The 57671-nt window shown below is 37.3% G+C and carries 36 protein-coding genes and 1 pseudogene (1 of these 37 running past the window's edge); 24 read left to right on the top strand and 13 right to left on the bottom strand.

The window, feature by feature from the left end; all coding sequences use genetic code 11:
* From ABXH34_RS00530 to ABXH34_RS00545, 4 genes are all read left to right on the top strand, one after another.
* On the top strand, window positions 1–2104 hold a 2104-nt coding region (locus tag ABXH34_RS00530), incomplete at its 5' end, for a COR domain-containing protein (protein ID WP_353569897.1).
* A gap of 130 nt (window positions 2105–2234) precedes the next feature.
* Window positions 2235–2441, top strand: coding sequence for an AbrB/MazE/SpoVT family DNA-binding domain-containing protein (locus tag ABXH34_RS00535; protein ID WP_353569898.1), 207 nt, complete (start codon window positions 2235–2237; stop codon window positions 2439–2441).
* Window positions 2438–2815, top strand: coding sequence for a type II toxin-antitoxin system VapC family toxin (locus tag ABXH34_RS00540; RefSeq protein ID WP_353569899.1), 378 nt, complete (start codon window positions 2438–2440; stop codon window positions 2813–2815). The genes ABXH34_RS00535 and ABXH34_RS00540 overlap by 4 nt, the downstream gene beginning before the upstream one ends.
* Window positions 2816–2912: 97 nt before the next feature.
* Window positions 2913–3350 (top strand): DUF29 domain-containing protein, encoded by a 438-nt coding sequence (locus ABXH34_RS00545; protein ID WP_353569900.1) that lies wholly within the window; start codon window positions 2913–2915, stop codon window positions 3348–3350.
* Window positions 3351–3523: 173 nt separating this feature from the next.
* Here ABXH34_RS00545 and ABXH34_RS00550 read toward each other — a convergent pair whose 3' ends face one another.
* Complete coding sequence (locus ABXH34_RS00550; RefSeq protein WP_353569901.1) at window positions 3524–3841, bottom strand: cupin domain-containing protein; 318 nt, start codon at window positions 3839–3841, stop codon at window positions 3524–3526.
* Between the two features lie 173 nt (window positions 3842–4014).
* Between ABXH34_RS00550 and ABXH34_RS00555 the strand changes: the two genes are divergently transcribed.
* On the top strand, window positions 4015–5202 hold the full coding sequence (locus ABXH34_RS00555; protein WP_353569902.1) for a DUF928 domain-containing protein: 1188 nt from the start codon (window positions 4015–4017) through the stop codon (window positions 5200–5202).
* A 297-nt stretch (window positions 5203–5499) separates the two neighbouring features.
* Here ABXH34_RS00555 and ABXH34_RS00560 read toward each other — a convergent pair whose 3' ends face one another.
* The 7 genes from ABXH34_RS00560 to ABXH34_RS00590 all read right to left on the bottom strand — a co-directional run bounded on the left by ABXH34_RS00560 (window position 5500) and on the right by ABXH34_RS00590 (window position 12364).
* On the bottom strand, window positions 5500–6465 hold the full coding sequence (locus ABXH34_RS00560) for a PstS family phosphate ABC transporter substrate-binding protein (RefSeq protein ID WP_353569903.1): 966 nt from the start codon (window positions 6463–6465) through the stop codon (window positions 5500–5502).
* Window positions 6466–6716: 251 nt separating this feature from the next.
* A complete protein-coding gene (locus tag ABXH34_RS00565) occupies window positions 6717–7073 on the bottom strand; it encodes a VanZ family protein (RefSeq protein WP_353569904.1) in 357 nt (118 codons plus the stop codon).
* Window positions 7060–7872, bottom strand: coding sequence for an undecaprenyl-diphosphate phosphatase (locus ABXH34_RS00570; RefSeq protein WP_353569905.1), 813 nt, complete (start codon window positions 7870–7872; stop codon window positions 7060–7062). Before ABXH34_RS00570 ends, ABXH34_RS00565 begins: the two co-directional genes overlap by 14 nt.
* Window positions 7873–8228: 356 nt before the next feature.
* A complete protein-coding gene (locus ABXH34_RS00575) occupies window positions 8229–10670 on the bottom strand; it encodes a sulfatase-like hydrolase/transferase (RefSeq protein WP_353569906.1) in 2442 nt (813 codons plus the stop codon).
* Window positions 10671–10995: 325 nt separating this feature from the next.
* Window positions 10996–11154 carry a hypothetical protein gene (locus tag ABXH34_RS00580; protein ID WP_353569907.1) on the bottom strand — a complete coding sequence of 53 codons (159 nt, stop codon included), beginning with the start codon at window positions 11152–11154 and terminating at the stop codon, window positions 10996–10998.
* A gap of 168 nt (window positions 11155–11322) precedes the next feature.
* Window positions 11323–11622: an aquaporin gene (locus tag ABXH34_RS00585; protein ID WP_353569908.1), complete on the bottom strand. Its 300-nt coding sequence runs from the start codon at window positions 11620–11622 to the stop codon at window positions 11323–11325.
* A gap of 58 nt (window positions 11623–11680) precedes the next feature.
* A complete protein-coding gene (locus tag ABXH34_RS00590; RefSeq protein WP_353569909.1) occupies window positions 11681–12364 on the bottom strand; it encodes a hypothetical protein in 684 nt (227 codons plus the stop codon).
* Between the two features lie 265 nt (window positions 12365–12629).
* On the opposite strand from ABXH34_RS00590, the gene ABXH34_RS00595 reads away from it, so the two are divergent.
* The 5 genes from ABXH34_RS00595 to ABXH34_RS00615 all read left to right on the top strand — a co-directional run bounded on the left by ABXH34_RS00595 (window position 12630) and on the right by ABXH34_RS00615 (window position 16912).
* Entirely contained in the window at window positions 12630–14273 is a 1644-nt protein-coding gene (locus ABXH34_RS00595; protein ID WP_353569910.1) for an ATP-binding protein, read from the top strand.
* 11 nt (window positions 14274–14284) lie between these two features.
* The gene (locus ABXH34_RS00600) at window positions 14285–15367 is read left to right on the top strand and encodes a response regulator (RefSeq protein ID WP_353569911.1); all 1083 of its coding nucleotides are present in this window, start codon (window positions 14285–14287) and stop codon (window positions 15365–15367) included.
* 72 nt (window positions 15368–15439) lie between these two features.
* Window positions 15440–15904 carry a pentapeptide repeat-containing protein gene (locus ABXH34_RS00605; protein WP_353569912.1) on the top strand — a complete coding sequence of 155 codons (465 nt, stop codon included), beginning with the start codon at window positions 15440–15442 and terminating at the stop codon, window positions 15902–15904.
* A gap of 156 nt (window positions 15905–16060) precedes the next feature.
* Entirely contained in the window at window positions 16061–16525 is a 465-nt protein-coding gene (locus ABXH34_RS00610) for a CdiI-like immunity protein (protein WP_353569913.1), read from the top strand.
* A 147-nt stretch (window positions 16526–16672) separates the two neighbouring features.
* Window positions 16673–16912 carry a hypothetical protein gene (locus ABXH34_RS00615; protein WP_353569914.1) on the top strand — a complete coding sequence of 80 codons (240 nt, stop codon included), beginning with the start codon at window positions 16673–16675 and terminating at the stop codon, window positions 16910–16912.
* 183 nt (window positions 16913–17095) lie between these two features.
* On the opposite strand, the gene ABXH34_RS00620 is transcribed toward ABXH34_RS00615, so the two are convergent.
* A complete protein-coding gene (locus ABXH34_RS00620) occupies window positions 17096–17593 on the bottom strand; it encodes a PH domain-containing protein (protein ID WP_353569915.1) in 498 nt (165 codons plus the stop codon).
* A gap of 370 nt (window positions 17594–17963) precedes the next feature.
* Between ABXH34_RS00620 and ABXH34_RS00625 the strand changes: the two genes are divergently transcribed.
* Window positions 17964–18749: a peptidylprolyl isomerase gene (locus tag ABXH34_RS00625; protein ID WP_353569916.1), complete on the top strand. Its 786-nt coding sequence runs from the start codon at window positions 17964–17966 to the stop codon at window positions 18747–18749.
* An 85-nt stretch (window positions 18750–18834) separates the two neighbouring features.
* Here ABXH34_RS00625 and ABXH34_RS00630 read toward each other — a convergent pair.
* Together ABXH34_RS00630 and ABXH34_RS00635 are read right to left on the bottom strand one after the other, a co-directional pair.
* Window positions 18835–28704 (bottom strand): annotated as a pseudogene (locus ABXH34_RS00630) (amino acid adenylation domain-containing protein); the annotation flags it as partial.
* Between the two features lie 13 nt (window positions 28705–28717).
* The gene (locus tag ABXH34_RS00635; RefSeq protein ID WP_353569918.1) at window positions 28718–35467 is read right to left on the bottom strand and encodes a non-ribosomal peptide synthetase; all 6750 of its coding nucleotides are present in this window, start codon (window positions 35465–35467) and stop codon (window positions 28718–28720) included.
* A gap of 242 nt (window positions 35468–35709) precedes the next feature.
* Between ABXH34_RS00635 and ABXH34_RS00640 the strand changes: the two genes are divergently transcribed.
* From ABXH34_RS00640 to ABXH34_RS00680, 9 genes are all read left to right on the top strand, one after another.
* Window positions 35710–37704 (top strand): TonB-dependent receptor plug domain-containing protein, encoded by a 1995-nt coding sequence (locus ABXH34_RS00640; protein ID WP_353569919.1) that lies wholly within the window; start codon window positions 35710–35712, stop codon window positions 37702–37704.
* Window positions 37705–37765: 61 nt separating this feature from the next.
* A complete protein-coding gene (locus tag ABXH34_RS18715; protein WP_502710386.1) occupies window positions 37766–38644 on the top strand; it encodes a peptidylprolyl isomerase in 879 nt (292 codons plus the stop codon).
* Between the two features lie 24 nt (window positions 38645–38668).
* The gene (locus tag ABXH34_RS00650) at window positions 38669–39166 is read left to right on the top strand and encodes a peptidylprolyl isomerase (protein WP_353569920.1); all 498 of its coding nucleotides are present in this window, start codon (window positions 38669–38671) and stop codon (window positions 39164–39166) included.
* A gap of 75 nt (window positions 39167–39241) precedes the next feature.
* The gene (gene uvrC, locus ABXH34_RS00655; protein ID WP_353569921.1) at window positions 39242–41053 is read left to right on the top strand and encodes an excinuclease ABC subunit UvrC; all 1812 of its coding nucleotides are present in this window, start codon (window positions 39242–39244) and stop codon (window positions 41051–41053) included.
* A gap of 147 nt (window positions 41054–41200) precedes the next feature.
* Window positions 41201–43342 carry a TonB-dependent receptor plug domain-containing protein gene (locus ABXH34_RS00660; protein WP_353569922.1) on the top strand — a complete coding sequence of 714 codons (2142 nt, stop codon included), beginning with the start codon at window positions 41201–41203 and terminating at the stop codon, window positions 43340–43342.
* A gap of 386 nt (window positions 43343–43728) precedes the next feature.
* The gene (locus ABXH34_RS00665; RefSeq protein ID WP_353569923.1) at window positions 43729–45921 is read left to right on the top strand and encodes a heavy metal translocating P-type ATPase; all 2193 of its coding nucleotides are present in this window, start codon (window positions 43729–43731) and stop codon (window positions 45919–45921) included.
* Between the two features lie 213 nt (window positions 45922–46134).
* On the top strand, window positions 46135–47136 hold the full coding sequence (locus ABXH34_RS00670) for a sulfite exporter TauE/SafE family protein (RefSeq protein ID WP_353569924.1): 1002 nt from the start codon (window positions 46135–46137) through the stop codon (window positions 47134–47136).
* A gap of 122 nt (window positions 47137–47258) precedes the next feature.
* The gene (locus ABXH34_RS00675) at window positions 47259–49049 is read left to right on the top strand and encodes a flavin-containing monooxygenase (RefSeq protein WP_353569925.1); all 1791 of its coding nucleotides are present in this window, start codon (window positions 47259–47261) and stop codon (window positions 49047–49049) included.
* A 95-nt stretch (window positions 49050–49144) separates the two neighbouring features.
* Window positions 49145–50398: a sulfotransferase family protein gene (locus tag ABXH34_RS00680; protein ID WP_353569926.1), complete on the top strand. Its 1254-nt coding sequence runs from the start codon at window positions 49145–49147 to the stop codon at window positions 50396–50398.
* Between the two features lie 43 nt (window positions 50399–50441).
* Here ABXH34_RS00680 and ABXH34_RS00685 read toward each other — a convergent pair whose 3' ends face one another.
* A complete protein-coding gene (locus ABXH34_RS00685) occupies window positions 50442–50735 on the bottom strand; it encodes an encapsulin-associated ferritin-like protein (RefSeq protein ID WP_353569927.1) in 294 nt (97 codons plus the stop codon).
* A gap of 564 nt (window positions 50736–51299) precedes the next feature.
* Here ABXH34_RS00685 and nadB point away from each other — a divergent pair.
* Window positions 51300–52892 (top strand): L-aspartate oxidase, encoded by a 1593-nt coding sequence (gene nadB / locus ABXH34_RS00690; RefSeq protein WP_353569928.1) that lies wholly within the window; start codon window positions 51300–51302, stop codon window positions 52890–52892.
* Window positions 52893–53024: 132 nt separating this feature from the next.
* Here nadB and ABXH34_RS00695 read toward each other — a convergent pair whose 3' ends face one another.
* On the bottom strand, window positions 53025–53567 hold the full coding sequence (locus ABXH34_RS00695; RefSeq protein WP_353569929.1) for a DUF2058 domain-containing protein: 543 nt from the start codon (window positions 53565–53567) through the stop codon (window positions 53025–53027).
* A 439-nt stretch (window positions 53568–54006) separates the two neighbouring features.
* Between ABXH34_RS00695 and ABXH34_RS00700 the strand changes: the two genes are divergently transcribed.
* The 3 genes from ABXH34_RS00700 to ABXH34_RS00710 form a co-directional block, all read left to right on the top strand.
* The gene (locus ABXH34_RS00700) at window positions 54007–54501 is read left to right on the top strand and encodes a Rab family GTPase (RefSeq protein ID WP_353569930.1); all 495 of its coding nucleotides are present in this window, start codon (window positions 54007–54009) and stop codon (window positions 54499–54501) included.
* 25 nt (window positions 54502–54526) lie between these two features.
* On the top strand, window positions 54527–56101 hold the full coding sequence (locus ABXH34_RS00705) for an ATP-binding protein (RefSeq protein ID WP_353569931.1): 1575 nt from the start codon (window positions 54527–54529) through the stop codon (window positions 56099–56101).
* A 441-nt stretch (window positions 56102–56542) separates the two neighbouring features.
* On the top strand, window positions 56543–57671 hold the beginning of the coding sequence (locus ABXH34_RS00710) for a CHAT domain-containing protein (protein WP_353569932.1). It continues 1178 nt past the right edge of the window; 1129 of the gene's 2307 nt are visible here — the first part of the coding sequence; the start codon lies at window positions 56543–56545; the stop codon falls past the right edge of the window.

Here is a 57671-nt window from a genome sequence, read left to right on the forward strand (position 1 = left end):
TAATATTTCTTATTTGCCTGTTTCTTTTAGCTACTTGCCAAATAATTTGCGTATTTCCCTACGCGCTAATCCTCTCATTCGACCTTCTTTAGAAATTACAGAGCAAGGTATTCCTGCAATTCGCAAATACTTTGAAGCTGGACAAAGGTATGGTTTTTATAGCAACAATGAAATTAAACTCATTTTGGTTGGCAATAGTCGGGCTGGTAAAACATCCATAAGAAGACGATTATTAGGACAAGACTTTAATGAGCAAGAGCAATCCACTCATGGTATTCAGTTTGATACTTTTGAGCTTGCAATAGAAAATGATGTCAAAGTCACTGTGAAATTATGGGATTTTGGTGGACAAGATTTATTTCATGCAACACATCGTTTTTTCTTGACCGAAAGAGCATTGTATTTAGTAGTTTGGGATGTTGAAAATGAAGAAACAACAACTCCACAGCAACCATTTAATGAATTTGATATAAATCATACCGTTGATTACTGGCTGGACAATATCAAATCTTTTGCTTCACATAGCCCAATCATTGTAGTTCAAAATAAAATTGATGAAGCAGGCGAACGTGAATTATCCAACCAATCTTCTTTAAGGCAAGAATATCCTCATATTCAACACTTTCGTCATGTCAGTGCAAAAACAAACCAAGGTATTGATTATTTAAGGAAATCTATTCAAGAATTAATACAGCAATCAAAAGGAGAGGAATACAATCTTATTGGCTATGAAATACCAAATAATTGGTATAAAGTCCGAGAATCTTTGATAAATACATACTACAAGAAAAAATATATAAACTACGACAAATATTGGAATTTATGCAGACGACAAGGTTTAAGTAAAAAAGAAGCTGAAATACTTTGTTGCTTTTTACATGATACAGCCACTATTTTCTATTTTGGTGATATTGAACAATCTAAAAAGATAATTATCACAAACCCAATCTGGGCAGTAGAACAATTGTATGAAATACTGAAACTTGCTGATAAAAAAGGTGAGTTTACCAAAACTGCTATTGATGGAAAACTAACTGATTTTAGCGAATCCGAAAAATTACGATTTATTGACTTATTAAAACGATTTGAGCTTATTTTTGCACATCCAACTGAAAAAGATAGATTTATTGCACCACAATGCTTAGTTGAACAAAAACCAAAACTTTTAAAAGAAGTCTGGCAGTATAAACAACAACATCCCCATATTATCTACCAATACAACTATATTCATAGCTCTATTATGGTGAGATTTCTATCCCAATTTGGACATTTAGCGCTGGATTGGTGGCGTTATGGTATTTTAATTAAACAATGTGAATCAATGGCTTTAGTAGAGGCTGATGAAAAAACAAAACAAGTACGTGTTAGTGTGGAGAAAGGAAGTTCAGAGAATAGAAAACACCTTATTAGAAAAATATTTTTTAGTTTCAGAGATATTAATTTAGAACAAGTAACCGTTAATATTCCTTGCACTTGTGAGGAATGTCAGCAACAAGTAACACCTTATTTATATAATTATTCAGGATTGGAAACTTTAGATAATCATGATATTTCAAACTCCCAATGTCAGAACAGTGGTCTTATGATACCTATTCAAAAGTTACTGTGGTGGAGAATTAAAAACGAAAAAAACATAGAAGGTAAAAAAATAATGCCAAATGAAAAGAAAATATTTTGTTTAAACCACAACTTAACAATAGAATATATTTCTTCAAAAATGCCAAGAAATTGGAAAAAATATATTTTAGCTATAAGTGCTGTTTTTATTTTACTAGGTAATTTTATTATTCAAAAGTGGTACACAATAGGTATTTCTGAAAAAGAATGTAATCTCTCTGTTCAAGTGACAGATCGCTACTCAAAAATAATTGTTGATAATGCAAAAGTGAGCTTATCTATACCAGAAAATCCAATTAATTACACAGATTCAGAAGGCAGGACAAAACTTAAATTTTCTTGTAAATTAGAAGATATTGGAATACGTGTTGAAAAACAAGGCTATGAAATTTACACAAATAACAAAATTACTGTTGAGCCAGAACAAGAAAAGCTTGAACAAATACAAATTATTCCTTTAGCATCTAAAACTGTAAAAGAGGGGTGAAGTCAATAGTCCAAGTTTAAATAACGTACATATAAATGGTGACGTAATTAATATCAATACGGGCAACAACATGGAACAAAATATTAAAAAAGATGATTAATCTCTCCATTTTTTCAAAAAAGGTATAAACATGCAAGCCGTTGAACTTTCACCTCAATTTCAAATACAAATCCCAGAAGAAGCAAGAAAATCATTAAACCTTACTTCTGGGCAAAAATTACAAGTGCTTTTATATCAAGACAGAATCGAATTAATACCTATCAAACCCATGCACGCATTGAGAGGTTTTTTAAAAGGCATTGATACGACTGTTGACCGTGAACCAGATCGCTTATGAAAAATATTGTTGATTCATGTGCTTGGCTAGCCTATTTTGCAGATGAGAAAAATGCACGAATATTTGCTGAACCTATAGAAGATATTGAAAATCTTATTGTTCCTAGCGTTGTACTGACAGAAGTATTTAAGGTAATTTACCGACAAACTGATGAAAATACAGCATTGCAAGCTATTGCTCATATTCAACAAGGTGAAGTTATTCCTTTAGATAATATGCTCTCAATAGATGCAGGTTTCTACGGCGTTCAATATAAGCTACCTTTAGCTGACAGCATTATCTATGCAACATCTAAAAAATACAATGCAATTATTTGGACTCAAGATAATGATTTTAAAGGATTAGAAAATATAAAGTATTATACAAAAACGTAGAATTATCTGCTTGTATCAAGGCATAGGGGAAAATGACTATATTAAAGTGCATAAACAAAATCCTTTGCTCAACTAAAAACTATTTAGGTAAAAATTCATGACAACAGCCATTGATTATCAACAAGATTTTTATGGTTGGCTATTAGAAAGTGCTGACTTGTTAAGAAAAAAGCGGTTTTCAGAATTGGATATTGAACATATTGCTGAGGAGTTGGAAGGGATAGCGCGTAGTGATAAACGACAATTAATCAATCGTTTAGCGGTGCTTTTAGCCCATTTATTAAAGTGGCAGTTTCAACCTGCATTCCGTTCTAAAAGTTGGCAAAGAACGATCAAAGAACAACGTAAACGTATCGCTTTATTGTTGCAAGACAGTCCCAGTTTAAAACATGAGCTTGATACAAAAGTACAAGATGCTTATGAAATTGCAATTTTGTCGGCAGCAAATGAAACTAATTTAGATGAGGATATTTTTCCAAGTTCCTGCGAGTATGATATTGAAGAAATATTAAATTCTGAATTTTATCCTGATTAAACAATCATACCAATACATAATGAATATTTTTAGCGTTTAAACCTTTGGCAAAATTGGTTGAGTTTTGGGTTGATTGATGAACGTAAACTAGGTACACCGTTAGCTTATTTTCCGCAAAGCATAATATAGGAAATTATTGAAAACCATGGTTTTTAAAGAATGATCCTAGATGGTTAATCTTGATAAAATACCGCCAGCCATATCGTTGGCTTGTTAATATCAGTATACTTTACCCGATGTTTTTGATGGGCTTTTATATTAAAAAAATCGCCATGCTTTAATTCCACCTCATAATCCTCAAACTCTACAATTGCATGACCCTCTAAAATAATCACAAACTCATTCTCTTCTTGGTCATACCAAAAACCTTTAGCTGAAATCTGTCCAGTTGAAATAATACGTTCAATTCTGACATGTTTGCACTGAATTAAATCAAGAAAACTTTCTGCTTCTAATGAATTAGGAATATTATCAAAGATGTTATTTAGCATGGTTTTTACTTTTTGATGGAAATAAAAAAATTGCTGTATTGTAGAAATTATTGACTTAAGTCATTTTTTAGCATCTTAAAAACAGTGACTTTTTAATTGTCAATCACCAAGATACCGCTTTATAATCCACTCAGTTTGCATGTAAAAAATATTAACACCAAAAAGGTAGCAATATGTCAAAAATTATCTACGTTGTGCTATTAGCTGTAAGCTTTTGCAGCTTCTCAACAATGTCTATTGCCAATGATGATAATGCGCAAATGACACCGTTTTATCAGCCCTTAGACCAAAAAGCGCCAACTCGACGACGTGAAGCTGGTTTTGCTGATGAGGCTGAAGGAGGAGGGGTCTCAAGGGGTGTTTCGCGTGGCGTATCTCGTGGGGTCTCAAGAGGTGTTTCGCGTGGCGTGTCTCGCGGGGTCTCAAGAGGTGTTTCGCGTGGCGTATCTCGTGGGGTCTCAAGGGGTGTTTCGCGTGGCGTATCTCGCGGGGTCTCAAGAGGTGTTTCGCGTGGCGTATCTCGCGGGGTCTCAAGAGGTGTTTCGCGTGGCGTGTCTCGCGGGGTCTCAAGGGGTGTTTCGCGTGGCGTGTCTCGCGGGGTTTCAAGAGGTGTTTCGCGTGGAAATATCAACAGCTTATCAACGCCAAAAACAGATACAAACTTCGCAGCAATTAAAGGCATGTCCCGAAGCGTTGCGCGTAGTGTTTCCAAAGGTATGACTCGTGATATTGGACAAAAATTATTAGCCACACCCAGCAAAGAAGATAAAGCCCATGACGATCATGCAGTTGATTTAGGAGGATATTTACCATTTCCTAAATTAATTGCACCGATTGTGCCACCGCAGACTGGCTTAACTACAACGCCTAAACCCTCCATTTATTGGTATTTATCTTCGGGTTGGAATGGAGAAATAGAGTTCGCAATTAATAAAATTCATGCGTCTGATCCTGTTTTAGAACTCACTTTAGGCTTGCCAGAAGGTAAAGAAGCCCGTGAACAAGGTTTTCACTCTGTGGATTTAGCCGATTTTGATTTAAGTTTGGAAGAGGGAGTGGAATATGAATGGTTTGTTGCCATTGTGCCTGACCCAATGGAACGTACAGGCGATTTAATTGCCAGTGGAACAATCAAATATATTAAACCTGATGGTGATTTAGCTCGCCAATTGCAAACCAGTGATAATGATGCCTATTTAACCTATTTAAAAAATGGTATCTGGTATGACGGTTTGGCTTTGTTAAATCAGGCGATTGCGGAAACACCTAACCAAACAACCTTACGCGGCCAACGTTCTGCATTGATGCGTCAAGTAAAAATGTCAAAAGTGGCTGATTTTGATGATAAGAGAAAGAATTAAGACTCATTTTTTATCTCGTTATCGCACCAATGGAAATACTTGTCTGAATATAGTAAATATTTGATAATTAAATCTTGTTCCAACGGTCTCCGTTGGAATGCAGCCCAGACGTTCCGCGTCATAAAAAACTACTTATCCTCGTTTATTATTACCACCTAATTTATAAACAGGTTTGCAATAAGTGATTACAAACATCTACAAGTCAAATTGCAATCAATATTAACCAATAAATTCAACGCAAAAAAAAGCCCCATAAAGGGGCAAAAGACAGGTTACTATTAAGGAACAACGAATATATTAGTCAAGTTTAGCTAATTCAGCTTCAACAACTTTAGCTGGTAAAGGAACATAACCGTCTTTTACAACGATTTCTTGACCCAATTTAGATAAAACTAATCTTACAAATTCTTTTTCTAAAGGAGGTAATGGCTCATTTGGTTTCTTGTTTACGTAGACGTATAAGAAACGTGATAATGGGAATTTGCCACTGATAGCCATTTCTTCAGTGGCTGGAATGAAAGGCATACCTGCTTTTTTAGCTAAAGCAACTGGCTTAACACTAGACGTTTTGTAACCGATACCAGAATAACCAACACCGTTTAAAGAAGAGCTGATTGATTGAACAACAGACGCAGAACCCGGTTGCTCGTTTACCGTTTCTTTGTAATCACCTTTACATAAAGCGTGTTTCTTGAAATAACCATAAGTACCAGATACTGAGTTACGACCGAATAATTGAATTGGTTTGCTTGCCCACTCGCCAGTTAAGCCAACATCACCCCAAGTTGAGATGTCTGATTTATTACCACATTTACGTGTTTCAGAAAAAATTGCGTCTACTTGAGCAATAGTTAAGCCTTCAATAGGGTTGTCTTTGTTTACATAAACAGCCACTTGGTCAATCGCAACACGGATTGCAGTTGGGCCATAATTGAATTTTTCTTCAAATGATTGTTTTTCTTTGTCTTTCATTTTTCGGCTCATAGGGCCGAAGTTACTTGTACCTTCAGTTAATGCTGGAGGCGAAGTTGAAGAGCCCGCTGCTTGAATTTGGATATTGACGCTAGGATATTGTTTTTTAAACTCTTCAGCCCACATAGTCATCAAGTTAGCTAAAGTGTCAGAACCAACGCTTGATAAGTTACCAGAAATACCGCTGACTTTAGTGTAGTCTGGTAAACTTGCATCTACACCACCAGCCATGCTAGGTGCAGTAAACATTGTTGCAGCAATAAAGCTTGCTGTAGCAAATAATTTTTTCATTACGACATCATCTCCCATTAGTTCAGGTTGTGTAGGCTGTCAACACCCACAACTGCTGGTAAGGTATAAGAATAGTGTGACATGAGTATTACATTGCTATTTTTGTTGGAAGTTTGCAGAAGAACTAAGCTTGAGTAACAACGGCATTTTTCTTTATATCTCAAGCTTGAATTCCTTGTAAACAGACAGCCTATCTTTATTAAGGATTGGTATGCTGCCTAATCCACAAAGTGTTTTTTCTCAGTTCCATGTCATTTGGGAGTAGGTTTAAAATATTGCTGACTGATGAACCATGCAATGAAAACCCCCAATGCGTTGGCAATCATATCCATTCCATCTGCATGACGTGTACTGGTAAAGCTTTGTAAAAACTCCAAGCCCATTCCCATGCTTAAAAATCCTATCAAACAAATCAGCCGCCCTTTCTTCGTTGGGTACAACAAACTAAACCAGAACATAATGATAAAATAGGCGGTGAAATGTTCTAGTTTATCGATATGGGAAACCGTTTGAATTACCGTATCAATCGGCGGTATTAAAGATAGAATGCAAATAGCCAGCACTAAACTCCAAGCAATTGCAAGCCATAAAGGTTTAAAATGCGACATAACCGTACCAAATTAATAAAAATACACCTAGAATCAAACGATAGATAACAAATGGCAACATACCAATCTGATTAAGTAAACGAATGAATATTTCAATACATAAATAAGCACTGATTGCTGAAATGGTCATGCCTAAGATTAAGGTTGTCCAGTCAACTTCAACATGTTGAGTCAAAAGCAGTGCGGTTTCGTCGATACCAGCAAGGATAATAACGGGAATAGACAGTAAAAATGAGAATCTTGCAGCCGCTTGGCGCGATAAGCCGACTAATAATGCAGCGGTAATGGTGATGCCTGAGCGTGATGTTCCGGGTAACAAAGCAATGGCTTGAGCACAACCAATCAATATAATATCTTGCCACGTCATTTGATATTCATTACGTTGTCGTGATGCTCGAGTATCGGCATACCATAGTAATCCACCAAAGATTAACGTTGTCATTGCGATGAGCAGTCCACTGCGTAAATAATCAATCCAGCCTGTCACAGAGATAAGTACACCTGCAATTGCAACGGGAATTGTGCCAACGATCACGCCCCACACTAAGCGGCTTTCTGCTGTGAGCTGTTTGGTTTGCAGGGATTTTATCCAAGCTAAAAATAAAGGTTTTATGTCATAGCGAAAATAAAATATGACGGCAATGAGTGTTCCAACATGGACAGCCACATCAAACGCAGTACCTTGATCTTCCCATGAGGTAAATTCTGGCACTAGAATCAAATGGGCAGAACTTGAAATAGGTAAAAATTCAGTGAATCCTTGCAGCAGGGCTAAGGTAATGATTTGCCAAATATCCAAACTAAGCCTCTAAGGTCAATAGTGAGCGGAGTATTAGGATATAAGAAACGTTTTGCAACGACAAGCCGCTTGTTTCAAAATTTAAGGTTATATATAGAGTTCATTTGAAATTTATCTCAAACCCTTGTAAAAGAAGAATCAGCCATTTATGGGAAGTTTGGTTTTGCATCTATCAAAGTAAGATAAATTGTTGAGCGTTTCATAATATGAATAGAGCAATGTATTCAAAGCAGATTTTATACAGCTTTAACACAAAAAAAGAGCAACCTGAATAATCAAGCTGCCCTTTTAAAACGAATCAATAAATTGATTTACAAGTAAGTGAAAACACAAATATTCTCACTTATTTCTGTAAATTAATCTTCTCGGCTACGTTGGTTTTGCTGAGTTGCTAAATGAGGTGTATAACGAACATTGGAAGCATATTCATTATATTTTTGAATCATTTCTGCATAAATGTCAGGATTTGCCGCAGAAACGTCATTTAACTCTCTAGGATCATCTTTAAGGTTATATAAAGCCCATTCTTGAGCTTCGCCTTGACCCCAAGGTGCATCACCTAATTTCAAGATTTTCCAATCACCCATGAATAAAGCACGGTTAATTGTGCCGTATAATTCAAAGCCAATACCGTCTTTTTCTCCATATGCTTTGTCTGCTGCGCCACTAAACACTGCACGGAATGAACGACCATCTAATGGGAAAATGAAACGTTCGCCTTCAGCGTTATATGCGAAAGAAGGATTAGGAGTAGCATCTTTATAAGCGACAAGTGTTCCAGGAGCTACATTTTTCTTAATTGGATGCTTAACATGTGCATAATCTAAGAATGTTGGGAATACATCTAATGCAGACATGAACGCATCGGATTTTACATTTTTAAGAATATTAGCACCCATGATAATCGCAGAAGCACGTAAACCACCTTCAGCCATTGTTGCTTTAGCTGCAAAATGAGGTGTTGCTGATACTTGTGCCCAACCTGGAGGCATGGTTAATAATGATTTAGGTAAACCCATACCTTTGTAACAATCTTTTTGGGTAATATCTTCAGGACTATCAAGGTCTGCTTGGAGGCAATTAGTAATACCTATAGTTGGATACCAATCTGTATAACGTTTCTGCATATCACGATCTTGATCGTCAGCACCATTATCACCAAAGAATAAGAAGATAGTGTTTTCATATTCTCCAGTACTTTTCAAATAGTCCATGAAACGCTGTATGTTGAAATCCATATACTCAATCATGCCAGCATAAATAGCCATTTTCTTAGCATAAACAGCTTGTTCATTAGCATTTAAATCATCCCAAGCAGGAACAACAAGCACATCATTTCCATTAGCATCTTTTTTAGTATGATTCCATCTTGCAGGTAATTCTAAACCAGCAGGGATAATACCGTCAGCCACCATTTGATCAAAACGTTGTTGACGAAGTACGTCCCAACCTGCTTGATAAATAGGTAAGTATTTCTCTGTTAAATCAACAGGAGCTTGTAAAGGGGCATGAGGAGCTTGATAAGCAAAATGGGCAAAAAATGGTTTACGTTCTGCATCTGCTTGACGATCTGCTTCAATATTATTAATCATGAAGTCAGTATAGTCACGCGTTGAATAGAATACTTCAGAAACTTGGTACTTGTCTGCGTAACCAACTAAAGCATCAGCAGCCGCACGAGTGACTGCAACTTCTTCTTTTGATGGTAATTCAGCAAGCTCACCTTGTTGAGTATAATGAGTATAAGGGAAGTTTGGGCTAAAACCGATATGGTCAAAGTTACTGCCTGCGCCTTCTAACAATGCAAAGGTTTTTTCAAAACCACGGTAATAAGGACGGAAGCCTTTATTTTCACCTAAATGCCATTTACCAATCATATAAGTATGGTAACCTGCATCTCTTAATACAGTTGCAATAGTGACAACACGTTGGTTTAAGTGGCCTTCATAGCCATCACGACCAATGTTTTTGGTTTCAGTGAATTTAGGATTATTGGCTTCACCATCTGCATTTATTGTATTATCAATGATTTCAATATCTTCAGGTACTGCTTCTGTGAAACCATATTGATTTGTAGCATTTTTGATTGTTTGAGGTAATAATTTACCATCCATCGTGCCTAAACCATTACGGTGATTATCAACACCACTTAAGGTAATAGAACGAGTTGGAGAACAAGAAGCATGACTATGGAAATTAGTTAATAATGTGCCTTCTGCTGCCATTGTATCTAGAGTAGGCGTAGTCATTTCGCCGCCAAATGGTGCAATATCATTGTAACCTAAGTCATCAGCTAAAAAGATAACAAGGTTAGGTTGGTCAGTTTTCTCTGCAGTCACATCAGTAAACGCAGAGCCAACAGTAGATAATAAATTGTTGTCGCTAGGCGTAGTACCTGGAGCAGTAAAAACAGCATGAACTGAGTATTTACCTGCAACACCTTCACCTAATGGAATGCCTGCATTTCCCGGCGCTAATGTTTCATCAATATCAATTGTGCCTTCAGCAATATTTTCACCTGCTGTGAAAGGGCCTACAGTACAATCTGTGCTTGCATCTGTACACGAACCCGTTGGCGTAACATAAATATTGTCACCTGCTTCAGTGGTGAGATATACCCATAAGTCAGCAGGTTGTCCATCTGTATTATCTGATGGAGTCACATGCAAATCAATATGAAGTGCATCATCAAATTTATGAGTAGGTTGAGTTTCAACCTGAATTGTCGCTTGGGCAGATGCCAAAACGGGAACAAAACCAGCACATAATGCCAGCGATTTAAGATGTTTATGCTTCATCTATAATAGCCTCCAGGGTTTGGTTAATTTTGAGTGCGAGCTAATATTACTTGACCTGTAACACCAACCATTAATGAACTCAAAATTATTTAATTTCAATTGTTTATTGCAATTCACTACCAATGGCTGATAAGTGGACTACATTGTTATACAGTGGATACTTGCACCCCTCTATTGTATTCAAAATAAAGAAATGCACAAGTCACAATCAACGTAATATTGATTAAGCAACCTTAAAGGATTGTGTTTTAAGAAATTATTATATAGTTCAATTATTTTTTATCACTCTGCTGTCGTATTTTGCGTATTATGTAACGAATATTATTTATAAATAACTTTCCAAACCAAAATAGCTAAACCCATTCCAATCAACTGCATAACAATAAAAACGCTGCCATCTATTAGGTTGAATACCCGCAGCAGAATAAGTAAACATACGTGCAACAGTAACTTGAAGATTAGTAAACATAGTACTGGATGTCATGAGTAGCTCGCCTACAACCAATAATCCAACCACTAAACTGATGCGCTGCGAACCCTGTTTGACTAATAATAAAATAGCTAAAACAATATAAGAATACCAGATATTTCAGCAAAATAAGCCACTCCACTATGATTAACAGCCAAGATTTATAACAAAGTAGGCAATCTATCATAAAACATTATAATGAGCACCCAACATTCCGATCAAAACACCACTGAATTGAGCACTCAAATAAATCAATGAATTTCGGGCGGATAAACATTGCAATACAAACATACACAGACTCACAGCAGGATTAAAATGCGCACCGCTCATAGGCGCAAGCATTTCGATTAAAGCAAATAAAACAAACCCAACGGCTAGCGCATCCGCCATTACAATGTCCGCCTCAATAATATGGTGAAATAAAATCACGGGGCAATTGCAGCCAATACTAAAAATGTAGAGCCGAAAAATTCTGCAACCCATTGGACATAAGGAGTAAATTGTTTGTAAGACCTGTTTTTAACAGTTTAGTTGAAAAAGATTATTGCAAACATTTGATGCTATCAACATATAGAGACCAACCTTTATAACTATTGGGAGTACGCGCTGCACCGCCTAAAGCAACAGAGTCTAAACGACCAATAACTTCCAAACCTGTTAAACAAGGGATCGTCTGTGAGCTAAGTAAAATTACTTGCTGTTCCCCAACATTCATATAACTTTGAATCGAAGCTTGAGGAGCATCTGTTTGTTGCATATTAGGCATCAAGGGGAAATTGAGCATTGGCGCAGGTAAAATTTGATGCGGTGCAGGAATATAACCCCGTAATTTAACCGTTTTGTCATCGCAGACATCCCAACTTTTAGGCGTGAGCGAGCATAAATTACTTTGAGTCACAATCTGGCTAAAATGATTGTTGATTTGCTGCATAAATTGTCTGTTTTTTGCCGTTTGCTTACCTGAAACCGTGACATAGACCGTTTCTTTTTCCGCATGACATAAAATCGCAGCATAATACGGTGGGTCTTGAGCAAAGACAGTGGTATTGTCCACCGTTTTAATATCCAGAAACTGCAAAGCTTGTAACGCAGCCTGACCTTGTTTTAAACATTCACTTTGGCGCATATTTGGAATATCTATTAATTGCGTGGTCAAGGGTGATGCCGAGAGTTGCATCGAGAATAAAATAAATAGACTCACTAACATACGATATGGCATAAACATCTGATCCATCCTTATTTAATTTTTACGCCATTATTCTATGCTAATCGTTCAAACCACGGCAATGTTAACGACTAGATATTTCGTGCGGGTTGCAGTTTGTCAACTAAATATAGCATTTTTAAATAAATTCAACTTGTTTCCTATTTGTTATAGTTTTCTGCTTCTATATTACAAATATATCCAGTAACAAATTGTTTTTAATGCTATCTTGTTCAATAGCAACAAGTTACAATTTAAATTATTTTTGTATCTATAGGAAATATTTATGGTACAGCCAATACCGCCACAGAAAAATTCTTATAAAGATTTGATTATCATTACAATGATTTCAGTATTGATATTTTTTTTAGCCAGTTTAATAGATGCATTCGAGCTGTTTTTTGAATTTTCACGGGCGCATGATAATTGGGAATTAGATGAGATTGTGATGGTATTGATTATTATCGCTTTTAGCTTGGCTATATTTTCTTGGCGACGTTGGTGTGAGTTAGGACAAGAATTAAAGTATCGTCAGTGGATTGAGTCTCAATTATATGCGGCTAAGCAGCGAGCAGAAGTAGCCAATCATGCAAAAAGTGAATTCTTAGCCAGTATGAGCCATGAACTCAGAACACCACTTAATGGGATTTTAGGTTATGCACAAATTCTTCGACGTGATAAAACCCTAACACATCAGCAACAAAATGCTATTTGTACTATGCAACAATCAGGGGAGCATTTACTCACACTGATTAATGACGTTTTAGATTTATCTAAAATCGAAGCAAATAAAATGGAGCTACATACTGAGACGTTTCAATTCAAGACCTTTCTCGATGGTATTGTCGGTATGACACAAATCCACGCTCAACAAGAAATCAAATTTAATTATGAGTTTAGCTCTGATTTACCTGATGCTGTGAATGGTGATGAAGTACGTTTACGCCAAGTATTAGTCAATTTATTAGGCAATGCCGTTAAATTTACCAAACAAGGACAGGTTCAGTTTAATGTGAGTTGTCAGAATCATGAGATTCATTTCCAAATACAAGACTCTGGTCTTGGTATTGCAGCTGAATCTATCGACACTATTTTTGAGCCATTTAAACAGGCAGGACATAATACTTTTACCGAAGGCACAGGTTTAGGACTTCCGATTAGTCAACGTTTTGTCAAAATGATGGGGGGCAAGATTAAGGTGAATAGTACACTTGGCGAGGGGAGTTGCTTTGAATTTAGTGTGTCATTGCCAGAAGCCATAGATTGGCAATCTGAACACATTCAAAAACAGCAAGTCATTGGTTTTAAAGGTTCGCCACGTAAAGTTCTCATTGTTGATGATAAAGTATCTAATCGGATGGTTTTAGTAAGCTTATTGAAGCCTTTGGGGTTTGAAATACAAGAATGTGAAAATGGACTACAAAGCATTAATCTTGCACAACGTTTTTTACCTGATGTGATTATTATGGATTTACTTATGCCTGTGATGGATGGGCTTGAAGCCATGCGCGAAATTCGTAAAATCTCAGCTTTAGAACAGACTATTATTATTGGTGCATCGGCTAGTGCATTTGATAAAGATCGCTCCAATTGCTTTAATTCTGGTTGTGATGATTTTGTTATTAAACCAATTCAAGTCGATGAATTATTAAAAAAATTAGGTATCCATTTGGAACTTGAATGGCAATATGAAGAAGCTGTGTCATTGGTGAAAACAGATAACCAACAAACAATGACTGTACCTCCAATTGATTCAATCCGCTCCTTACATCAAAATATTATCAATGGTGAAATTGATGCGATTAGTGAACAAGCCGCACAATTGATGCGCCAAGCAGAATATCAAGCATTTGCCCAAAAGCTACAACAATTAGCAGATGAGTTTGATCTAGACCAATTAGAAGCGTTTATTGAACCTTATTCACGGTAAACGAGGTGATAATGGATATTCAAAACAGCAGTTTACTGTTAGTAGATGACGTGCCAACCAATTTGAAGGTACTGTTTAATTATCTAAAACAATGTGGCTTCAAAGTCAGAGTGGCCAACAATGGTACAAAAGCACTAGAACAAATTGAGCGTTTACCTCCTGATTTGATTTTACTTGATGTAATGATGCCTGATATGAGCGGATTTGATGTGTGTCGAGAACTGAAAGCCAATACTCAAACCTGTGATATTCCTGTTATTTTCATGACGGCTAAAACAGAGTCCGTTGATAAAATACAAGGCTTTGAGGCTGGAGCGGTTGATTATGTCACCAAACCAATTCAGCAAGATGAGGTACTGGCTCGAATTACCACTCATTTAACAATCAGAGAATTACAAAAATCATTGCAACAAAAAAATCAAGATTTAGAAGCATTTGCTCATACGGTTGCCCATGATATTAAGAATCCTGTGAATGCAATCACGGGCTATACTGAATTATTGATAGAAGATTTATCCGATAGTTTGGATACAGACTCACTGGATATTCTGAAAAAAATTTATAGTGCAGGTGAAAATATTACCAATATTACTGATGCACTCTTGTCTTTATCGAGTATTAATCAACAGCAAGTCACAATGCAAGCACTGGATATGGCAGATATTGTAGCGAATGTACAAGCCCGTTTGGCTAAAGTGATTACAGATTTGCAAGCGGAATTGATATTGCCCACACAATGGCCAGTTGCCTTAGGTCATGCACCATGGATTGCAGAGGTATGGGCGAATTACATCAGTAATGGTTTAAAGTATGGAGCTAATCCAGCCCGCTTGGAACTTGGTACAATTGAGTTAGACAATGATTTTGTTCAGTTTTGGATTCAGGATAATGGAAGTGGTTTAAGTTTAGAGCAGCAGCAAAAATTGTTTATTCCGTTCACTCGGGTGAATCAAGCGAATATTGAAGGGCATGGTTTAGGTTTATCCATTGTGCAGAAAATTGTTACTAAATGCGGTGGTCAAGTTGGGGTTGAAAGTAAGCAAGGTGAAGGCAGTCGCTTTTATTTTACTCTGCCAAAACTAAGTTCAAATTAGGAAGCGTTTTCAATTAGCAGAACAATTATAAAATAGAAACTTTCTGTCTGACTTTATTTTCAAGGCTAAGATATGCAAATAGAAACTCAAGATCATAAGATTTTGTATTCTATAAAAGATGTTAATGAGAATATTTTCTTTTCTTATAAAAAACGTTTTTTTGATTTAAGTGATTTAGATATGACAAATGCAAATCTACCGAATATAGTTGCAGAAGGGCTTATTTGTATGGATAGTAAGTTTATCAATGCAAATTTAGCAAATACCGATTTATATATGATGATGGCATGTAATACAGATTTTACTCATGCTAATTTATCTAACTCTATTTTATGTGGTTCAAACCTCGAAGGTGCAATTTTTAAAGGCGCAAACCTAGAAAGAGCTGATTTAGGTAGAGATAATCTGGGTGATACAACACGAATGCAAAATGCAAATTTTGAAGGTGCGATATTCAAAGATGCTGAATATAATAGTAATACTATTTTTCCTGCTCAATTTAACCCTCAGAGTCATGGAATGATATTTGTTGAATGAATTACCATAGAAATTTGTTTATTATCCTTAAAGTAATTACTCACATAACACATCATTTTTATTCAATAACTTGTACTATATACAAGCAAGATTCTATTCTCCACATCTAAATAAATATAAAATATTCTATTGATAATCATCTAGCAAAGGGCTTTAATGAAAAATATTTTTGAAGAAATATCAAATTTATTTTATACAGAATTACTAACTCTTCTATGTGATTTTAACGATCATGCACTCTGCAAATATGATTCAGTCCATAGTAAAAACCTAGAAAATTTCAAATCAAAGTTTGTTTTCATCGATATTGAACATTCTATACCATATATCTATGAGCAGCTCTTTAGTATTAAATACCAAGAAGACATTATCAATGAATTACGTATATTATTAGATGTACTAAAAAAAGATGCTTCTAATAATCACCCTGTTTTTAGTGATATTGAATTCTTGCAAACTATTATATCTACAGCATTGTGGAAATATGAGATACCAATACAACGAGAATTAGAAATTTTTGCGAGAGAATTTGACCGAATTGATGATCCAGCAGAAAGACTTCGAATTATTTCAAAGTTAAAAAATAATAAATTAATTTATTATTCTCGAAAAGAAAAATGACTCTGCTATCTTAATTTGAAAATGGAGGTGAACAAACCATCGAAATGATATTGTTTGCCGTAAAGGAGTTTAACACTGGCTCTGATGTTGTTGCAATTTGTATGGCCATATCTACTGACGGAGGCTCTTTACAAGGGATAATCAGTAATGTACAAGTATTTTACACTATTAAATAGTATTGATAATGGCACAACTGCTCCGGGGCAAAATTCTAGTGAGTTTGGTGTTACCTTTTCCATGGTGGATATGACAGGTCCTTTTGGTTATCATTTAACTCGACGTTTGATGACTTTATGCCGTGAATATGAGATTCCTTATCAGCATGATGTTTTTAAATACTATCGTTCTGATATTGCTACTGCGTTAGAAGCGGGCTATCACACCTAGTCGTCATGGATTCCCTACTCTACCCATTTAAGCTGTTTTACACTAAACAATCATTGGTGAACTGTGTAAGCCATGATTCATTGAGCTAAAAGGCAGGCTGTTCATTTTATATATGAAGAAAATAACATTGTAAAATGAATGACCTAGCCTTTAATGAAAACCCAAAGACATCACATTTTTAACTTAGCTATTCCAGTGCCACAGAACAATATTCTCACGATGCTTGTTAATAAGACCTTTTAACGTTCTTGGGTCTTTAATCCCTGCAATTTCGAGCTCAAACCTAGAGTTTGAAGCACTAACAATCCGCATTGTACCCACGTTAAATAAGCTTTGAATGAAGGTCTGTTTAATCTTAATATCTCGAATATTGTTATGAAAGACTTCACTAATATGGCGTGAGAAAAACCCTTTTTGCAAAATAATCCGTTTTTCAGTAACCGTCAATGTAACGAATAAAGTGCTAAGCCACCAAAACAATAGACACAACGCACCTGAAGCAAATAGAGCACCTCCAATAATCCAGCTAAAATCTTTGATAACCAAAGGCAATATTAAACCTGACAATGTGAGAATTTTACAGAAGCTGAAAGAAAAAGGTTTATATTTAAACATTGCAGGATGTGATATGAATAAGGTTTTTTCGTCCATTTGTGCCTCGATAAGATGAGTTAACCACATGATGCTCTATTCATAGGCTCTCTTCGATCAAGAAACAAGAGCAAACAAAATATTTTCGCAAAAAAATTAAGGATGTTGAAATGTTTAATAACTATTGATAGCTTAAGTTTAATTTATCAGCTTTGAGTTTTGTTTGTAATTACAAAATGAGTCCAACCCAATAAAAATAAATAATGAGATGATTCGATTGATAGCTTGAATAAACTAAGGGCAAATACATGGTAACATCGCTTGCTTTAAAGGTATTTAGGTTATACTACGACCATTCTGAATAATAAAAATAATACATTGTTATGAGTAGGCAATCCCGTTTATTTATAAACATTCAGAATTTTTTAATTTTAATCCAGTTCCACAAAGGAGGAATGGTATGAAGTTGAAAACATGGATACTTGTTTTGGCAATGACAACGCCGATTTCAGTTATTGCAGAACCTGTCGCAACTGTGGATGGTGTTACATTAGATAGTACTTTGCTTACAGCACAAGTTCATCAAACATTCGGGCTAGAAATACCGATTCCACAAAGCAATACGCCACAATATAATATGTTAATTGAAGAATTGATTGGGCGTGAAATTTTAGTGCAACAGGCTTTAAAAGCAGGCTTGGACAAGAAACCAGAGGTCATAGCAAATATAGATAATGTACGCCGTACTGCCTTATCAGCGGCTTATATGCAACATTGGATGCAAACGAATCTGCCTTCGGATGACGTTTTAAAAGCTGAATATGAACGCCAATCCCAAATGCCACCTCCAACTGAATATAAAACCCGTCATATCGTGGTTGCAACTGAAGCAGAAGCCAATCAATTATTAGGGCAAATCAATACAGGTGCAGATTTCAGTGCTTTAGCACAACAACACTCACTACATCCATCGAAACAGGAAGGAGGTGATTTAGGCTGGTTAACTTTGCCTATGATGTTACCACCTTATGCACAAGCAATCATGGGTATCACAAAAGGTGAGCTGGTTGAAAAGCCTATTCAAAGCCCGATGGGCTGGCATATTGCAAAATTGGAAGATTCACGCCAAATGCAAAAACCCAGTTTTGAGGAAGCCAAACCAAGATTAATTAAGATATTACAAATGTCTGGCTGGCAACAACATATCATGCAATTACATAGTCAAGCTGAAATTGAACGCCCATAAATATATTTGAATAAACCGTGCGCTTACAAATAATCATAAGCAGCACGGTTGCTTGTTAAACATTATCCAGTGCATGATTTAATTTTTCAGCTAAAAAAGTCACATGAGGTTGTGATAGCATCGATAAATGATCGCCCGGTACGTTGTACACCATTACAGGCTGTTGTATAAATTGTTGCCAGCCCCAAGCAGGGTCTTGCAAAATAGCTATATTGGTGTCTGAATGCACCCCTGTTTTAGTTCTGAGCAATGCCACTTTTGCAGCTAATTTAACTTGTTGCGGCTCACAATATTTCATCATGGCTAAGAAATTACTTTTAAACACAATTACATAACCAATAAACTGTTCTAGTGATGTATTGGGTGGTAAAATCCCCGCTTTTTCTAACTGCTGTTTGAAGTATTCATAACGTTCTTGCGAACTCAAGGGTAATAAATCTTCTCTTTTCACTCGCATTCTTTTCTTGGTCATTAACTCAGCTTGCTCAGAATATTCAACAATCCATGTCACCTCATCCCAATGATGACAAGCATGATCCTGCCCACCTTGAAATGAAGCATCTAAATCTAAAATAGCTAACAATGCCACTTTATCGCCTTGCTGTTCCAATTGGCGTGCAATTTCAAATGCCACAAAACCACCAAATGAGTGACCACAAATATAATACTCTCCTGTGGGTTGAGCTTGTTTGATATGCTCAATGTGATGTGCTGCAATCGCTTCAATCGTATCTAAAGGTGTGGATACACCATCTAAGCCCTTGGATTGTAAACCATAAAATGGGTGTTCGATTCCAAGTAGATGCGCTAAGTTGTAATAATATAATACGTTACCGCCTGCCCCAGGGACACAATATAAGATAGGTTTTGTGCCCTCAGATTGGATTTTAACCACAGGTTGCCAATCAAGCACTTGAATTTTATCTCGTACGATATCCGCTAAACCTTTGATAGTCGAACCTTCAAACAAAGTGGCTAAAGGTAAATTTTGCCCAAATTGTTGTTGAATTTTAGACATTACCCGAATTGCTAATAATGAATGCCCTCCCAACTCAAAGAAATTATCTATGATGCCAATGGGTTGGACGTTTAACACTTCTTGCCAAATTTCGACTAACGCTTTTTCTATATTGTCACGTGCAGGCTGCAAATTATTGGTATCTCGATTGGAATGAATATCCATTGCCAACAAGGCTTTTCGATCGGCTTTACCATTCGGTGTTAATGGAATCTGATCCAATAGTACATAATGTGCAGGACTCATATAATTAGGTAACTGTTGTTGTAACCTTTGTTTTAAGTCTATAACCAAATTTTGTTGATAAACACCTGACTGTTGTAATGGCGCATTAGCATAGGTTTGATAACCTATTGTAATATCAGGTTTTGCAAATTCTGCTAAGCATTTAATTGTGACTTGTTTGAATACTGCGGAAAATTGTCCCCATTCATCAGTATTAAGCCAAGAAATTTCAATTTGATAGCCTAATTCTTCTGCTAATTGATATAAAGCTTCAGGATTTATGCTGACTGCTTTATCAAATTGTTCTCTAAATTCAGCAATGCTTGGTCGAGTCTGTTCTTGATTCAGTTGTTGCAATAAAGCATTTTCTTCTACTAAACGTAAATTACTTATTTCACGTAATCCAAATATTTTTGGCTGTTTTTCGCTCAAATATTCACGAATTGCAGTTAAATCCCATTGCGGTTGCCAATCTTGCCATTCAACCTTGCATAATTCAGGAGCTTGCCCAATATGCAATACTACATCAAAACGAAATTTGGTTAACTCATTATAAAATTCACCACGTTTAGGATAAATTTCAATATGTTGGATACGTGGATATTGTGCCTGCAATGCGGTAAAGAAATGCGGATCAATCACCAATTCTTCTTCTTGGGCTAATTGCTTGTTAATCCGTTGTTTTAACTCGGCTAAATTGACTTTATCATTGGTCTGATATAACTGTACAGAAGCGTGATAATTTTCCAATAAACTAAAACTACGAATATCACCAACAAAAACTCTTCCGCCATCTTGTACTGTTTCAACAGCTTGTTTTAATACATTAGCAAAATATTGAATACTAGGGAAATGTTGTACAACAGAATTAATTACTAAGGTGTTATAAGTCTCTTTTGCAATTATACTAAAATCATCTGCAGGGGCTTGTTGCAACGATACATTCTTTAACTCAGGATGAGATTTTTGCAATTGACTGACATGAGCAACGGCTTCAGCCGATAAATCTAAACCTAAATAGGCTCGACAACACGGTGCAATCCGAGATAACAACAAACCTGTACCGCAACCAATTTCAACAATATTTTGAGGTTTTAAAGCTAAAATCCGTTGAACCGTATATTTAACCCATTCTTGCATTTCTATATCGGGAATTGCCTTACTTGTATAACTGCTATTCCAACCTGCAATATTAAAATCAGTTGCCTGTTCATCCACCTCACCATAAGTATGATGATAAATTTCTGAAACTTGTTCGACATAAGCTGATTCTTGGCTTGCATCCTGCTCAGCTTCAGGAACAATAAAAGCAATTAATTGTTTATCTTCAATTTCATTACCTTCTTGCACTAACATCATACATTCATTCACTTGTGGCGATTGGCTGATGACAGCTTCAATTTCACCTAACTCGATTCTAAAACCGCGAATTTTAACTTGATGATCCATACGTCCTAAATACTCAATTTCACCTTCTGGTAACCATCTGGCTAAATCCCCAGTTTTATACAATTTATTCGTGGTTGTAATAGTAAATGGTTCAATGGCTTGATTTGATTTAGAATTAAACAAAAGACCTATTTTTTGGATTAAATTTAAATCTGGTTCTGGTTGAGGAATAATTAAAGTTTCAGGCTGTGCTAAAGGATTATCAATAAATTTCTCAGTCGACAGTTCAGGACGGTTATGATAGCCACGTGCCACACCAATTCCTGCAATGTGCAATTCACCTGAAATTCCAATCGGTACAGGACGTAACTCATTATCTAAAATATGGATTTGAATGTTATTAATCGGTTTGCCAATTGGTACAGTATGACATTTTTCATCTGCTTGACATTGCCAATAAGTCACATCAACGGCTGCTTCTGTAGGTCCATATAAATTATGCAATTCGACATTGGGAAATGCTTCAAAAAACTTATTTTGCAAATCCACAGGCAAGGCTTCACCACTACAGAAAACTTGACGTAATGAACCACATTGACTTAATCCATCAGTTTGTAGGAATAATTGCAACATTGAAGGTACAAAATGTAATGTTGTTATCTGTGTCTGCTGAATTAATTGCGCTAAATAAGCGGCATCTTTATGCCCTTCAGGTTTGGCAAAAACCAGCTTTGCTCCAGCCAATAATGGCCAGAAAAACTCCCATACCGAGACATCAAAACTAAACGGCGTTTTCTGTAAAACAGTATCTTTCTCAGTTAATTGATAAGCATCTTGCATCCACAATAAACGGTTACTAATAGCCAAATGTGGATTCATTGCACCTTTAGGTTTACCTGTTGAACCCGAGGTATAAATCATATATGCCAATTGATTAAGCTCAATAGGTAAATTTAGATTTTTACGGGATTTTTTAGCAATTTTGTTCCAATCGCTATCTAAACACACAATTTGACTTTGATGCTCAGGCAAACTATCTAATAAATATTGTTGCGTCAGTAACACAGGCGGCTGTGCATCCTGCAGCATAAACGCCACTCGATCCGCAGGATAAGTCGGGTCTAACGGTACATACGCTGCGCCTGCTTTCAAAATCCCCAGCAAACCTATCATCATTTCTAATGAACGTTCAACATAAATACCCACAAAATCCTCAGTTTTTACGCCTAAGTCACCTAGATAGTGTGCGAGCTGATTGGCTTTTGCGTTCAGTTGTTTATAGGTTAAATGTTGATTTTGATAGATTGCCGCAATTGCATTCGGTGTGGCTTGTACTTGGCGTTCAACCAATTGATGTAAGCAGGCATGTGGATAATCTTTGTCTGTGCTATTCCATGCAGCCAATTGATTTTGCTCTGTTTCAGTTAACAACATTGGAATACTGACAGGCTGATCTTTATTTTCAAATAAATGGCTTAAAGTTAAACTCAGATGCTCAAACAAACGTTCAATATCACTCGATAAAAATTGATTTTCATCATAAATAATTTGTACTGATAATTCATCTTGGAATAAAGAAAAGACTAAAATCAGTGGACTGTTTGCATGTTCATCGGTTTTAGGATTACGAAGCTGCAAAGTTTCACTGCCCGTTGCCAGCGATTCATCAAGCGGATAATTTTCAGTCACCACGACACTATCAAATAAATTGACACCTGCGGGTAAGTTGCTCCATTGTTGAATATCCACCAGAGATTCATAGCTAAATTCGGCACGTTCAATTTGTTCTGATTGCAATTGTGCTAGCCACTGTTTTACTGTTTTCTGGCTATCAATTTCAATATACACAGGCATTGTATTGGCAAATAAGCCAACCATGGATTCAATTTGTTGTAGTTCCGCAGGTCGACCCGATACCATGCTGCCAAATAACACTGCTTGATTGCGACTATAACCAGCCAATACCAATGCCCACGCAGCTTGTACTAAAGTATTCAAAGTAACGTGTTGTTCACGGGTAAAATCTTGTAGTACTGATTTAATTTGTGTTGAAAAATTAAACTGCTGTCCTATATAACGCGTTTCATTTTCATCAAATTGTGCTTTTTTAATTGATAATGATGTTGGTGCGGTCACTGAAGCTAATGTTTGTGTCCAATATTCTTGGGCTTTTTGTTTATCAAGCTGTTGTATCCATTGAATATATTGTTTAAATGCGGGCAAAGTGGGTAACTGTGGTGCATTTCCTTCAGATAGCGCACGATAAATAGCTAATACTTCTTGTAACACAATAGGAAATGACCAGCCATCTAAAATAATATGATGATGACTCCAAATAAAATGATATTTATCTGCACCTAATTTGATGATATGGCAACGCATTAAGGGTGCTTGATCTAACTTAAACCCTGTTTTTTTATCTTGCTGTAAAAATTGGGATAATTTCTCATTTTGAGTTGTGCTATCATCAGCTTGCCAGTTCTGTTCATGCCAATTAAGTTCAGCTTGTTTAAGCACGATTTGCAAAGGTTGTTCTTGATTACCCCATGCGAATAATGTACGCAATACAGGATGGCGTTGTTGCACTTCAGCCCATGCTTGTTTGAGCCATACAAGATTGACTTGCTCAAGTTCAAAGTGAATTTGTACAAAATAGCTTAAGGTATCAGGTGAATATAAACTATCGAATAACATACCTTTTTGCAGTGGCGATAATGGATAAATTGCCTCAATATTGCGATGGCTTGCTAATGGTTGCAATAAAGCATCTAAGGCCGTTTGAGTAAACTGAACATCAGGGAAATCAGAAGGCGTATAAGCACCTACTGTATTGGATAAACAGTGATTAATCAGATTTTGCAAATGGGCTACATAGTTTTGTACCAGTTGTTCAATATGTTCAGGCTGGTGAAATGCTTGGCTATAAACGCAATTAACTTCTAACTGTCCATCAAGTACAATCAACCCAAAATCAAGTAAATAGGCTCGCTGATTGCCTTGGTCATAATAATAAGTTTGCTTTTCAACCTGTATTCCTGAAAATAGACCATTTTGCATTCCCTGCTCAAATTGACCTAAATAGTTGAAGCTGATTTGTGCAGTTGGTAGATTATGCAATTGTTGCTGAATTTCACTATTTTGATTGAGATAACGCAAAATCCCATAACTCACGCCATTATGTGGAATTGCGCGGAGTTGTTCTTTAATTGATTTAATTTGATGTTCAATAGCTTGTTTTTGTTCAATTTGCAATGCCACAGGATACAAGCTCGTAAACCAGCCCACAGTTCTAGACAAGTCAAGCTGTTCCATACCATCGTCTATAATTTCACGTCCATGCCCTTCTAAATCGACTAGAATAGTGCTCTTTTCCATCCAATCCGATAAAGTTAACGCCAGTGCAGTGAGCAAAATATCATTGATTTTGGTGTTATACGCTGGTGAAACATCTTGTAATAAATATGTTGTTTGTTCAGCAGATAATCTTAATGAAATTTCTGCACTAGATTGCACTGTATTGTCAGCAGCTTGAGCTTTAAAATCGATGGGAATAGAGACATTAGATGAAATTTGTTGTAACCAAAATCCAGCATCATGTTCCAATTTTTCCACGGTATTTTGTAAATAAATTGCCCAATCTTGGAATGCCGTCGTTTTAGCAGGAAGTTGAACCGTTTTCTGCTGCTCAAGCTGTTGATATATTGTTGCAATATCTTCTAATAAGATACGCCAAGATACACCATCAATCGCTAAATGATGGATAATAATAGCTAAATGATGTTGTTGTACATTTTGGAATAATACGGCTTTAATTAACTGTGCTTTTTCAATATCAAGGCTGGCTTGTAAGAGAGAAATACGTGCTTGCATTGCAGCTTGTTGGCTTTGTGTATCTAATTCAGCAATGTTCTCAACTTCCAAATGAAAATCAGCGGCTTGTTTTAAACTGTATTGTTTCCATTCGTTAGTAGCAATTTTTTGAAACTGCACACGTAATATATCGTGATGTTGTAATAGATACCGTATACTTTGTTCTAATAAATCCACTTGTATGTCATTGGTAACTGTCAATATTAGCGATTGATTATAATGATGTGGATTGGTTAAATTCTGCTCAAAAAACCAGTGTTGAATCGGCGTTAAAGCAATTTCTCCTGTTACTAAATCTTGTTGGGTTTGCGCGGTTTCAACTTTATTAACTTGCGATACCAATGCTGCAATAGTTTGATATTGAAAGATTAAGCGGGGTGTAAGTTTGATTTGCTGTTGGTTTGCGCGTGCTACCACTTGAATACTTAAAATGGAGTCTCCACCCAATGCAAAAAAATTATCATGAATTCCAACTTGTTCAACACCTAACACCTCTGACCAAATGGCGGCTAACGTGCATTCAATTTCAGTTTGTGGCGCGGTAAATATCTGCTTGCTGATAGGGTTTGCATCAGGTATAGGTAAAGCTTTTAAATCAACTTTCCCATTTGGTGTCAGTGGTAATTTGTCTAACTGTACAAAAGCTTTAGGCAACATATAATCAGGTAAAGACTGCTGCATAAAGTCCTGTAATGCCATTGTATCCAGCGATTGAGTAGCAACAAAATAGGCAACTATTCGTTTACTGGCTTGTTCTTCTCGGATGGTTACACAAGCTGTTTGCACATCAGGATAGCGGATTAATACAGCCTCAATTTCACCTAATTCAATTCTAAAGCCGCGAATTTTCACTTGATGATCAATACGTCCTAAATACTGAATATCACCATTAGGTAAATAACGCGCTAAATCACCCGTGCGATATAGTTTTTCACTTGGATTAAATGGATTGGCAATAAAACGTTGGGCAGTCAATTCATCCCGATTTAAGTAGCCGCGTGCGACACCCAAACCACCAACATACATTTCACCTGCAATATTAAGCGGAACACGGTGTTGCTGTGAGTCTAAGATAAATAGGCTTAAATCAGGAATGGGTTGCCCAATCACACTGGCACTACTATTTAAATCTGCTAGGCTCAAAGGTCTATAAGTCACATGCACCGTGGTTTCTGTAATCCCATACATATTAACTAATTGAGGTATTTTATCCCCATTTTTGTTAAACCAAGGTTTTAAAGCAGGAATATCTAACGCCTCACCACCAAAAATCACGTATCGCAAATCTAATTTTTGTTCATTATCTTGTGTATCAATTTGAATTAACTGATAAAAGGCTGATGGAGTTTGATTTAATACTGTAACTTGATGCTGTTGTAATAATTGGTGAAAATCAGATATGGAACGGCTCACCCAATACGGTACAACCACCAATTTACCACCATAAATTAACGCGCCCCACAGCTCCCAAACTGAAAAATCAAACGCATAAGAGTGAAATAGCGTCCAAACGTCGTTTTGATTAAATTGATACCAAGCTTGAGTTTGGGTAAATAAGCGGCTGACATTGCCGTGTTCGATTAAGCAGCCTTTTGGAGTGCCTGTCGAACCTGAGGTGTAAATCACATAACATAGATTTTTTGATGTAATATGTGAATCTGTATTATGTGCTGGCTGATTTTGTAATTCATCGTGAATTTGATCAAGACACAATATTTCTGTATTTGTAATTTGGGCAAATTTTGTCGCTAATTTGCTACTTGTCAGTAAAATTGGAGCTTTAGCATCATTGATAATGAAATTTAAGCGTTCATCAGGATAAGCCAACTCTAGCGGCACATACGCCCCACCTGCTTTTAAAATACCTAAAATACTAATGACAACCTCAAGACTGCGTTCTAAACATAACCCAACTAATGTATCAGGCTTAATCCCTTTAGCTTGTAAATAATGCGCCAATAGGTTCGCTTTTGTATTCAATTGTTGATAAGTTAAGCTTTGTTCTTCAAATATGACAGCAAGATTATTTGGTGTTTTTTCAACTTGTTGTTCAAATAATTGATGCATACTTAGTTTAGGTATTTCTGAAGTTTGAGTTTGACTCCATTTTTCCAATAAGGTATTTTCTTTCGTCGTCAGTAAGCTAAATTGCTGTAATGCCTGATTTGGGCTTGTGACAAATTGTTCTAAAATAAATTGCAAATGCTCAAATAGTTGTTGAATTGTTGCCATATCAAACTGATGGCTATCATAAGTTAAACGAACTTGTAACGATAAATGTGGAATAAATGTGATAGTAAGAGGAAAAGGGGCTTGTTCTGCAATGTTAAGGTCTTGAATATTAATCGATTGGACATGCTGTTTAATTGATTCATCTAACGGGTAATTTTCAACAACTAACAGCGTTTCAAATAATTTTTGTCCACTATCTAGACCTGCCCACGTTTGAATATTGGCTAATGAACTATACGCATATTGTTCATGTTCAACTTGATTTTGTTGGAGTTGTTTCAACCATGTTACTAGGTTTTCTTGTCCATCAATAATCGTACGCACAGGTAACGTATTAATAAACAAACCAACAGTTGATTCTATATGTGGAATATCTGAAGGTCTTCCCGATACGGTTGTGCCAAAAACTACATCATTTTGTTCTGAATAACGATTTAATAGCAATGCCCATGCACCCTGAACCACACTATAAAAAGTTAATTGATGCTGTTGGGTAAATTGTTGTATATCAGTTTGTGCTTGCGTGGGAAGTGAAAAAGTTTGTTCAACATAATTCGGTGTTTTTTGGCTAATTAAGGTTTGAAAATAATGTGTGGGCTGCACATGTTGTAAGTTTTGTTGCCAAAATCGTTGTGCTTGAACATTATCTTGTTTTGCTAGCCATTGTATATAACTGGCATAGTGTTTAGTGGCTTGAACTGAGATGGTTTGTTGTTTAAGGTGCGCCTGATAGAATTCAAAAAAATCTTTTAAAACAATACCTAAAGACCACCCATCCATTAATAAATGATGGTGCGTCCAAACAAAATGCCATTTATCGGCCGCCAATTGGATGAAGCAAAACCGCATTAAAGGCGCGTCGTCCAACACAAAAGCTTCAACACTGTCTTGTTGTAAATATTGTTGTAACTGAGTTTGCTGTTCTGATTCTGAAATAGCTTGCCAATCAATAATTTTGAAATTAATATCAAGCTGTTTCAAGACAATTTGTACAGGTTTTTTAGTTTTTTCCCATACAAATAAACTGCGTAGCGTATGATGTTTGTCCAGTACATTTTGCCATGCTGTCATAAAGTGTTGTGGATTAAAAGCAGTACCTGCAATTGAGAAACTGATTTGTTCAATATAGTAACTTACTTTTTCGCTATACAAAGTTTCAAATAGCATTCCTTGCTGCATCGGCGATAAAGGATAAATCGCTTCGACATTCTTCTTATCCATGACAACACCTTTTTTAAAGTTGTTCAAGTAAGTTATCTAAATCATCTTGACTTAAATCAGTTTCTGGAAAATCTGATGGCGTATAACCGCCTGTTTGTGGCGCAATACAATACTCAATTAATTCTTGAAGCTGTGAAACATAGTTTTTGACAAGCGTATTAATTGTTGTTGCTTGATGGAAAGTACTACTATACGCACAATCAATTTTAAGCGTGCCGTCTAATATCATTAAGTTAAAATCAATTAAATGTGAGCGCTGATTATTTTGAGCATGATAAAAAGCGGTTTTTTCTGCACTCATACCTAAAAACAGTCCATTTTGCATACTGTGTTCAAATTGACCCAAATAGTTAAAGCTTATTTGTGCTTGTGGTAAATGCTGGAATTGTTGTTGGATAGCATCATTTTGGCTTAAATAGCGCAATATGCCGTAATGTATACCATGATTAGGAATGGCTCGAAGCTGTTCTTTAATTGATTTGATGCTGGTTTCAATCTCCTGCGTCGTATTAGTTTGTAGCACCACAGGATACATACTGGTAAACCAACCCACTGTGCGGGATAAATCTAACTCATCCTCGACTAAATCACGTCCATGCCCCTCTAAATCAAACAGTATCGCGGTTTGTGCTGTCCACTTTGATACCGCCAGTGCTAAAGCAGTAAGCAGAATATCATTGATCTGGGTGTTGTAAGCTTGATGCACATTTTGTAATAACTGATTAGTCTGTTCAGTTGAGAGTATAAATGAAACTTCTTGTCTCGTTTGCACCGTATTATTCGAAAGATGCGCCGCAAAGTCTGTGGGTATTTGGCAAGGTGCGTTCTGTAATTGTTGTATCCAAAATTCATAATTTAAATCAGTGGCTGCAATATTTTGCAAATAAGCTGCCCAGTCTTGGAATGCAGTCGTTTTAGGCGATAGCTGCATGGTTTGCTGCTGCTCAAGCTGTTGATATAAGCTTGCAATATCTTCCAATAAAATCCGCCAAGACACACCATCTACCGCTAAATGGTGAATAGCAATAAATAAATAGGCAGTGTTTGTGTCTACATTTTGAAAGAGTACCGCATTGAGTAATTTTGCTGTTTCAATATTTAAACTTGCCTGAGTCTGTAACGTTACCGCTTGGATTTTATCCTGTTTTTCAGCTTGACTTATATTCGCTAAATCTTCAATTTGTAATGTGAAAGGTGCGGCTTTGGCTAGATTCTGTTGTTGCCACTGCCCATTCAATTGCTGGAACTGTAAACGCAAAGCATCGTGATGTTGCAGAATATATTGAAAAGCGGATTGTAGGAACTCTGCTTGAGTTTGATTGGCAACTTTTAGTAAGACCAATTGATTGTAATAATGTGGATTTAGCAATGATTGGGCAAAAAACCAATTTTGAATTGGGGTTAAAGCCATATTACCTGCCACCAAACCTTGTTGAGCTTGTATTGATGAGCCTAATTGAACGACAGAAGCTAATTGTGCAATAGTTTGATATTGAAATATTAAACGCGGAGTTAGTTTGATTTGTTGCTGATTAGCACGCGCGACAACTTGAATGCTTAGAATTGAATCGCCACCTAAAGCAAAGAAATTGTCATTGACACTCACATTGTCAAGATGTAACACCTCAGACCAAATACTAACTAAAACCTGTTCTACTGTGGTTTGAGCTGCTACAAATTCTTGTTCTCGATGCTGTTCTATATCGGGTTTAGGCAGTGCTTTACGGTCAATTTTTCCATTAGGTGTTAATGGCAAGGTATCCAATTGAACAAAGACTTTTGGCAACATGTAGTCAGGTAGTGCTTGCTGCATAAATTGTCGTAATTGTTCGATTTGAACCGTTACTTGAGTGACAAAATAAGCAACGATACGTTTATCATTTGCTTGGTCTTCTCGAACAATAACACAAGCGACTTGAATATCAAGGTACTGCGCCAGCACATGTTCAATTTCATCTAGCTCAATTCTAAAGCCCCGAATTTTCACTTGATTATCCACACGCCCAACAAAGTCTAATTGCCCATCAGGTAAAAAACGCACTAAATCTCCTGTACGATACAGACGATCATCAGCATTGTCTTTAAATGGGTTCAGGATGAATTTTTGAGCGGTCAAATCTGGCCGATTTAAATAACCACGCGCCACACCAATACCACCAATATAGAGTTCACCAACCGCACCAATCGGTAAACGTTGTTGATTTTCATCTAAAACATATAGTGTTAAATTAGCTAAGGGGTATCCGATAGGCGGTGCTTGAGTCGAGTCGGGTTTGCAAGATGCAAATGTAGTACATACAGTCGCTTCGGTAGGCCCATACGCATTGATAAATCGTAGTGATTGACTCCAATAGCTTGCTAACAAATGTGAACAAAAATCACCCCCAACCACCATGACTTGGAGAGAGGGAATTGACGTGCGCGGTAATAAATCAACCACAGAAACAGGAAATTCAACATGAGTAATAGCATCACGCTTTAATATATTAACTAAGTTTTCACCCATATTTTCTTTTTGTTGATCGACTAAATAGAGTGATGCACCTGAGCACAGTGCCATGGTAATGTCTCCAATCGAAACATCAAAGCTTAGTGATACAAACTGCAAAACACGACTTTGTGGCTGAACATCAAATAGTTTAATTTGATATGTGGCTAAATTTGTTAAACCTGCATGTTCTAGCAACACACCTTTAGGTTTGCCCGTTGAACCAGAGGTATAAATCACATAAGCTAAATTATTTAATTGAATATCCAAGTCGGGATTATGATTAGGCTGTTGTGCCATTTCTGTCCAATCAGTATCCAAACAAATCACGCGGGCTTGGTGTTGAGGTAAATTTGCTTGTAGGTGGCTTTGGGTTAATAAGATAGAGACTTGTGCATCTTGCAGCATAAAACCAAGACGCTCTTTAGGATATGTTGGGTCAAGCGGCACATACACACCACCTGCTTTCATAATGCCTAATAAACCCACTATCATATCTAAACTGCGCTCAACACAAATTCCAACTAAACCTTCGGTTTTAAGACCAATATGGCGTAAATAATGTGCAAGTTGATTGGCTTTTTGGTTTAACTGTTGATAAGTCAAACTTTGAATTTCAAACACCACAGCAACATTATTAGGCATTTGCTCAACACATTGTTCAAATAGCTGATAAGCACATCGTTGTGGATAAGGTTGCTGGGTTTGATTCCATGCAATAAGTTGCTGTTGTTCTGATGCAGGTAATAAATCTAAGTTAGAAACTGTTTGCTTCGAATCATCGATAATGCTGGATAAGAGGGTCAGGAAATGCTCCTTCATACGCTCAATTGTTTCTGGTTTAAACAGTGCCGTATTATATTCCCATGAACCCATTAACCCGTTGTCGATTTCAACCATCAACAAACTAATATCAAATTGCGCAATATTTTGCTCTAAGCCTCTGGATTCTAAATGTAAGTTTCCTAGCTTCATACTTGTACCTTTTTCTTTAAGTACAAAAGGAGCACATTCAGGTAGCTTGTGTGGCTTCTGTAATCCAAATCCCACTTGAAATAGAGGAGAACGGCTAGGGTCACGTTCATGCAATAATTTCTCAACCAATAGCGAAAAGGGGTAATGCTGGTTTTCTAAAGCTTCTAGTACATTGGTTTGAACTTGATGCAAGAAATCGTTAAAAGTAGGATTGTTAGAGAAATCAGCACGTAATACCAACATATTGGTAAAATAACCAACCACATCATCAAAATTGGCATGACATCGTCCTGCTGATGCTGAACCGACTAAAATATCGTTTTGTTGCGTATAACGATGTAGCAAGGTCTGAAATGCAGCAAGTAATAACGTATACAGTGTTGTCCCTGAAGATTTAACCATTGCTTTAAGGGCTTGAGTCATTTTAGGGTCTAATTGAAAACCGATAGATGCACCCACATAGGTTTGCACATTAGGTCGTACATAATCGGTTGGCAAATCTAACACAGGTAATTCACCTGAGAGCTTTTGTAACCAATATTGTTCTTGTTGTTTCCCTTTGTCATTATCAAGCATTGTCTGTTGCCAATACGCAAAATCAATATAATTAGCTTCAATATTAGGTAAGTCTATCATTTGATTTGGTAAACTGTACAAAGTATAAAATTGTTGCAATTCTTCTAGTAAAATGGACATTGACCATAAATCAATACAAATATGATGTACAACCCATAATAAAGTGGCCTTTGTATCACTGTATTGGCACAGCCTAACCCGCATCATCGCTTGTTTTTCTAAATCAAATGGTTTGCGACTTTGCTCAGTAAGATATTGATTGATAGACTGTTCAGACCATAAACTCATATCAATCATATCAAAATCAACGGGTAATTCTTTGCATGTTTTTTGTACTGGCTTGCCTAATTGTTCACTAAACTGGGTACGTAATGCAGGGTGACGGTCAGTCATACTTTGAAATGCTTTTTGTAGTGCAATCAAATTTAAAGGCGATGTAATGTCAACTGCAAAAAAGATATTATAAGCAGCACTTTGTGGCGCAAGTTTATATAAAAACCAGAGGGCTTGTTGATTATATGATAACGGGTGATAAGCATCATCATTATCAATATGTTGTGGCTCAATAGTTGGATTTTGTAAATTGCGTAAAATGCTATCAGCTAACACGGCGACTGTTGTATCTTGTAAAAAATGAGCCATTGGCAAATGCACACCTAAATCTTTTTCAATTCGATGTTGTAATTCTACTGCGGCTAAAGAATCAATACCTAATTTATTAATTGAGTGCTGCCAATCAAAATAATAGCTGGGGATGTTTAACAAATTACAAATTAAATCATGCACATAAGCATTAACAATAATTGGATATTTAGACTGAGGCGTTGCTAATAACATATCTCGATTAAGATGGTTTTGTTGCTCAGGTATCACAGAATCCAGTACATCACTTCCTACCACATTGAGCGAGCCATCTAAAAAACCTTGGCGACAAGCATGACGTTGAATTTTTCCACTAGTAGTTTTGGGAATACTGCCAACCCGTAATAAAAGTACCGCATATACTTGTAATCCATGTTGCTCTGATACGTTTTGCCGAATGGTTTGAATCACCCGCTCAGCATTTAATGGTTCATCTCGATCATCAGTATAACCTGCATAAGGATTTTCCCGTCGGTCGGAACGGTGGCGGCGTTCTAATGATTGTTTAGATTCTGCATGTTTTCTGCGTTCACGGTTATAACGTCGTTCAACTTCAATTGCAACCATGAGCTTTTCTTCGCCATCAATATCAACTGAAAATGCAGCACTGGCATTGGTTTTCAAGGTGAAATGGCTTTGCTCTAAAGTGGCTTCAATATCTTGTGGATAATAATTGCGCCCTCGGATAATAATGACATCTTTTAATCGCCCTGTGACAAAAAGTTCACCCTCGTCAAAAAAGCCCAAATCGCCTGTACGCAAAAAAGAGCCTTCGCCTGTATCTACAATGTAAGCATTAAAAGCTTTTTCCGTAGCTTCAGGATTTTGCCAATAGCCTTGAGTTACACTTTTGCCTTTGACCCAAATTTCACCTACTTCATTTGTGTTGCAACGTTTTAAGGTTTCAGGATTGACAATTTCAACTTGATTATCTAACCAAATATGTCCACAACTGACCAATTCTCTAAATGTTTTTTTATCTCTATTTTCAAGCCTATTTAGGGCAAGTTTGACAACCTTGTGCGCTTCTAAACTATTGGCATCCACGATACAAGTTCGATAAGTTTGCTCAAGTTCGCCACCTGATACCATTAAGGTTGTTTCAGCCATACCATAGCAAGGATAAAAGTAATTAGGCTTAAAGCCACACTCTGCAAAAGTTTGGCTAAATCGTTCTAATGTCTCTTTATTAATAGGTTCAGCACCATTGTAGGCAGAATACCAGTGATTTAAATCTAATGTTTGCCGCTCTTCAGCCGTGATTTTTTGCACACATAAATCGTAACCAAAATTAGGCCCACCGCAATGTGTTGCTTTATAATATGAAATATTTTGTAACCACAGCAATGGTTTCTGTAGAAAAGTGACAGAAGGCATAATTACGCCTAAAAAACCTGAGTAAAGTGGCTGGATAATACCGTCAATCAATCCCATATCATGAAAACTAGGCAGCCAAGTAACAGAAACGCTATTTTCAGAGAGCTGAAAAGCAGTTCTAATGTATTTGGAGTTCTGCATGATATTTTCGTGCGAAACTTGAACACCTTTTGGTAAACCTGTTGAACCTGATGTATATTGTAAAAACGCTAATGTTTGTGCGCTTATTTTTGGCATTTTCCAGTCATCAGCAAGTCCTTCGTCCACTGTGCTATCAATCCAAACCGCATGGCCTAATTTCGGTGTATTTTTTATATATTCATCTTTATGTTTGATAGTAGAGCTTGTGGTGAGTACAACTTTAGGTTGGGCATCTTCAACAATGGATAAGATACGTTTATCAGGTCTGTTACGATGTGGGGAATAAGTTGGTATTGCAGTAATGCCCGCATATAAACAAGCATAAAAAGCAATGATGTAATCTAGTCCTTGGGGATAAAACAAGATAGCTCGCTCACTTGGAGTGACTATTTTTTGTAGTTTAGCTGCTAGACTGCGTATTTTGCAATCAAGCTCATAGTAAGATAATTTTAGTTCAGTATTGGGGTGTCCATCTTTTAGAAAGATATACCCTATTTTGTTTGGAGTTTGTAAACAACGCTGCTGAAGAAGTTCTACAAGATGATTTGTTGTATTCATATTCATTTGTTCGGATGCTCAACAATCTTAATATTTGAGATGTAGTGTATTGTTAGCCAACTTGGTTTAATGTATTAATATATCTTAATGCCACATAGATTTCTAATACTAAGAGATAACTTGATAGCTTACTAACTAAACTGGATAACTGTGACTGTAGTTAAAGTAAGCGTTGAAATGCCAACAGGTACGTTATAAATGCATCAACTATTGCTACTCGTATTTTTACACTTTTCTGGGGAGGAAAAATGAATAAATATATAATAAAGGTAAATACTGCCTTAATACTATCAGTAATGCTGAGCATTCCTTTACTTTATGCCGCTGATGACGATGGAGTAGAAGATTATGCAGAGTGGGCGATTGAAGATTTATTACAAGTTAAAATCGTCACCTCAGTAGGCAAAAAAGAACAATCTTTAGCAGATGCAGCCGCCGCTGTTTATGTTGTTACATCTAAGGAAATTCGCCGCTCAGGAGTGACAACTATTCCTGATGCTTTACGCATGGTACCAGGTTTACAAGTGAGTAAAGTAAATTCACACGCGTGGGCAATTTCATCTCGTGGCTTTAATAGTTTTTTTTCTAATAAATTGCTTGTGCTTGTTGATGGTCGTAGTGTGTATGCCGCAGAGTTTTCCGGGGTATGGTGGGACACTGTAGATATGTTGATAGACGATATAGAACGGATTGAAGTCATTCGTGGCTCTGGCAGTACATTGTGGGGTGCAAATGCCGTGAATGGGGTTATCAATATTATTACAAAAGACAGTAAAGATACTCAAGGTGGCTTGGTAAGTGTTGCTGTGGGTACTGAAGATAAAAATGTAACTAGTTTACGTTATGGCGGTATGTTAGACGAAGCAACAGAAACCTCATTTCGTGTTTATACCAAAATCCTAAAACGTGATAGTTATGCCAATGTACCTACTAGTGACAAATGGCATTCAACTCAAGCAGGATTTAGAATTGATGGTCACCCTTTTTCCAAAGATAATAAATGGATGTTACAAACTAATGCTTATCGTACTAAAGAAGATGATATGCATTGGTTTACAAGACAATCTGGTGAGTCTAATGTCAAAGGGTTTAATATGTTGTCTTCTTTAGAACACAAATTCTCAGAGGAATCTATATTAACAACACAGCTTTACTATGATGAATATCAAAGAAAAATGCCAACATTAAGCCTGTTTAATAAAGTATTAGATTTAGATATTCAACATCGTTATACTTTCAGTGAATCAAATGAATTTATTTGGGGGATAGGCTATCGCTGGCTATCAAATAAAGTACTTGATACACCTTTTTTTGCTTTTGTGCCACAAAAACGTATAGACAACTTGTTTAGTGCTTTTATTCAAGATGAATTGAAATTAGCTGAAAAACATACATTAACGCTTGGTACAAAGCTGGAGCATAATGATTATACTGGCTGGGAAATACAACCTAATATACGTTATTTATGGAAACCAAGTGATAAGCTTAGCTTATGGAGTGCCGTTTCTCGTGCGGTTAGAACACCATCGCGTCGAGAGCAAGATTCATTATTTACATTCCCGTTTCCACCTAGCCAAAATCCATTTGCACCTGCATCATTTATCTATCAAGCTGTTAATAACCCCGATTTTCAATCTGAAATTGTAACGGCTTATGAATTAGGCATACGGCAACAAATTTCGGATAGATTCTCTTGGGATTTAGCATTATTTTATAATGATTATGATAAATTACTTGCAGGTCGCAGAACAATTACACCAGATTTGGCAAATGGGCGTGTACTGTTGGTTGAAAAAGTTGAAAATAGCATGATTGGTAAAACGGCAGGTTTAGAACTTATAGTTGATTATAAACAGTCTAAAGATTTGGAATTTAGCCTTGCTTACTCATTCATTACCATGGATTTTGATGCAATTGAAGGCATAGAAAAAATTTATGAAAATTCGAAAAGTACACCGCATCATCAAGTTTCAGTCCGAATGACTAAGCAACTAATAGATAACTTGTCGTTAACTACATGGCTACGCTATGTTGATGGAATAGAGTCCAGTACATTAAAAGTTGATGCTTATACCACTTTTGATATGAGTCTAGCATGGCAAGTCACCGATGATTTAGAGCTATCTTTAGTTGGGCAAAACTTATTTGATAAGCAACATGTAGAGTTTCTAAATACTTCAATTAACCCTTTAGTGGGCGAAGTTGAACGCAGTGTTTACGGACAAATTCGTTGGGAATTTTGAGGAAATTGTGCAAAGCGAGTACAATCTGCACAGGTTAATTCGGACTGAGAGTAAAACCATTATGAAATACATCATTGCCTGCTTGTTCGCATTATTTGCAATATCTGGTCATGCTCAGGAAAAAACACAGGAAATTCCTAGGGTCACATTGCAAACTACAATGGGAAAGATTGTGTTGGAGCTAATGCCAAATAAGTCCCCGATTGCAACAAATAACTTTTTAAACTATGCCGAGTCTGATTTTTATCAAGGTACGGCATTTCACCGTGTTGTAAAAGGGTTTGTGGTACAAGGTGGTGGCTATACAGCGAGCTATGAGCAAAAGCCAACCAATCCTGCAATTAAGAATGAAGCAAATAATGGTGTAAAAAATACACGTGGTACGGTGGCAATGGCGCGTAGTTCTACCCCCGATTCTGCCACCTCTCAGTTTTTCATCAATGTCAATAACAATGGCTTTTTAGACCACAAATCACCGACTAAAAATGGTTGGGGTTATGCTGTTTTTGCCACAGTTGTTGAAGGGATGGATGTTGTTGATGCGATCCAAAGTGTAGAAACAGGTGCAGCGGGTGCTTTCCGTCGTAATGTACCTGTTGAACCCATCAGTATTGAAGCGGTTGCGATTGACAGTGTCATGCGAGTTGTTGAAGTTCAAGACCAGCCTACTGGCTTAGAAGAGTCTGTTGAATTAATGAATGATGAGCCTGTAGTAGATAATAGTCCTGAAAATGAGAGTGCTGCTGATGCTGAGATTGATGATACTGAAGATGCTACAACGGATGATAATAGCGATGTTGTAGCAGATGAAACGGATTATAACAATGATGATATAGAAGAGTCAGAACCAACAAGTTCAACTCCTTCAAACCAAAATAAGGCAATAGCTGCGCCTGACGCGCCATCTAAACCCGATGTGCCTGAACCAATGTCTTACTAAAAACCACCAGAGGAAAATTCTACAATGGCAACTGTACGTTTAAATACGACACTTGGTGCAATTACTTTAGAGTTAGATCAAGAAAAAGCCCCGATTACGGTTGAAAACTTTTTGAACTACGTGAAAAGTGGCTTTTATACAGGAACTGTTTTTCATCGTGTTATCAATGGTTTCATGATTCAAGGTGGTGGCATGACTGCGGATATGCAAGACAAACCCTCTGAAGCGACAATTAAGAATGAAGCAGATAACGGCTTGAAAAATAAGCGTGGTTCTATTGCGATGGCGCGTACACCTGATCCTCATTCCGCCTCTTCACAATTTTTTATTAACGTGAAAGACAATGACTTTTTAAACTTTACCGCACAAACGCCACAAGGTTGGGGTTATTGTGTGTTTGGTGAAGTGACTGAAGGTATGGATGTCATCGATAAAATCAAAGAAGTACCAACCGCGAACCGTGGTGGTCATCAAGATGTGCCTGTTGATGTGATTACAATTGAGTCTGTTGAAGAATTATAATTTTCAGCGATTCTTAGGACTGGCAGTGCTTGTGTTTTTTAATGCTGTCAGTTCTTAATATTTTATAATAATGATATGACTTTTGATGTAAAAACATTTCTCGCTAATCTCAGCACCAAACCCGGTGTTTATCAAATGTTTGACAGCAGCAATACAGTATTGTATGTCGGCAAAGCCAAAAACCTTAAAAAACGTGTTTCCAGTTATTTTAACGCATCCACAAGCCAATCTCTTAAAACCAAAACCCTCGTTGAGCAAATCGCCAATATTGAAGTCACGGTCACTCATACCGAAACTGAAGCTTTAATTTTAGAAAATAATTTTATTAAACAACATCAGCCACGCTACAACATTTTGCTGCGTGATGACAAAAGCTATCCCTATATCTTCCTGTCAAATCATCCTTTTCCACGTTTAGGCTATCACCGTGGTGCGAAGAAATCCAAAGGTCGCTATTTTGGTCCTTATCCCCATGTCAGTGCAGTACGTGAAAGCTTAGAACTATTAAATAAATTATTTCCCATTCGGCAATGCAAAGATGTGGAATTTCGCCACCGTTCTCGCCCCTGTTTACAATATCAAATCAAGCGTTGTACCGCACCCTGTGTTGGCTTAATCGATCAGCAGGCTTATCAACAAGATGTGGAACATGCAATTTTATTTTTACAAGGTAAAAGTCAGCAAGTTGTCGCACAGCTCGCCGCTAAAATGGAAAAGGCCGCGCACAATTTAGAATTCGAACAAGCAGCTAAATATCGTGACCAAGTTGTGGCATTACGCAGTATTCAAGAACAACAATACATGACAACAGACGGTGGAAATGTGGATATTGTTGCTTGTGTGCATGAACAAAATATTGGCTGTGTACAACTGCTCAGCGTGCGTGATGGGCGACATATTGGTAGTCAAGCCTTTTTTCCTAAACATGCTCAAGATAGCAATGAAACTCGTATTTTATCCGCCTTTTTACCTCAATATTATTTAGCCAAACATCGAGATATTCCAGATGAGATTATTGTCAGCCACACACCTGATGACGTAGATACACTAATTATTGCCGTGACCGAACAACGCCAAAAGCAGATTAAACTCAGTATCAATGTGCGAACCACACGGGCGAAATGGCTAGAAATGGCGCTCGAAAATGCAAAACAAAGTTTACAACAACGTAAACCCAGCCAATATCGTGAGCGTCTTGCTAATTTATGTCATGTGTTGCGTTTGGAAACCATGCCACAACGAATGGAATGTTTTGATATTAGTCATTCCCAAGGCGAAGCTACTACAGCCTCTTGTGTTGTATTTGACCAAGAAGGTGCAGCACACAGCGCATATCGTCGCTTTAATATTGAAGGTGTGCCCAAAGCAGATGATTATGCAGCAATGCAACAAGCAGTAAGCCGTCGGTTTGCTAAATTGAAACAGGACAGTATTTTACCTGATATTTTATTTATTGACGGGGGTAAAGGACAAGTAAAAGTGGCGTATCAAGTGCTTAAACATTTGCAATTGCAACATAAAATCAAACTGATAGGCGTGTCTAAAGGGGTGGATAGAAAAGCAGGCTTAGAAAAACTGGTTTTTCCAGAATCTAATGAGCCTTTGGTATTGCCAACAGATTCACCAGCATTACATTTAATTTTACACATTCGTGATGAGTCTCATCGGTTTGCACTTGTAGGACATCAAGGCCGCCGTGCCAAAATCAAAACCCATTCTATTTTAGAGCAAATTGAAGGTGTGGGCGCAAAACGACGCAAAGCGTTAATTAAACATTTTGCAGGTTTGCAAGGCGTATCACGAGCGGGGGTAGATGAACTTGCCAAAGTACAGGGCATTAGCCGTTCATTAGCACAACGAATTTACGATTTTTTGAATAGTAATTAAATAACAAAGAATGGGTAAAGCTATGTTAATCAAGTAATTAAACATTATGCCTGATAATTTATAATTCATCATTCTTAATTCATAAACCTATGTTACTATAGAATCCGCTCGTGAATAGTAGGATATAAAACTGCTAAGGATGTTTTCATGAATAAACTATTAATATTTTTCTGCTTATTGATATATAGCAATGCTCATGCTTTAGGAACACCTAATATATTGGATCAAAAAAATTTATTAGGGTTGCCATTAGAAGCGTTATTGAATGTCAAAGTGGTTACGATTGCCACAGGTAAACAACAATCTCAAATTGAAGCGCCTGCTATTACCACGGTGATTACCGCTGCTGATATTGAAGCGATTGGCGCGACTGATTTAGATGAGGTGTTGGAAACTGTACCAGGGCTTCATGTTACTAATGCTGCGGCTTTTAACAATCCTGCTTACATTATGCGCGGTTTATATTCAACGGATAATCCAGAAATTTTAATGCTCATCAACGGTATTCCTGTTAAGCAACTTTATTCTAGAAATCGTGGTAATACTTGGGGTGGAATGCCTGTTAATAGCATTTCTCGGATTGAAGTGATTCGGGGTTCTGGCTCAGCAGTTTATGGCGCAGATGCCTTTAGCGGTGTAATTAATATTATTACTAAAACCCGAGCTGAAATTAACGGTACTGAATTTGGTGTGAGAGCAGGTAGTTTTGATACGCAAGATGTTTGGGTTTCACATGGTGATGATTACCTCGGTTTTGATGTTGCTTTTATGTTGGAAATCCATGATTCAGACGGTTATCAGGCAATTATTAACGAAGATTTACAAAGCCAACTGGGTAAACAACAAGGGTTTGATACCTCCTCAGCCCCCAGCTCGATGAATAATGAACGACGTAATATTGATGCACGACTTGATGTTTCCAAACAGCGCTGGCGAGTACGTGCTGCTTATCAAGGTCGTGATGAAGTGGGAGTGGGTATCGGAGCAGGTGGCTCATTGGACACCATTGGTGCATACCAAGATGAACGTTATAACCTTGATCTGACTTATCATAATCCACAAGTCACACGCTATTGGGATGTGATGGTACAAGCATATATCAGCGAAAATCGACTTAAACCGAACCCTTATTTACAAATTACGCCGCCAAATACCATATTAGAAAATGGTATTGTTGAAGATGGTTTCCGTTTGAAGACCAGTAAAAATGAACGGGCTTCTGGCTTAAGCATAGGCAGTTTCTATTCTGGTTTTGATAAACATTTGGTTCGTTTAGGCGCGGGTTTTACCTATAGCGATTTATACGGCGTATCCCATTACCAGAACTTTGGGATAGACCCTGCTACAGGGCAACCTTTGTCTTTAGATAGTGATTTTGTTGAGCTTTCAGGTACGCCTTACGCTTTCATGATTGAAGGTGATAGAAAGAGTTTATACTGGTTTGCCCAAGATGAATGGAAGCTGGCTGAGCAATGGACATTGACCACAGGCATACGTTACGATGATTATTCCGATTTTGCTGAAACATGGAGTCCACGTTTAGCCTTAGTATGGCAGGCTACAAATGATTTAAGTTTTAAAGCGTTATATGGTGAAGCATTCCGTATTCCTTCATTTGTTGAGCTATATAATACGATTTCTAATTTTGGTGAATTGAATAGCGTGGCAGATGCTATCAAAATCCAACCTGAAAAAATGCGCAGTTATGAACTTGGTTTAAATTATAAATTGCATCAGGATGTCAGAACCAGCTTCAATATTTATCAATTTAAAGTCACGGATAAAATTGCATTTCAACCACTTAGCCCATCTTTACAGGTCGCGCAAAACCTTGGACAACGTAAAGGTCGTGGTATGGAATTAGAAGCTTATTGGGAAATAGCCCATTATTTAACATTGTTAGGTAATTATGCGCATCAGCGTGTGTTGGATGAAGATGAGCAAGGTTTAGGTGGTGCACCGCGAGACCAAGTTTATTTACGCACAGATTGGCAATTTATAAAATACTGGTATTTAAATACGCAATTAAATTGGGTGAGTGAACGGGAGAGACGCTATACTGATTCCCGTGAAGCTTTAGATGCTTATACCTCTGTTGATGTTACTCTGCGGCGGAAAGGTTTTAATCGAAATTGGGATTTTGCTTTTTCAGTTCGAAACTTACTTAATGGAGAACGCCGTGAACCTACATCAGGTTTAGTTGACAAAGCAACAGGATTTATTCCAATTCCAAATGATATACCATTAGCAGAACGTTCAGTATATCTCGAAGCGCGTTATCGGTATTAATTTGAGATAATAACTTATTGCGATAAATCCTAATTATTGTAATGAGTTTATTCTCAATGGTTTATCTGCATAATCTTGTTTATATCCTCATGCCCACTTTAATATCCAGCAATGCTATTTTAAAACAATACCACGTTATGATAATGACATATCAAACAAATGATTGAATATACATAATTTATTCTGCTGCCAATATTCGTACAATCAAGCCTATACAAAAAAATCTAAAACTTATGTTAATACAGGTTAACTTTAACCACAAAACCTATTACAATGTACTACATTCATAAACCTTATGATTGGTAGTGGATAATGTCATTAATTTGGCAAATACATCTGCAACTTTTTGGTTATTAGCAGACTTCATTAGCACAGGGTGATAGGCAATGATTATTGAGGCATTGGCACTAAGCGGAATCTTATTCGCAGGCTATAAAGAGTATGAAAAAGATGTCGCAAAAGAAACAGCACAACCACCTGTTAAGTCCGATGTTAAATCAGAAGATGACAATAATACTGAGAGCCAAGAAGTTCAAGCCTCTGAAACAGCCGAAACCAATGAGCCTAATACTGCCTCGACGAGTCGTTTAAAACGTTTATTTCAAGGGGCTGATGACCAGAATAAAGAAGCGATTGAAGCTAGAGAGTCATTCGAGCGTGAAAATGGACGTGGCATCATGGCATCATCTGCCGCACTAGGTTTAGCCACCGCAGGTGTTTTTGTTCCTCCAATCGGTTTAGCTAGTATTCCTTTCCTTGCCTACACTGGGCACAAAGTTTATAAAAATGCGATTAAACAAACTAAAGCAGGTAACATCAGTGTTGATACCTTAGTTGCGATTACCCTAACGGGCTGTTTGCTCGGTGGTTATTTTATTGCTGCCAGTATTGCGATGTTAATGCTACGTTTTTCTGAACGACTTGTGGCGCGTGTGACTCAAGATTCCAAACAAAGTTTAGTTGAAGCATTTAACCAGCATCCTAATGAAATATGGGTAATGAAAGATGGGATTGAAGTCAAAACCCCATTTGAAGAATTACTGGTTGGCGATATTGTAGTGGCACATGCAGGTGAAATGATTCCTGCTGATGGTACTGTCACAGAAGGATTAGCGACTATTGACCAACATATTTTAACGGGTGAGGCAAAACCTGTTGATAAAGAAGTTGGTGATACGGTGTTTGGTTCTACCGTGGTGCTGTCTGGCAAAGTCTACGTTAAAGTTGAAAAAGCAGGTGATGAAGCCACTGTTTCTAAAATTATCAATGTATTAAACGATACGATTGATTTTAAATCAACCACTCAATTACGTGCTGACTCCTTATCTAAACATTTAGTGAAACCGATATTACTCGCGGGTAGTGTGGCATTACCTTTAGTTGGGTTTAGTGGTGCATTGGCGGTGATTAACTCACATCCGAAAAACAAAATGATGGTGCTTGCGCCAATTAGCATTTTAAATTATCTGAATATTGCCACTGAGCATGGGATTTTGATTAAAGATGGTCGTTCGCTGGAATTGCTCAACAAAGTCGATACGATAGTCTTTGATAAAACAGGTACATTGACTGAAGAACGACCACATGTTGGTAACATCCATATTTGTAATGAATTCAATGAAGATGAAGTGCTGAAATATGCGGCAGCGGCTGAATATAAACAAAGTCATCCATTGGCATTAGCGATTATTGAAGAAGCTGAAAATCGTAAAATTGACATACCTAGTACTGAGGACAGTGAATATAAACTGGGCTTTGGTTTGGTGGTGCATGTGGATGGCAAAACCATACATGTGGGCAGTGACCGATTCATGAACGTGGAAAGTATTGCCATTCCGCAACATATGCAAGACAAGCAAAAACAATCTAATGAGCTGGGTTACAGTATTGTGATGATTGCTATCGACAGACAATTAGTCGGTGGAATTGAGCTTGTGCCAACAGTACGTCCTGAAGCACAGCAAATTATTGAACAACTTAAAGAACGCGGCAATATTCAAACTTCCTATATTATTTCTGGTGATAATGAAGCCCCAACCCGTAAGCTTGCTGAAGATTTAGGCATTGATTTTTATTTCGCGGAAACCTTGCCAGAGCAGAAAGCAGAATTGATTGAAAAATTACAATCTGAAGGGCGGTTTATTTGTTATATCGGTGATGGTATTAATGATTCGATTGCATTGAAAAAAGCCCAAGTGTCAATTTCACTCAGTGGCGCGTCGACGGTTGCGACTGATACAGCGCAGATTATTTTGATGGATAGCGGTTTAAGTCATTTACCTTATTTGTTTGAATTAGCAGAAGAATTTAACAATAATATGAACACCAGCTTTGCCTTTATGGTGATTCCAGCGGTATTAAGTGTCAGTGGTGCATTTTTACTGGGCTTTGGTGTGGCGCAGTCGATTTTATTAAATGTGGCAGGTTTGGGTTTAGGTATGGGTAATGCGATGCGTCCTTATGTGACGCGGAAAATTGAGAAACATTTAGCAGAAAAGAATTATTTCAAACCTAAAGCCAGTGAAGCTGACGATGTAGAAGATGCGGAGATTCTTGAGGAAGTGACTGCAAAAGCATAACTATTTTGACTGGTTACTACGCTCAGCGTCATAAGCAGATTAAGCAATTTAGTTTCTTTTATTGTGATGCAGAAGAGCGTTTGGGCTATATTCCAAGACCATTGGAACGAAAAAAAAGTGTTTTCTTAGGACTGGCAATCCTAGTTACAAGCCAAATAATATTTTATCCAAAAATAAGGACTGCCAGTCCTGTATAGCGAAAGTATTTAAACCATGAAAATACTATTTGAAAACAAGAATATCGCCATTTTTTCCATTGCAATGTTAGTGTGGGCGGTGTGGTTTGCATTATTAGGCATCCAGCCTGCGTTAAATCATGTCGCTGAAAATTGGCAAATTACTATCACCATGGTATTTGGTTCGATGATCGCAGGGGGCACGAGTATTGGCGGTGGCGCGGTGGCATTTCCCGTGTTTACTAAATTACTCCAGATTCCGCCTTATGAAGCCAAAGTCTTTTCACTGGCAATTCAAAGTGTTGGTATGGGTGCTGCAACCTTGGCGATTATTTTAACCCGAATTCAAGTGGAATGGCGAGTAATTTTATGGGGTAGTTTGGGTGGTATTTTTGGAGTGTGGTTTGGACTTGGTATCCTCGCACCCTTATTGCCGCCGCCTGTGATTAAAATGTCCTTCACCATGATGTTAACCAGTTTTGCGATTACTTTGCTTATTCTCAATCGCACAGGTTTACCACATCGTCATGAAACCATGCCCAAATGGGGTATGCACGAAAAAACTGTGATTTTCTTTGCGGGTTTGCTTGGTGGCATCATGTCGGGAATGGTAGGTAACGGCATTGATATTTTTGTATTTGCGGTGATGGTGTTGCTATTCCGTATGTGTGAAAAAGTCTCTACGCCAACTTCGGTTGTACTGATGGCATTTAATGCGATGGCTGGTTTTGCATTACAAACCTTTGTTATCAATGATTTTACCCCACCTGCAATGCACTATTGGTATGCTGCAATTCCTGTTGTCGTCATAGGTGCGCCATTGGGTGCTATGTTCTGCAACAGTTTATCCCGCCAGACGATTGCGAATATTTTAATCAGTCTGATTTTTATTGAATTTATGACTTCTCTGATTTTAATCCCATTGAATCCATTGGTTATTTATAGCAGTTTAAGTATTTTAGTGGTGTTTTCGATGATTAACTATTTAATGTATCGAACCCGCACTTATGAACAATTAGCAGTAGTGAATAATAATTAACAGCTTACTTACTAAAGGTTCTCTTTGCTCTCAAATAAAGCTTAATCATGAGCATGAGAATCAGATAGTAAAATCAAGAATGAACACTTAACAGCCAAACACACCAAAAAGGGGAAGTCATCATGCACGTTTGCGTTATCGGTGGTGGTGCATCAGGGCTCGCAGCAGCCAAGCAGCTACGCGAAGAAGATATCGAAGTCGATATTTTAGAAAAAAGAGATGGTTTCGGTGGTTTATGGTATTTTGATGAAAAAATGTCCACAGTTACTGACAACACAACCGCGAGTACCTCTAAGACTTTTCTACAATTTTCTGATTTCCCGATGGAAAAAGAGATTGATTATTTTCCACATCACACGGTTTATTTACAATATTTAAACAACTACGTTGAAAAAAACAACTTATTGCCTTTGATTAAATACAATCATGAAGTTAAAAAACTACAACGCATCGAAGGCGATAAATGGGAAGTGACTGCGCAATGTGGCAATGACACGACAACCAAAGTCTATGACGGTGTTATCGTTTGTTCAGGTTTACACCATGTGCCGATGATTCCAGATGTAGAAAGTGCAGATCAATTTGGTGGCGAAATCATTCATTCCTCTTATTTACCAAAAGACCCCAATTATTTAAAAGACAAAAATGTAGTCGTAGTCGGTAGTGGCGAAAGTGGTGCGGATTTAGTCCATGATTTAGCAGGCAAATCGAAAAACGTATACATGTCATTACGTAAAGGCGCGATCATCACCATGAGTACAGCCGCGCAATCATTACCAGCCGACCATGGTTCATACCGTGCTAAAGTGTGGTTGCCACGTATTTATTTACACGACTTACACCATTGCTGCATCATGACGGTGCGCGATCAATATTCACCGTTCAGAATGTTTTACACTATTGCTAGTGTGATTCCATTAATTTTATTATTGCCTTTCTATCCTAAAACAGTGGGCAAAGAATTATTGTTTATTCTCAAAGGTTTGTTTAATCCGAAAAACTGGATTGCTTTATTCCAAAAACCACAACGTCATGGCGAAGCATCAGGCGTAGAATTAGCCAAAGCCTGTGAAGAATTATGTGCTGAGTCACCAAAATCCGAAGCTGAAAAAGAAGAACGGTTCTGGAAATTACGTGAAACCTTTGCATGGTATTCTGGTGGTTTGCATAATAATCAACCGTTTACAAAAAGTCCTTGGTTCTTCAATGACGTTATCGACAAAACAGTGAAAATTGTACCTAATATCAAACAATATATGGGTGGTAAAACCATTAAGTTTGATGATGGTATTGAACGCGAAGTTGACATCGTTGTGTTATGTACTGGCTTCAAGAGCCATTTGCCGTATTTGCAAGAACAAGATTTAGACGGTCGTGATTTATACAAAAACGTATTTATGCCAAAGCAGCCAAACATCGCATTTATGGGTTTTGCAAGACCGAATATTGGGGCTGCCCCACCTATTGTTGAAATGCAATCACGTTGGATTTCAGGTATTTTCAAAGGTCGTATTAAATTACCTAGCCAAGCAGAAATGCAGCATATTGTTGAGAATGATGCAGAAGTGTATACCATGAGCCGTAAGCAACATGCTAAACGTTTGACTTCATTGATTGATTACCATGCTTATATGGAAGATATTGCGGGAAAAGTCGGTTGTCGCCCACAATTCTCGAAAGTTATGTTTAGTCCTAAATTACTATACACTTACTTATTTGCGCCATTGGCTTCGTTCCAGTATCGTTTACATGGTTATGGTGCTAAACCTGAAGCAGCCCAAACAGCGATGGATAGATTGCCTAAAGTTGTCCCATTCCGTGTGGTGCAAGGCATTATTTTATTCTTTGTGATGAAACCGTTTTTCTATTTATTAGGCGGTTTAGGTATCAAGAAATTCCGTCCAATTATCTAATTTGTAAAAGTCAGGACTGGCAATAATTTGGAACAACGCATTTATTTATAGCTCCAAGGATTGTCAGTCCTCAGTTCATATTAAAGGCCCTTCCCATGCAAGCAACCCCTACTTTTCAAAGACCTAAACGTCCTTGGCAAGCCAATATGTTAAATTGGGCTGGCCGCGTATTACCATTAAATAAACTGTCTAACTTTGATTTAAATGAACAAACGCTAATACGCCAAGCGGAACAAATTACAGGTTTATCAGATTGGGGTGGTGATGATTTTCGTGAGCCATTACGCTATTTTTTACAAGCCTTAGAATCTGATGCTGGATTAAATTTAGTCGGTCGGCGTTTTTTTCAGCAAGATACCCTACGTTTATTAACCAATCGCTTGAAATTAGAAGACGAGTTTAAAAAACATCCTGAAATTTTAGACGTACCTGTTGAAAAGCCTTTATTCGTGGTGGGAATGTTTCGTAGTGGTACAACTTTTTTACACAATATGTTGGCGCAAGACCCCAATTGTCGTTGGTTACATTTAGCTGAAGCGTTGTTGCCGACTCCTGCCCCTGAAAAAGATCATTGGTTAACCGACCTGCGTTTAGTCACTGCTTCTACATTGATTAATCGTCAAAATGCCTTATCGCCCAATTTCGCGGTAGCGCATCATATCAGTGCGAATAAACCTGCTGAATGTAGCCGTTTATTTGAACACAGTATGGTGGGACATTTATTTGATTTTAGAGCCAATGTCAGCAGTTATTCTCATTGGGTGCAACAGCAAGACATCACTTATGCTTATGAATATTATCGCAAGCAATTACAGTATTTAAGCTGGAAATGGCCTAGTTCACATTGGGTGTTTAAAGCCCCTGCGCATATTTATCATTTAGATTTGTTGTTAAAAGTATTTCCTGATGCCAGCGTGGTGTACATTCATCGCGATCCAGTGAAAGTATTACCCTCATGTTGTAGCGTATCAGGATTGGCGCGAATTCGGTTTTCTGATGAAATGGTCAATGCAAACGAAGTTGGTGATTATTGGTTAAATGTATTGTCAAGAGCGGTACATCATGCCATGGATGTGCGCAAGGATTTTGATTCCAAACGTATTTTAGATGTGCACTATATGGAATTTATGCAGAACCCGCCCGAAATGATCGCCAACATTTATCGCCATTTCAACTATGATTTTACCGATGCGATGAAAGAGCGTTTACACGCATGGATGAATGAAAACCCTCAGCATAAATTAGGTGTGCACCGTTACACTCTGGAGCAATTTGGCTTATCGATTGACCGAATTGAAGATGCTTTTGGGCGTTATTATGAACATTCGGGAGTGGTTAAAGAACGGTAATTTAAAGTTGGTGGGAGAATCAAGCCCACCTTTTAGTCATTGATTATATTTGCTTGTGTGCAATTGGCTTTTCGGTAAATAAGTAGTCTTTTAATTCTTTATCAAAGCTTGGGTCTTTACGACGAATCCACTCTAATACCATTGCAGCATGTTCTTTCTCTTCATCTCGATTGTGCGCCAAAATCGCTTTTAATTCTTCATCTTTACACGCATCAACTCTTTGATTGTACCAGTCAACCGCTTCTAACTCTTCCATCAGCGACACAATGGCTTTGTGCATGTCTTTGGTTTCAGTAGAAAGTTCTTCAACTGGTTCATGATAGCCTTCGTTTGCCATATTCTAATCTCCTTAAGATTGAGTAATCATGCTTAATTAACTTCAACAAAATATAGAGATTAACTTAAAACCTCAAAGCGTTCAATTTATAAATACAGCCTAAATTTCTTAAAACTATCAACTTGCAATACTTCGGACAGATTTGATGAGAAATTGAGGAGAGAGCCAAATAATAAGAGTTGTATCATTTATCGACGACAACATAATCCCCAAGTCTCTGATGAAAAGACGACAAGCCATATTGGAACAAATGGGGATAGAATTGAATGGATTAAGTCCTAAGCCATTGAATAATTTGATTGAAAATACAGCGTATAATTTATCTACAAAACAAATATAGATAACAGATGAACAATCACCTATAGATTGTAATGAACATCTTCTCTTATGCTTTTCTTCACAACTTAAGGCTAGACTTTAATTCTATTAAATATTGTCCAGACTTTCACTTGCCATTTGAGTTTATCCAAACCTGTTCTAACTATTCTCAAATAGTAGATTGATAAATATTCACTGTTCATTGATAATTGCTTACTAATATTGATTTGGGAGTTGCGGTGAACCATGACCCAGCAGGTCTATGATGTTTTAATTATCGGGACAGGTGCAGCAGGCTTAAGCCTCGCCTTAGAACTCGCACAACATGCCAATATTGCTATCCTATCTAAAGATTCTATCGATGCAGGCAATACCTCGTATGCACAAGGTGGTATTTCAGCAGTACTGAGTGAAGATGACTCGGTCGAATCCCATGTTGAAGACACTTTAATTGCAGGTGCAGGGCTATGTCATCGAGACGTGGTTGAATTTACCGTTGCAGAAGGGCCAGAGCGGATTGCATGGCTGATTGAACAAGGAATGCCATTTACACAAATTCCTAATACAGAACAATATCACCTCACTCGTGAAGGGGGGCATAGTCATCGCCGTGTCATTCATGCCGAAGATGCGACAGGTCGGGCAATTGTCACCACCTTGAGCAAAAAAGTACGTGAACACGCCAATATTACCCTTTTAGAAAATAACATTACCATTGATTTAATTACAGGAAAAAAACTGGGCTTACCCACGACGCGTTGTCTTGGTGCTTATATTTTTAACCGTGAAACCATGCAAACCAGTGTGGTACGAGCCAGATATGTGATTTTGGCGACAGGGGGAGCAGGTAAAGCCTATTTGTATACCAGCAATCCAGATGGCGCGACAGGAGATGGAATCGCCATGGCGTGGCGGGCAGGCTGTCGAGTTGCGGATATGGAATTCATCCAATTTCATCCCACATGTTTTTATCATCCAGATGCAAAATCTTTTCTCATTAGCGAAGCGGTGCGTGGTGAAGGCGGGCAATTACTGTTGCCAGATGGCCAACGGTTTATGCCCCAATTTGATAAACGTTTAGAACTAGCTCCACGAGATATTGTTGCCAGAGCAATTGACCATGAAATGAAGCGCTTAGGCTGCGACTATGTATTTTTAGACATTAGTCACAAGTCGGCGGATTTTATCGTTGCCCATTTCCCTAATATCTATCAACGTTGCTTAGAATTCGGCTATGACATGACTTGTGAGCCGATTCCCGTTGTGCCTGCAGCGCATTATACTTGTGGTGGCGTATTAACCAACCAATTTGGACAGACTGATATTGAAGGTTTATATGCAGTGGGTGAAGCGGCGAGCACAGGTTTACATGGTGCAAATCGGATGGCCAGTAACTCATTATTAGAGTGTCTGGTGTTTGCGCATAGTGCGGCGAATCATATTTTGCAACATCTCACTGATGTGCCAAAACCCCCGCATTTGCCTGAATGGGATGAAAGCTTAGTTATTGATTCAGATGAAGAAGTTGTGGTATCTCATAACTGGGAAGAATTACGCCATTTCATGTGGGATTATGTAGGTATTGTACGTACAACAAAACGTTTGCAACGTGCAAAACATCGTATTGATTTGCTGCAAAAAGAAATTGATGAGTATTACAGCAACTTCCGTGTCAGTAACGATTTGATTGAATTAAGAAATTTAACACTGGTATCTGATTTAATTATCTGTTCTGCCTTATTGCGTAAAGAAAGTCGTGGTTTGCATTATACTTTGGATTATTTAAAAACCAGTCCGATTGCGACCAATACGATTTTAACACCAGACAATTATGGGTGATGATATTTTATTCTTATAAATCAGTATATTATGATTTACAGTAATTTATTTAGACTACCCATCCTACAATGACGGGTAGTTCTGAATCATCAGATAGAGCCGCTTATACTCTTGTTACTAAAGCATAAATTCTTACCACATTAAATCGTCAGGTACTTGATAATCCGCATAAGGATCATCTGCATCCGCTTCCGTATTTTCAGCAGCGGCTTGATGTACCAAATAACTGTCATCACGCATTGCAATCTTATCTGCAACGATAGTGGGTATAATATGATAATGCTCTTCTAGCTTAACAATAACCAACTTGCCTTTGATAAGCTGCTTCTGGGTTTCGCTTGTAACATACAGTTTTTGAACAATCGAACCATCCGTAAAATTATATGCAATATCAGCTTCACGAGCTGTAATCATATTCAACGTGATAAGTTGCTTAATCTGGCTGTGAATTTCTTTTTGCTTCGCTTGTTCCGATTTTTGGCGATTCAACTCACGATCTTTTTCAACTTTCTCAAGATGTGCTCGTTGTGATGTTAGCTTGATTTCATCGTCAACCTGTTTTTTCTGTTTAAACTTTTGTTTAGACTGCTTTTGCTTGGTTTTCTTCACATCCTTCGCTTTAGCTTTATCTACAAGTCCTGCTTTGAGTAATTGATCTTGTAATGAGCTACTCATAATATGATTTTTCCTTATAACAGTGTTTTTTTTCAAGCTGGGGTAATTTAACATATTTTATATTCACTATACTGATTTAATACATCATTTTCGATTTATGATGCCCAATATGGATAAATCCTGAAATTCTATATTTAAATATATGAGCATAAACAGTTCATTTCTCAAATAATTACCCAATATTATTATATTTAATGCTTATTTAGAATGAATTGAGTGTGGCTTTAAATTGTAATCAATTTGTGCTTATTTTATTTTGCCCGTTAATCATCTTTTATAACAGATAAAAACTCTAATTACAGTATTGATTTAATTAGATAAATCTCATAAGCTTGCAGTTTATTTTTCAATTACACAATCGAGCATACTTGAAAAGCCGTACTAGTGTTAGAATACTGAACTGATAAGATAAAGTGTTTATAAAAAAAGGAACGCAGGTGTGGTACAGAAGAAAATTTGTATGATTGGCGATTTTGCTGTAGGTAAAACCAGTTTAGTGGCACGTTTTGTTCGTCAAACCTTTTCTGATAAATACCTTACTACTGTTGGAGTTAAGATTGACACTAAAATTGTTAACCTTGATGAACAGCAAGTCAAACTCATTTTATGGGACATTGCAGGAGCTGATTCATTTACCACTACCACCGCTTCTTACCTACGTGGTGCAACAGGATATTTTTTAATCGTAGATGGCACACGCCGTCCTACTTGGGAATCTGCTTTAAAATTGAAACAAGCTGTCACTGAGCAAATTGGTGAAAAACCTTTTGTTATATTATTAAATAAGGCTGACTTAACGGATGAGTGGGAAATTGAAGAACAGTTAATCACCGCTCAAGAGCAAGAGGGCTGGAAAATTCTGAGAACCAGTGCTAGAACAGGTGAAAATGTTGAAGCCGCGTTCACGGAACTTGCTACCAAGTTAATTGCATAAAAAAGCAGGATAGAGGAAATCAAATATGTCAGCTCTTTCAACTCTCCCTCTCAGTATTATCAAATATATTCGTTCTATGTGGATGGCAGAAATGCTGATGACTTATCTCCATGTGGACAAAAGCGGTTTATTGGCAAGCTGGGGAGGACACCCACGTTATTATGGTTTGACCAATTTAGAAACAGGTGTACCTGTCAATGAGCAAATCGTATTTTTAGAAGGCCTATTACCCGTTGACCATGCACAGATTATTGAATTTATTTGTATGGAAAATGGACGTTGCGCCCATGTGCATATTGTGCCTAGCGAAAGTGGGACGTGGGTATTATTGTTAGATGCAACAACCGAACATTATCGGCAACAGAAATTACAACAGCAATTAAATGAATTGAGTATTTTGACTTATCGTCAAAGCCAAGTGGTGCAAAAATTAGAAACGGCTCGTGAGGCATTGGCTGAAGATAAAATCCAACTAGAAAAAATCAGCAATTTAAAATCACGTTTTATCGCGGGCTTATCACATGAGTTGCGCACCCCACTGTCATCGATTGTCGGCTACACACAATTATTAGATGAAGCTACCCAAAATGATGAGCAGGAAACTCGCTACTTATCCAATGTTAAAAACAGTGCAAATCACTTGCTATCATTGATTGATACCCTGCTTGAGCAAACTCGAATTGAAAATGGCAAAGTCAGCTTACACCCAACTCAAACTGATTTAAGCCAATTATGTGATAATTTAAAAGGCTTGTTCTTTCCTGCAGCACAAGATAAAAAATTAGAATTTAGTGTATTACCCCAAAGTAGTTTTCCACGGGTGGTTACTGTCGATGAGGTTCGATTACGCCAAATTTTAATTAACCTGATTAATAATGCCTTGAAATTTACTGAGCAAGGCCATGTTCATTTAGAAGTCGAATGGCAAGATAATAAATTTTACTTTACAGTGACAGATACGGGGCGCGGTATTCCAAGCGAACAGCTTGAGCATATTTTTACCGCATTTCATCAAGTTGATGTCGATTCCCATGTGGGTGCAGGACTTGGCTTAGCAATTAGCTACAATCTTGTACAACAAATGCAAGGTGAATTAGCAGTCGAATCCAGCGTAGGAAAAGGCTCTATTTTCAGAGGTTTTGTCCAAGCTCCTTTAACTCATACGCTTAAATCAGAACAAGAAGATAAGTTAACGGTAAAAGCGATAAAGCAAGAACGAGCTAAGACCGCTCAAGAGACAACGGTATTACTTGCTGAAGACAGTATTTATCTGAGTACTTTGATGGAAGTCTATTTAGAAGATGCAGGACATACCGTCATCAAAGCGGGTAATGGTTTAGAAGTCTTGAATTTACTGGAAAAACATCAGCCTGAAATTCTAATCATGGACATGCACATGCCTGCTTTAGATGGGTATAAAACCACTCAGCAGTTAAGAGAGCAAGGTTTTGATAAACCCATTGTTGCCATTTCTGCCTCTACATTACCGAAAGATCATGATTATGCACTGGAAATTGGTTGTCAGGCCTATTTAACCAAGCCGATTCAAGCCGATACCTTGTTAGATACCATTGATGATATATTATCCAAAACGCATTAGTGATATTTTCTAAGTTGTTAGGAAAACAGGAGTTGAAATAAGACGATTTAGATGTTGATTGTACTTATCACAGCCTCCTGTGTTTTAAATAGCAGTTTATATCATTTACTCTTAATGCAATGAACAATACCTTCACCAACTTTTGGAAGTAATATAACTTATTGATTTTATAGAAAAGGCTTATTTATGGATGTTTGTTTTAAATCAATGGCTTAGCTTATTATAGCCAAGATATTGATTTAAACCATACTTATAAAATTATTTGCTCTACTCACAGCTTCTTTTTATAATCAAAATCCTAAGCAGCAAAATGTTATTCTAAAAAAACTTGATGGATGGTAGCTTAAATACGATAATTGTTCTGTCACATAACTGCTATCTATACACATTTATGAGGCGTTATGATGAAATCTATATGTTTGCTGTGATAGTTCTCAACTTATGAAGCCATTGAAATATAATAAAATCATCTATCTGCCACTGTTTATAGTATGTGTATGGCTGCCAAACTGGGTATACGCATTAAGTGCAGAACAATGGTTACAACAAGGTCAGGCTTACTTTAAGCAAGGCCAGTATGAGCAGGCTATCCAACATTGGGAAGGTGGCCTAGATTCGCTATCTATTGACGATTTAAATCAAAATCAAAAAATCGATTTACATGCTCAAATTGCCCATGCGCATCAATCCTTAGGCAATTCTGACAAAGCAATTCAGTTGCTTGAACGCAATTTGCCGCTGGTTGAAAGTGATATAAGCCAACATATTTTATTACTCGCAGCCTTGAGCGACTTATGTTTAGCGACTCATCAATATATCAAAGCCCGTCAATATATTAATCAAGCGGTCAATAAATTAGAAATTGAACAAGTCTCTAGCAGCATTTCTGCAATGGTATTCAATAATTTGGGTAATGTGCTTGCTGTAGAAGCCTATTTTGATGAAGCCATCAGTGTTTATCAACAAGCCTTAACCCATACAGATTCAGAACAGCCAGAATTGCAAATCCGAGTTTTGGTCAACTTAAGTCGTACTTATTTAAAAAATCATCAATTTAAACAAGCCACTAACTCATTACAACAAGCTTATCAAGCCTTAATTATACGAGAAGATAAATATGATAAAGCGTTTTTGCTCATCACAGTTGGGGAGCTTGCGCAAAATATTCAGAAGCAGCAACAAGAATATCAAATTAATGGCAAAAGTCGACAACAGCTACGTCAATTAGCTTATGAAAGTCTATCAACCTCGGTCAAAATTGCGGAACAAATTCATAATGACCGCCTGATTGCTTATGCCTATGGCTATTTAGGCCAATTATATGAATCTGAAAAGCGTTATGAAGACAGTTTAAAACTCACTCGACGCGCCATTTTTGCAGCCCAAGAAAGTGAAGCTTATGAGATTTTATATCGTTGGGAATGGCAAGCGGGGCGTTTATTCCAAATTCAAAAACAACTGGATTTAGCCATTGTGGCTTATCAACATGCTGTCAAATCTTTGCAAGCGGTACGTGATGAATTAAAAACGGGTTATCGCAAAACGTCGTTGCCCTTTCGTGAAACTATTG

It is taken from the genome of Candidatus Albibeggiatoa sp. nov. BB20 (assembly GCA_016744725.1).
Classification (GTDB): Bacteria; Pseudomonadota; Gammaproteobacteria; order Beggiatoales; family Beggiatoaceae; genus Albibeggiatoa.

Bases quoted from the DNA above. Each gene is read 5' to 3' on its own strand.
- uvrC (WP_353569921.1), top strand. From the start codon at position 39,242: ATGACTTTTGATGTAAAAACATTTCTCGCTAATCTCAGCACCAAACCC.
- ABXH34_RS00590 (WP_353569909.1), bottom strand. From the start codon at position 12,364: ATGTTTATGCCATATCGTATGTTAGTGAGTCTATTTATTTTATTCTCG.
- ABXH34_RS00580 (WP_353569907.1), bottom strand. From the start codon at position 11,154: ATGACATCCAGTACTATGTTTACTAATCTTCAAGTTACTGTTGCACGT.
- ABXH34_RS00545 (WP_353569900.1), top strand. From the start codon at position 2,913: ATGACAACAGCCATTGATTATCAACAAGATTTTTATGGTTGGCTATTA.
- ABXH34_RS00585 (WP_353569908.1), bottom strand. From the start codon at position 11,622: ATGGGTTGCAGAATTTTTCGGCTCTACATTTTTAGTATTGGCTGCAAT.
- ABXH34_RS00625 (WP_353569916.1), top strand. From the start codon at position 17,964: ATGAAGTTGAAAACATGGATACTTGTTTTGGCAATGACAACGCCGATT.
- ABXH34_RS00640 (WP_353569919.1), top strand. From the start codon at position 35,710: ATGAATAAATATATAATAAAGGTAAATACTGCCTTAATACTATCAGTA.
- ABXH34_RS00565 (WP_353569904.1), bottom strand. From the start codon at position 7,073: ATGTCGCATTTTAAACCTTTATGGCTTGCAATTGCTTGGAGTTTAGTG.
- ABXH34_RS00675 (WP_353569925.1), top strand. From the start codon at position 47,259: ATGCACGTTTGCGTTATCGGTGGTGGTGCATCAGGGCTCGCAGCAGCC.
- ABXH34_RS00705 (WP_353569931.1), top strand. From the start codon at position 54,527: ATGTCAGCTCTTTCAACTCTCCCTCTCAGTATTATCAAATATATTCGT.
- ABXH34_RS00560 (WP_353569903.1), bottom strand. From the start codon at position 6,465: ATGAAAAAATTATTTGCTACAGCAAGCTTTATTGCTGCAACAATGTTT.
- ABXH34_RS00680 (WP_353569926.1), top strand. From the start codon at position 49,145: ATGCAAGCAACCCCTACTTTTCAAAGACCTAAACGTCCTTGGCAAGCC.
- ABXH34_RS00555 (WP_353569902.1), top strand. From the start codon at position 4,015: ATGTCAAAAATTATCTACGTTGTGCTATTAGCTGTAAGCTTTTGCAGC.
- nadB (WP_353569928.1), top strand. From the start codon at position 51,300: ATGACCCAGCAGGTCTATGATGTTTTAATTATCGGGACAGGTGCAGCA.
- ABXH34_RS00685 (WP_353569927.1), bottom strand. From the start codon at position 50,735: ATGGCAAACGAAGGCTATCATGAACCAGTTGAAGAACTTTCTACTGAA.
- ABXH34_RS00660 (WP_353569922.1), top strand. From the start codon at position 41,201: ATGAATAAACTATTAATATTTTTCTGCTTATTGATATATAGCAATGCT.
- ABXH34_RS00535 (WP_353569898.1), top strand. From the start codon at position 2,235: ATGCAAGCCGTTGAACTTTCACCTCAATTTCAAATACAAATCCCAGAA.
- ABXH34_RS00665 (WP_353569923.1), top strand. From the start codon at position 43,729: ATGATTATTGAGGCATTGGCACTAAGCGGAATCTTATTCGCAGGCTAT.
- ABXH34_RS00595 (WP_353569910.1), top strand. From the start codon at position 12,630: ATGGTACAGCCAATACCGCCACAGAAAAATTCTTATAAAGATTTGATT.
- ABXH34_RS00575 (WP_353569906.1), bottom strand. From the start codon at position 10,670: ATGAAGCATAAACATCTTAAATCGCTGGCATTATGTGCTGGTTTTGTT.
- ABXH34_RS00610 (WP_353569913.1), top strand. From the start codon at position 16,061: ATGAAAAATATTTTTGAAGAAATATCAAATTTATTTTATACAGAATTA.
- ABXH34_RS00635 (WP_353569918.1), bottom strand. From the start codon at position 35,467: ATGAATATGAATACAACAAATCATCTTGTAGAACTTCTTCAGCAGCGT.
- ABXH34_RS18715 (WP_502710386.1), top strand. From the start codon at position 37,766: ATGAAATACATCATTGCCTGCTTGTTCGCATTATTTGCAATATCTGGT.
- ABXH34_RS00620 (WP_353569915.1), bottom strand. From the start codon at position 17,593: ATGTGGTTAACTCATCTTATCGAGGCACAAATGGACGAAAAAACCTTA.
- ABXH34_RS00540 (WP_353569899.1), top strand. From the start codon at position 2,438: ATGAAAAATATTGTTGATTCATGTGCTTGGCTAGCCTATTTTGCAGAT.
- ABXH34_RS00550 (WP_353569901.1), bottom strand. From the start codon at position 3,841: ATGCTAAATAACATCTTTGATAATATTCCTAATTCATTAGAAGCAGAA.
- ABXH34_RS00670 (WP_353569924.1), top strand. From the start codon at position 46,135: ATGAAAATACTATTTGAAAACAAGAATATCGCCATTTTTTCCATTGCA.
- ABXH34_RS00650 (WP_353569920.1), top strand. From the start codon at position 38,669: ATGGCAACTGTACGTTTAAATACGACACTTGGTGCAATTACTTTAGAG.
- ABXH34_RS00695 (WP_353569929.1), bottom strand. From the start codon at position 53,567: ATGAGTAGCTCATTACAAGATCAATTACTCAAAGCAGGACTTGTAGAT.
- ABXH34_RS00605 (WP_353569912.1), top strand. From the start codon at position 15,440: ATGCAAATAGAAACTCAAGATCATAAGATTTTGTATTCTATAAAAGAT.
- ABXH34_RS00600 (WP_353569911.1), top strand. From the start codon at position 14,285: ATGGATATTCAAAACAGCAGTTTACTGTTAGTAGATGACGTGCCAACC.
- ABXH34_RS00615 (WP_353569914.1), top strand. From the start codon at position 16,673: ATGTACAAGTATTTTACACTATTAAATAGTATTGATAATGGCACAACT.